Origin of the sequence: Alkalihalobacillus sp. MEB130, assembly GCF_032335535.1 — a bacterium.
GTDB lineage: Bacteria > Bacillota > Bacilli > Bacillales > Bacillaceae_D > Halalkalibacter.
The window spans coordinates 173,015-230,685 of record NZ_JAOANA010000004.1 but is presented as its reverse complement, the minus strand read 5'-3'; the positions used below and the strand labels follow the sequence as shown (position 1 = coordinate 230,685).

Annotated in this window: 60 protein-coding genes and 1 riboswitch (2 of these 61 running past the window's edge); of the genes, 42 read left to right on the top strand and 18 right to left on the bottom strand. The window is 37.5% G+C overall.

Features of this window, described 5'->3' with window-relative positions:
* The 7 genes from asnB (N0O92_RS06450) to N0O92_RS06420 form a co-directional block, all read left to right on the top strand.
* A protein-coding gene (asnB, locus tag N0O92_RS06450) for an asparagine synthase (glutamine-hydrolyzing) (protein WP_315613834.1) crosses the window boundary here: on the top strand, positions 1–1,506 show its 3' portion. Its footprint begins 342 nt before the window's first position; only the last 1,506 of its 1,848 coding nucleotides appear in the window; the start codon falls outside the window, past its left edge; its stop codon occupies positions 1,504–1,506.
* Between the two features lie 166 nt (positions 1,507–1,672).
* On the top strand, positions 1,673–2,674 hold the full coding sequence (locus tag N0O92_RS06445; RefSeq protein WP_315613833.1) for a DUF3231 family protein: 1,002 nt from the start codon (positions 1,673–1,675) through the stop codon (positions 2,672–2,674).
* Positions 2,675–2,881: 207 nt separating this feature from the next.
* Positions 2,882–4,495 (top strand): GGDEF domain-containing response regulator, encoded by a 1,614-nt coding sequence (locus tag N0O92_RS06440; protein WP_315613832.1) that lies wholly within the window; start codon positions 2,882–2,884, stop codon positions 4,493–4,495.
* 11 nt (positions 4,496–4,506) lie between these two features.
* The gene (locus N0O92_RS06435) at positions 4,507–5,544 is read left to right on the top strand and encodes a HEAT repeat domain-containing protein (RefSeq protein WP_315613831.1); all 1,038 of its coding nucleotides are present in this window, start codon (positions 4,507–4,509) and stop codon (positions 5,542–5,544) included.
* Entirely contained in the window at positions 5,541–6,941 is a 1,401-nt protein-coding gene (locus tag N0O92_RS06430; protein ID WP_315613830.1) for a glycosyltransferase family 2 protein, read from the top strand. The genes N0O92_RS06435 and N0O92_RS06430 overlap by 4 nt, the downstream gene beginning before the upstream one ends.
* A 15-nt stretch (positions 6,942–6,956) precedes the next feature.
* A complete protein-coding gene (locus tag N0O92_RS06425; RefSeq protein ID WP_315613829.1) occupies positions 6,957–7,328 on the top strand; it encodes a response regulator transcription factor in 372 nt (123 codons plus the stop codon).
* Between the two features lie 246 nt (positions 7,329–7,574).
* Positions 7,575–8,315, top strand: coding sequence for a glucose 1-dehydrogenase (locus N0O92_RS06420; protein WP_315613828.1), 741 nt, complete (start codon positions 7,575–7,577; stop codon positions 8,313–8,315).
* A 36-nt stretch (positions 8,316–8,351) separates the two neighbouring features.
* Here the strand turns inward: N0O92_RS06420 and N0O92_RS06415 are convergent, their stop codons facing one another.
* The 4 genes from N0O92_RS06415 to N0O92_RS06400 form a co-directional block, all read right to left on the bottom strand.
* Positions 8,352–9,872 carry a SulP family inorganic anion transporter gene (locus N0O92_RS06415; protein WP_315613827.1) on the bottom strand — a complete coding sequence of 507 codons (1,521 nt, stop codon included), beginning with the start codon at positions 9,870–9,872 and terminating at the stop codon, positions 8,352–8,354.
* Between the two features lie 13 nt (positions 9,873–9,885).
* Entirely contained in the window at positions 9,886–10,482 is a 597-nt protein-coding gene (locus N0O92_RS06410; protein WP_315613826.1) for a xanthine phosphoribosyltransferase, read from the bottom strand.
* Between the two features lie 100 nt (positions 10,483–10,582).
* A riboswitch (purine riboswitch) is annotated at positions 10,583–10,684 on the bottom strand.
* A gap of 376 nt (positions 10,685–11,060) precedes the next feature.
* Positions 11,061–11,210 carry a sporulation histidine kinase inhibitor Sda gene (gene sda, locus N0O92_RS06405; RefSeq protein WP_315613825.1) on the bottom strand — a complete coding sequence of 50 codons (150 nt, stop codon included), beginning with the start codon at positions 11,208–11,210 and terminating at the stop codon, positions 11,061–11,063.
* Between the two features lie 231 nt (positions 11,211–11,441).
* Positions 11,442–11,537 (bottom strand): YjcZ family sporulation protein, encoded by a 96-nt coding sequence (locus N0O92_RS06400; protein ID WP_315613824.1) that lies wholly within the window; start codon positions 11,535–11,537, stop codon positions 11,442–11,444.
* Positions 11,538–11,853: 316 nt separating this feature from the next.
* On the opposite strand from N0O92_RS06400, the gene N0O92_RS06395 reads away from it, so the two are divergent.
* From N0O92_RS06395 to N0O92_RS06375, 5 genes are all read left to right on the top strand, one after another.
* On the top strand, positions 11,854–12,366 hold the full coding sequence (locus tag N0O92_RS06395) for a PTS sugar transporter subunit IIA (RefSeq protein ID WP_315613823.1): 513 nt from the start codon (positions 11,854–11,856) through the stop codon (positions 12,364–12,366).
* 22 nt (positions 12,367–12,388) lie between these two features.
* The gene (locus N0O92_RS06390) at positions 12,389–13,237 is read left to right on the top strand and encodes a PRD domain-containing protein (RefSeq protein ID WP_315613822.1); all 849 of its coding nucleotides are present in this window, start codon (positions 12,389–12,391) and stop codon (positions 13,235–13,237) included.
* The gene (locus tag N0O92_RS06385; RefSeq protein WP_315613821.1) at positions 13,237–14,190 is read left to right on the top strand and encodes an aminoimidazole riboside kinase; all 954 of its coding nucleotides are present in this window, start codon (positions 13,237–13,239) and stop codon (positions 14,188–14,190) included. The genes N0O92_RS06390 and N0O92_RS06385 overlap by 1 nt, the downstream gene beginning before the upstream one ends.
* 286 nt (positions 14,191–14,476) lie before the next feature.
* Positions 14,477–15,007, top strand: coding sequence for a DUF8052 family protein (locus N0O92_RS06380; protein ID WP_315613820.1), 531 nt, complete (start codon positions 14,477–14,479; stop codon positions 15,005–15,007).
* Entirely contained in the window at positions 15,004–16,620 is a 1,617-nt protein-coding gene (locus N0O92_RS06375; RefSeq protein WP_315613819.1) for a carbon starvation CstA family protein, read from the top strand. Before N0O92_RS06380 ends, N0O92_RS06375 begins: the two co-directional genes overlap by 4 nt.
* A gap of 63 nt (positions 16,621–16,683) precedes the next feature.
* On the opposite strand, the gene N0O92_RS06370 is transcribed toward N0O92_RS06375, so the two are convergent.
* Positions 16,684–17,640 carry a TIGR03943 family putative permease subunit gene (locus tag N0O92_RS06370; RefSeq protein ID WP_315613818.1) on the bottom strand — a complete coding sequence of 319 codons (957 nt, stop codon included), beginning with the start codon at positions 17,638–17,640 and terminating at the stop codon, positions 16,684–16,686.
* Between the two features lie 17 nt (positions 17,641–17,657).
* Positions 17,658–18,698 (bottom strand): permease, encoded by a 1,041-nt coding sequence (locus N0O92_RS06365; RefSeq protein WP_315613817.1) that lies wholly within the window; start codon positions 18,696–18,698, stop codon positions 17,658–17,660.
* A gap of 201 nt (positions 18,699–18,899) precedes the next feature.
* Here N0O92_RS06365 and N0O92_RS06360 point away from each other — a divergent pair, with 201 nt between their 5' ends.
* The 4 genes from N0O92_RS06360 (at position 18,900) to N0O92_RS06345 (ending at position 22,502) form a co-directional block, all read left to right on the top strand.
* The gene (locus N0O92_RS06360; RefSeq protein WP_315613816.1) at positions 18,900–19,466 is read left to right on the top strand and encodes a DUF2179 domain-containing protein; all 567 of its coding nucleotides are present in this window, start codon (positions 18,900–18,902) and stop codon (positions 19,464–19,466) included.
* 152 nt (positions 19,467–19,618) lie between these two features.
* A complete protein-coding gene (locus tag N0O92_RS06355; RefSeq protein WP_315613815.1) occupies positions 19,619–20,584 on the top strand; it encodes a CobW family GTP-binding protein in 966 nt (321 codons plus the stop codon).
* A 56-nt stretch (positions 20,585–20,640) separates the two neighbouring features.
* Entirely contained in the window at positions 20,641–21,279 is a 639-nt protein-coding gene (locus N0O92_RS06350; RefSeq protein WP_315613814.1) for an SDR family oxidoreductase, read from the top strand.
* 287 nt (positions 21,280–21,566) lie between these two features.
* The gene (locus N0O92_RS06345; RefSeq protein ID WP_315613813.1) at positions 21,567–22,502 is read left to right on the top strand and encodes an AEC family transporter; all 936 of its coding nucleotides are present in this window, start codon (positions 21,567–21,569) and stop codon (positions 22,500–22,502) included.
* Between the two features lie 26 nt (positions 22,503–22,528).
* Here N0O92_RS06345 and uppP read toward each other — a convergent pair whose 3' ends face one another.
* Positions 22,529–23,362 (bottom strand): undecaprenyl-diphosphatase UppP, encoded by an 834-nt coding sequence (gene uppP / locus N0O92_RS06340; protein ID WP_315613812.1) that lies wholly within the window; start codon positions 23,360–23,362, stop codon positions 22,529–22,531.
* 203 nt (positions 23,363–23,565) lie between these two features.
* Between uppP and N0O92_RS06335 the strand changes: the two genes are divergently transcribed.
* Both N0O92_RS06335 and N0O92_RS06330 read left to right on the top strand, forming a co-directional pair.
* Positions 23,566–24,081, top strand: coding sequence for a TlpA disulfide reductase family protein (locus tag N0O92_RS06335; RefSeq protein ID WP_315613811.1), 516 nt, complete (start codon positions 23,566–23,568; stop codon positions 24,079–24,081).
* A gap of 101 nt (positions 24,082–24,182) precedes the next feature.
* A complete protein-coding gene (locus tag N0O92_RS06330; protein ID WP_315613810.1) occupies positions 24,183–25,265 on the top strand; it encodes a DUF3866 family protein in 1,083 nt (360 codons plus the stop codon).
* On the opposite strand, the gene mciZ is transcribed toward N0O92_RS06330, so the two are convergent.
* Entirely contained in the window at positions 25,175–25,384 is a 210-nt protein-coding gene (mciZ, locus tag N0O92_RS06325; RefSeq protein ID WP_315613809.1) for a Z-ring formation inhibitor MciZ, read from the bottom strand. The two genes, N0O92_RS06330 and mciZ, sit on opposite strands and share 91 nt — an antisense overlap.
* A 122-nt stretch (positions 25,385–25,506) precedes the next feature.
* Between mciZ and N0O92_RS06320 the strand changes: the two genes are divergently transcribed.
* The 9 genes from N0O92_RS06320 (at position 25,507) to N0O92_RS06280 (ending at position 33,558) form a co-directional block, all read left to right on the top strand.
* Positions 25,507–26,052, top strand: coding sequence for an NUDIX hydrolase (locus N0O92_RS06320; RefSeq protein WP_315613808.1), 546 nt, complete (start codon positions 25,507–25,509; stop codon positions 26,050–26,052).
* On the top strand, positions 26,049–27,227 hold the full coding sequence (locus N0O92_RS06315) for an endonuclease Q family protein (RefSeq protein ID WP_315613807.1): 1,179 nt from the start codon (positions 26,049–26,051) through the stop codon (positions 27,225–27,227). The genes N0O92_RS06320 and N0O92_RS06315 overlap by 4 nt, the downstream gene beginning before the upstream one ends.
* Positions 27,228–27,427: 200 nt before the next feature.
* A complete protein-coding gene (gene spoIIM, locus N0O92_RS06310; RefSeq protein ID WP_396334472.1) occupies positions 27,428–28,069 on the top strand; it encodes a stage II sporulation protein M in 642 nt (213 codons plus the stop codon).
* 123 nt (positions 28,070–28,192) lie between these two features.
* Entirely contained in the window at positions 28,193–28,648 is a 456-nt protein-coding gene (gene fur, locus N0O92_RS06305; RefSeq protein WP_315613806.1) for a ferric iron uptake transcriptional regulator, read from the top strand.
* A gap of 179 nt (positions 28,649–28,827) precedes the next feature.
* Positions 28,828–29,061 carry a YqzK family protein gene (locus tag N0O92_RS06300; RefSeq protein WP_315613805.1) on the top strand — a complete coding sequence of 78 codons (234 nt, stop codon included), beginning with the start codon at positions 28,828–28,830 and terminating at the stop codon, positions 29,059–29,061.
* Between the two features lie 26 nt (positions 29,062–29,087).
* Entirely contained in the window at positions 29,088–29,978 is an 891-nt protein-coding gene (xerD, locus tag N0O92_RS06295) for a site-specific tyrosine recombinase XerD (protein ID WP_315613804.1), read from the top strand.
* A 74-nt stretch (positions 29,979–30,052) separates the two neighbouring features.
* A complete protein-coding gene (deoB, locus tag N0O92_RS06290) occupies positions 30,053–31,258 on the top strand; it encodes a phosphopentomutase (RefSeq protein ID WP_315613803.1) in 1,206 nt (401 codons plus the stop codon).
* A gap of 18 nt (positions 31,259–31,276) precedes the next feature.
* On the top strand, positions 31,277–32,092 hold the full coding sequence (locus N0O92_RS06285) for a purine-nucleoside phosphorylase (RefSeq protein WP_315613861.1): 816 nt from the start codon (positions 31,277–31,279) through the stop codon (positions 32,090–32,092).
* A 164-nt stretch (positions 32,093–32,256) separates the two neighbouring features.
* Complete coding sequence (locus N0O92_RS06280; protein WP_315613802.1) at positions 32,257–33,558, top strand: pyrimidine-nucleoside phosphorylase; 1,302 nt, start codon at positions 32,257–32,259, stop codon at positions 33,556–33,558.
* Between the two features lie 46 nt (positions 33,559–33,604).
* Here the strand turns inward: N0O92_RS06280 and deoD are convergent, their stop codons facing one another.
* From deoD to N0O92_RS06260, 4 genes are all read right to left on the bottom strand, one after another.
* On the bottom strand, positions 33,605–34,309 hold the full coding sequence (deoD, locus tag N0O92_RS06275) for a purine-nucleoside phosphorylase (protein ID WP_315613801.1): 705 nt from the start codon (positions 34,307–34,309) through the stop codon (positions 33,605–33,607).
* Between the two features lie 130 nt (positions 34,310–34,439).
* Positions 34,440–34,970 carry a carbonic anhydrase gene (locus N0O92_RS06270; protein WP_315613800.1) on the bottom strand — a complete coding sequence of 177 codons (531 nt, stop codon included), beginning with the start codon at positions 34,968–34,970 and terminating at the stop codon, positions 34,440–34,442.
* A gap of 12 nt (positions 34,971–34,982) precedes the next feature.
* Entirely contained in the window at positions 34,983–35,999 is a 1,017-nt protein-coding gene (locus tag N0O92_RS06265; RefSeq protein ID WP_315613799.1) for a sodium-dependent bicarbonate transport family permease, read from the bottom strand.
* A 151-nt stretch (positions 36,000–36,150) separates the two neighbouring features.
* Positions 36,151–36,516 (bottom strand): Na-translocating system protein MpsC family protein, encoded by a 366-nt coding sequence (locus N0O92_RS06260; protein ID WP_315613798.1) that lies wholly within the window; start codon positions 36,514–36,516, stop codon positions 36,151–36,153.
* Positions 36,517–36,925: 409 nt separating this feature from the next.
* Between N0O92_RS06260 and N0O92_RS06255 the strand changes: the two genes are divergently transcribed.
* From N0O92_RS06255 to N0O92_RS06230, 6 genes are all read left to right on the top strand, one after another.
* The gene (locus N0O92_RS06255; RefSeq protein ID WP_315613797.1) at positions 36,926–38,005 is read left to right on the top strand and encodes an iron-containing alcohol dehydrogenase family protein; all 1,080 of its coding nucleotides are present in this window, start codon (positions 36,926–36,928) and stop codon (positions 38,003–38,005) included.
* Positions 38,006–38,034: 29 nt separating this feature from the next.
* Positions 38,035–38,850 carry a MetQ/NlpA family ABC transporter substrate-binding protein gene (locus N0O92_RS06250; protein WP_315613796.1) on the top strand — a complete coding sequence of 272 codons (816 nt, stop codon included), beginning with the start codon at positions 38,035–38,037 and terminating at the stop codon, positions 38,848–38,850.
* Between the two features lie 63 nt (positions 38,851–38,913).
* The gene (locus tag N0O92_RS06245; protein ID WP_315613795.1) at positions 38,914–39,927 is read left to right on the top strand and encodes a methionine ABC transporter ATP-binding protein; all 1,014 of its coding nucleotides are present in this window, start codon (positions 38,914–38,916) and stop codon (positions 39,925–39,927) included.
* Position 39,928: 1 nt separating this feature from the next.
* Positions 39,929–40,600, top strand: coding sequence for a methionine ABC transporter permease (locus tag N0O92_RS06240; RefSeq protein WP_315613794.1), 672 nt, complete (start codon positions 39,929–39,931; stop codon positions 40,598–40,600).
* A gap of 14 nt (positions 40,601–40,614) precedes the next feature.
* Positions 40,615–41,718 (top strand): alpha-hydroxy-acid oxidizing protein, encoded by a 1,104-nt coding sequence (locus N0O92_RS06235; RefSeq protein ID WP_315613793.1) that lies wholly within the window; start codon positions 40,615–40,617, stop codon positions 41,716–41,718.
* A gap of 223 nt (positions 41,719–41,941) precedes the next feature.
* Positions 41,942–44,812, top strand: a complete 2,871-nt coding sequence (locus tag N0O92_RS06230) for an ATP-binding protein (protein ID WP_315613792.1) — start codon at positions 41,942–41,944, stop codon at positions 44,810–44,812.
* A gap of 94 nt (positions 44,813–44,906) precedes the next feature.
* Here the strand turns inward: N0O92_RS06230 and N0O92_RS06225 are convergent, their stop codons facing one another.
* Positions 44,907–46,058: an acyl-CoA dehydrogenase family protein gene (locus N0O92_RS06225; protein WP_315613791.1), complete on the bottom strand. Its 1,152-nt coding sequence runs from the start codon at positions 46,056–46,058 to the stop codon at positions 44,907–44,909.
* A 145-nt stretch (positions 46,059–46,203) separates the two neighbouring features.
* Positions 46,204–46,698: a L,D-transpeptidase family protein gene (locus N0O92_RS06220; protein ID WP_315613790.1), complete on the bottom strand. Its 495-nt coding sequence runs from the start codon at positions 46,696–46,698 to the stop codon at positions 46,204–46,206.
* A gap of 193 nt (positions 46,699–46,891) precedes the next feature.
* Between N0O92_RS06220 and N0O92_RS06215 the strand changes: the two genes are divergently transcribed.
* Positions 46,892–47,038 (top strand): YycC family protein, encoded by a 147-nt coding sequence (locus tag N0O92_RS06215; protein ID WP_315613789.1) that lies wholly within the window; start codon positions 46,892–46,894, stop codon positions 47,036–47,038.
* A 103-nt stretch (positions 47,039–47,141) separates the two neighbouring features.
* Here N0O92_RS06215 and N0O92_RS06210 read toward each other — a convergent pair whose 3' ends face one another.
* Together N0O92_RS06210 and N0O92_RS06205 are read right to left on the bottom strand one after the other, a co-directional pair.
* Positions 47,142–48,104 (bottom strand): D-2-hydroxyacid dehydrogenase, encoded by a 963-nt coding sequence (locus tag N0O92_RS06210; RefSeq protein ID WP_315613788.1) that lies wholly within the window; start codon positions 48,102–48,104, stop codon positions 47,142–47,144.
* A gap of 285 nt (positions 48,105–48,389) precedes the next feature.
* On the bottom strand, positions 48,390–49,250 hold the full coding sequence (locus N0O92_RS06205; protein ID WP_315613787.1) for an MBL fold metallo-hydrolase: 861 nt from the start codon (positions 49,248–49,250) through the stop codon (positions 48,390–48,392).
* A gap of 129 nt (positions 49,251–49,379) precedes the next feature.
* Here N0O92_RS06205 and gloA2 point away from each other — a divergent pair, with 129 nt between their 5' ends.
* Both gloA2 and N0O92_RS06195 read left to right on the top strand, forming a co-directional pair.
* The gene (gene gloA2, locus N0O92_RS06200; protein ID WP_315613786.1) at positions 49,380–49,763 is read left to right on the top strand and encodes an SMU1112c/YaeR family gloxylase I-like metalloprotein; all 384 of its coding nucleotides are present in this window, start codon (positions 49,380–49,382) and stop codon (positions 49,761–49,763) included.
* Positions 49,764–49,859: 96 nt separating this feature from the next.
* On the top strand, positions 49,860–50,063 hold the full coding sequence (locus N0O92_RS06195) for an alpha/beta-type small acid-soluble spore protein (RefSeq protein ID WP_034628840.1): 204 nt from the start codon (positions 49,860–49,862) through the stop codon (positions 50,061–50,063).
* A gap of 79 nt (positions 50,064–50,142) precedes the next feature.
* Here the strand turns inward: N0O92_RS06195 and N0O92_RS06190 are convergent, their stop codons facing one another.
* The gene (locus N0O92_RS06190; RefSeq protein WP_315613785.1) at positions 50,143–50,847 is read right to left on the bottom strand and encodes a hypothetical protein; all 705 of its coding nucleotides are present in this window, start codon (positions 50,845–50,847) and stop codon (positions 50,143–50,145) included.
* A gap of 208 nt (positions 50,848–51,055) precedes the next feature.
* A complete protein-coding gene (locus N0O92_RS06185; RefSeq protein WP_315613784.1) occupies positions 51,056–51,961 on the bottom strand; it encodes a hypothetical protein in 906 nt (301 codons plus the stop codon).
* Positions 51,962–52,176: 215 nt separating this feature from the next.
* On the opposite strand from N0O92_RS06185, the gene N0O92_RS06180 reads away from it, so the two are divergent.
* The 6 genes from N0O92_RS06180 to spoVAC form a co-directional block, all read left to right on the top strand.
* Positions 52,177–53,340, top strand: a complete 1,164-nt coding sequence (locus N0O92_RS06180; RefSeq protein WP_315613783.1) for a D-alanyl-D-alanine carboxypeptidase family protein — start codon at positions 52,177–52,179, stop codon at positions 53,338–53,340.
* Positions 53,341–53,510: 170 nt separating this feature from the next.
* Positions 53,511–53,861, top strand: coding sequence for an anti-sigma F factor antagonist (gene spoIIAA / locus N0O92_RS06175; protein ID WP_315613782.1), 351 nt, complete (start codon positions 53,511–53,513; stop codon positions 53,859–53,861).
* Between the two features lie 3 nt (positions 53,862–53,864).
* Positions 53,865–54,305, top strand: a complete 441-nt coding sequence (spoIIAB, locus tag N0O92_RS06170) for an anti-sigma F factor (RefSeq protein WP_315613781.1) — start codon at positions 53,865–53,867, stop codon at positions 54,303–54,305.
* A gap of 12 nt (positions 54,306–54,317) precedes the next feature.
* Positions 54,318–55,082, top strand: a complete 765-nt coding sequence (gene sigF, locus N0O92_RS06165) for an RNA polymerase sporulation sigma factor SigF (RefSeq protein WP_315613780.1) — start codon at positions 54,318–54,320, stop codon at positions 55,080–55,082.
* Positions 55,083–55,288: 206 nt separating this feature from the next.
* Positions 55,289–57,190: an asparagine synthase (glutamine-hydrolyzing) gene (gene asnB / locus N0O92_RS06160; protein ID WP_315613779.1), complete on the top strand. Its 1,902-nt coding sequence runs from the start codon at positions 55,289–55,291 to the stop codon at positions 57,188–57,190.
* Positions 57,191–57,476: 286 nt separating this feature from the next.
* Positions 57,477–57,671: the beginning of a stage V sporulation protein AC gene (gene spoVAC / locus N0O92_RS06155; RefSeq protein ID WP_315613778.1), read on the top strand. The gene runs 270 nt beyond the window's last position; only the first 195 of its 465 coding nucleotides appear in the window; the start codon lies at positions 57,477–57,479; its stop codon lies beyond the right edge, outside the window.

Here is a 57,671-nt window from a genome sequence, read left to right as displayed (position 1 = left end):
CATCAATGCTTAGAGAAGTTTAATGGGATCTTTGCTTTTGCGATTTGGAATGACAAGGACGAGAGTTTATTCATGGCGCGTGATCGACTAGGGGTGAAGCCATTATTTTACACGGTCCGTAATGGCTGCTTGCTGTTTGGTTCAGAATTAAAAGCGTTACTAGCTCATCGCGATATTCAACCGATTGTAAAAACGGAAGGATTAGCTGAAATTATGGGATTAGCTCCTTCTAGAACACCAGGTCATGGTGTATATGATGATATTAATGAACTTCGTCCGGGCCACATGCTCATTTATGATCGTAACGGGGCAAAAATTAGTCGCTACTGGACGTTAAAAAGCAAGAAGCATGAACATAATGTAGAAGAAACAGCTGAGCATGTACGTTATTTATTAGAGGATACAGTTGAACGTCAACTCTTTGCTGATGTCCCTGTTGGAATGTTTCTATCGGGAGGAATTGATTCAAGTGCGTTAACAGCTCTAGCAGCGAAAGTATACGAAAAGCAAGGAAAAGGTTCAATCAAAAGTTATTCGATCGATTATGATGAGAATGATAAATATTTTAAGGCGAACGATTTTCAACCTAATTCAGACGCACCTTGGGTCAAAGTGGTGTCTGATGCACTAGGAACGGAACATCATAATAAAATCATTTCAATAGATGAATTAGCCAATCGGTTGAAAGAAGCAGTCGACGTTCGTGACTTACCAGGTATGGCAGATATTGATTCCTCCCTTATCTGGTTCTGTCATGAAATAAAGAGTGACGTGACGGTAGGGCTTTCTGGCGAATGTGCGGATGAAATTTTTGGTGGATATCCTTGGTTTCATAAGCCGGAAGTAATGTATATTGATGGTTTCCCATGGATGCGTTCCATTGATGAGCGAGAAAATTTATTAAATGATAAATGGAAAAAGAAGCTAGATTTAAAGCAATATGTCTATGATCGGTATAAGGAGACGATTCAAGAAACTCCTCGTTTTGATGGAGATTCTCCTGAAGAAGCTAGACGCCGAGAGATCTCTTATTTAAACATTATTTGGTTTATGACCAATCTCCTTGATCGAAAGGACCGGATGAGCATGGGGGCAAGTTTAGAGGTGCGTGTACCATTTTCCGATCACCGCCTCGTTGAATATGTTTGGAATATCCCTTGGGAAATGAAACAACTAGATGGGCGTGAAAAAGGCATACTCAGAAAGGCACTCGAAGGCTTATTGCCACATGATGTTCTTTATCGTAAAAAGAGTCCGTACCCGAAGACGCATCATCCAAACTATACAGCCGCCGTGCAAAAAGGAATGGAGGATGTATTAGCTCAAAAGGATGCACCTATCTTTGAATTCATTAACAAGAATGCTCTTAAAGAAATTGCGGAGTCCGGAGGATTTCCAACAGGTCAACCGTACTTTGGTCAACTGATGGCGGGACCACAACTTCTAGCTCATTTTATTCAGATGGATTATTGGCTAAATAAATATAATGTGAAAATTAAAGAATAACTTATTCGGTCTTGGACTTTTCAATCCAAGACCGATTTCTTTCTAAAAAAGGAAATTTCACGCCTTTCGATATATACATACAAGTATTTACTTAGTGACCAAAAAGAATGAAGCGAGAAGTTTAGGGGAAAATAAGTCAGAAAAAAACATGTGTGGAGGGGAACCGATGTCTAAGGAGCCAGAATTAACTTCATCTGAGATTGGGACGCTTTGGATGACTTTTCAGCAAAAGACAATGGTAAAAACGATGTTAAAGTATTTTATTGAAAAGGCTGAAGATCCTAATGCTAAAAAAATAATGGTTAGTCTTTCAAATGAAATTGATTTATATATTAATCAATTAACAAAACTGTTTGAATCAGAAGGGGCAGTTGTTCCTGAAGGGTATAAAGATAACGATGTTCATCCAGATGCCCCAAAATTATTTGATCATGACTTTGATATCTATTTTACTCGTATTATGAAAGCAATTAGTATGGGAATGCATACACTGCATCTCGGGATGGTATATAGAAAAGATTTATTAACACTGTTCCAAAGTTTAACAAAAACGACGCAAGACTATTTTAGCCAAAGCACAGAATACTTATTAAACAAGGGTGTACTTGTTAGACCCCCTCATGTGACAATGCCAAAAGAAATTGAATTTGCAACGAAACAAGATTACTTAAAGGGAATTAAGTTTGGTCATAAGCGATCTTTAACAACGATTGAAGTAGCGCATTTGTATCATGCAATTGAAAACAATATTGTTGGAGCAAATTTAATGATGGGCTTTGCTCAATGTGCTCAGAATGAAGATATTATAAAGTACTTTACTAGAGGAAAAGACCTTTCAAAGAAATTAGTGAAAGACTTTGGTAAGATTCTTATGAAATCAGATGTTCAAATTCCTTCTTTAGAAGGTGGAACGGTTACAACCTCTAAAACTCCACCATTCTCAGATAAAATGATGATGTATTGTACAAGCTTGTTATGTAGTTTTTCATTAGGAAGCAATGCATTTGGAACATCATTTAGTTTGAGAAATGATATTCCACCTGTTGTTTTAATAGGAGCAAAAGACATTTTTGAATTTGCGTCAGATGGAGCGAAGTTAATGGTCAAGCACGGATGGATGGAAGAAGCGCCACAAATGGAGGATCGAAAACAGCTAATGGATAAATAGTAAAAGAACCTCGATACACTATGTTTCTTTTGTATCGGGGTCTATTTTTTATGATTAGTCAAAGGTTATAGGGTTTTACTTCTACAGGTTAATATTGTCAATGATTTTAAAAGTCTTTATTTTTGAATTTATAGTCGAATTTTGTAAAGTGTTCTATAATAATCTTACATATTATATCTTGTACGTGGTAAAACAAGGGGGTTAGTCATGGAACGGTACCAATCCAAATTTCTTGAAAGAATGAAAGAGACAGCTTCGAAATGGAAAGAAGATGGAGTGATATCACATACAGCGGTGATTCGATTCTTTCATTCGGTCGTTGGGACAGGGGCAACAATTGGACTACATGAGCATGCAGAGGCAGCTAAAAAACATCTTGAATATGTAAAAAAGGTAGAAAAAGAGAATTGGACGTACGACGAATTAGAACCGTTACTCGTTCAGTTTCGTCAAGATACTAGTAAAGAAGAAGAACAAGAAAAACAACGGACTCACCAGCCCAAACCAGTTAAAGTCGATGATACGACACCATTAATTCTTTTAATTGATGATGATCATGACTTTGTTGATTATATGAAAAGAATGCTTGAAAAAGAAGGTTATGTAGTCTTGGCGGCGTTAACAGCAGAAAAAGGACTACAATTATATATTAATCAACGACCAGATTGTGTATTACTTGATTACAGTATTCCAGGAGTGGATTCGTTCCGGTTGTTAGGTCAATTGTTGTCACGGGCTAGAAATGAATTTATTCCGATTATGATGATAACGGCTGAAATGGATAAGGCAATCGAGCAAGAAGCTTATCGAAATGGTGTAATGGATTATTTTACAAAACCTATACAAAGAGAAGACCTACTCATTCGATTAAAAAATCGATTAGATTTTAGAAGAGTCGTGCAAAAGTCAGTCATGATCGACGAATTAACCGGAGCTTTTTCTAGAAAATTTTTAGATATTGAAGCGAAGCGATTAATAGAAACGTACAACCGTTATCAAGAAACCTTCTCGGTAGCAATGCTTGATTTAGATCACTTTAAACAGGTGAATGATCGTTATGGTCATCTTGTTGGAGATAAAGTTCTGCAGGAATTTGTTGAATTTCTAAATCGTTCAAAACGAAAATTGGATATGGTATTTCGCTTAGGGGGAGAAGAATTTCTCATTCTCTTTCCACATACGTCAAAGGCTCAAGCGAAAAGCACGTTACATCGCTTTTTAACCGATTTTCATGAGATGCTGTTCCATGAAGGGGAATCTACTTTTCAAATGTCTTTTTCAGCGGGATTAACCGAAATGAAAGAGAAAGTGGACTCTATACAGGTGCTTATGGAAGAAGCGGATCAAGCTCTTTACGAAGCAAAAGGAAATGGTCGCAATCAAGTTGCTATTTATAATGAACTTTCTGTAAAGAAAATGGTGAGCCAAGTACACATTTATGTAGTAGATGATGACCCGATTATCCGACAGGTATTAACAGATAACATTCAAACGATTCAAGTCGAGGGAGTAGAAATTAAGACAACAAGTTACCGAGAGGGAGAATCTTTTCTCCAATCTAATTGGTACAAACCAAGGGAAAGACATCTTATTATCCTTGACAGAATTATGCCTAGAATCGATGGGCTCGAGCTTGTCGCCAAAATCCGCGAAGCATATCCTGAAGGGAAAGTTGTTATTTTAATGTTGACAGGACGAAACAATGAGAAAGAAATTATTCGAGCTCTTGATATGGGAGCAGATGACTATGTAACAAAACCATTTAAATTAGATGAACTGCTTGCTAGGATTAAGAGATTAATTCATCGGACATTTATGTAGAGGGGTATAAAATGGTATATGTTATATGGTTAATCATTAGTTTACTGCTTTTAAATACCGTACTTCTTCTTTATTTATTAGTACGTAAACAACTACAACAACATAGAGATGAAGAAAAAGAACAGATTGTTAAAGAGTTATCCCCTGTTATTGAGAATGTTTCACGAGAAAGAATAGAAGGAATTCCTTCTACTTTTAAACGAACGTCATTATTTTTTGAAGTCCTTGAAGAAACAGTAGGGATGTATTTACAATTATTTGGCGATGAAAAAATGAAAGCAATCTTAAATAATGTAACACAGGTTGAATTAACCGATGTTTATAAAAAGCGGTTAAAAAGTAATTCTTGGAGTGAAAGGATGAATGTTCTTTACTGTGTTGAGGATTTTGAGATGACCTCTTTACAGGATGATGTTTGGAGTTATTATCACTCAGGTCGCTCGTCGATAGAAGAAAAACATCAGATGATTCGAGTACTATCAAAGCTAAATGATCAACGGTTACTTGAACAAATAAAACATGAATCTGACTGGCCTTATTTTCTTTTAAAGGAGTGTTTTCGACGTTTCGACTTTTCAACAGTGGAGACCATTATTCGCAATGAGTTAGACAGCCTTTCTGAAGAAGTACAGGTAGCCATTTTAGATGTTGCCATTGAACGGAAGGATCCATCTTTAACCTTTTTCTTTGATCAACTTCTTTTTTCAGAGTCGAGAGAGATTCGAATTAGAGCATTAAAAGCCATTTATGAGTATGAACAAACGACAAAAGAAGAAGAGTTAGTGACATTTCATCAATCTAATTTTTGGGTTGAACGAATGTTGTTTGCAAGAGTAGCCGGACAATTGAAACGGAAACGTTATAGCACCCCGTTAGTAACGTTGCTGTCTGATGAGAGTTGGTGGGTTCGTCAGTCGGCTGCTGAGGCACTTATGAATTTTGAAGATGGGCTTTTTATTTTAGAACATGTCTATGAGACCAATGAAGATCCATTTGCTAGAGATACTGCTAATCAATGGTTAGGAGAGGCGGTAAGATTAACAAAATGAATGTTTTTGAAATTTTCGGTTGGGGCATTTTTATTTATATGGTTGGCGCATCTATCTTTTATCTTATTTTATTTGGATTATCCGCGGTTGTCTTATGGAGAGAGCGAGGGTTAAACAAAAAAGGTGCGTATGAAGACTTATTAGCAAGCAAAGATACGAAACCTATTTCTATTCTCGTACCAGCCTATAATGAAGAAGCTGGTGTTGTAAGTAGTGTCCGATCGCTGCTTAGCATGAATTATCCTGAATATGAGATTATTGTTATTAACGATGGTTCGACAGATCAGACCCTTACTAAGATGATTTCGGCTTATAAAATGAAGCCAGTTTCGTTAACTGTGCGCAAACAAGTTCCGTCGAATGAGATAAGGGCGGTTTATCGCTCCACGATCTTTGATCATTTACTTGTTGTAGATAAGGTTAATGGTGGGAAAGCAGATGCGTTAAACGCAGGAATCAACACATCAAAATTTCCATATGTTTGCTCTCTTGATGGAGACTCGTTATTAGAACAAGATGCTTTAATAAAAGTAATGAAACCAATTATCGATTCCAATGAACAAGTCATTGCTACAGGAGGCAGTATTCGAATAGCAAATGGGTGTCAAATCGAAAGAGGAGAAGTTGTGAAAGTCGGTTTACCGTCCAACCCAATTGTAATCATGCAAATCATTGAATACTTGCGCGCCTTTTTAATTGGAAGAATTGGCTTAAGTAGACATAACTTATTATTAATTATTTCTGGAGCTTTTGGGGTGTTTAATAAAGCATGGGTGATTAAAGCTGGAGGGTATGAACGAGATACAGTTGGAGAAGATATGGAGCTAGTTGTTAGACTTCATAAAGTATTAGCAGAAGAAAAGTCTAACAAGCAAATTCGTTATATCCCTGACCCCGTTTGTTGGACGGAAGCACCAGATTCGTTATCAATTTTACGAAGACAACGTACTCGTTGGCAACGAGGGTTATTTGAGACGTTACGAACACACAGGAAGATGTTGTTGAACTCACGGTACAAAAAAATCGGGTTTATCTCAATGCCGTATTTCGTCATTATTGAATTGTTAGGTGCAATTATTGAGGGGTTAGCCTACGTATATATTATTTCAGGGTTATTATTTTCTTTTATCCCTCTAGAGCTTAGTCTCATGTTGTTGTTAATTACGTGGTTTTATGGTAGTTATATTTCCATGTGTGGGGTTCTTCTTGAAGAATGGAGTTTGAAACGGTATCCTAAAAAAAGACATTTGCTCACCCTTTTCTTTTATGCAAGTACGGAGATGTTCTGGTATCGTCCGCTAAATGTTTGGTGGAGAATTCAGGGAATCTGGCAGGCGTTCAGGAAACGTTCAGATTGGGGTGTTATGACTCGAAAAGGAATTTCGAAGGATGATTAATTGGAGGAATGGTTTTTGAAACGATTATTAGTGACGGATGATGAGGATGTTCTACGTATGTTAATTGTTGATACTCTTGAAGATGAAGGGTATGAAATTGATGAGGCGACTGATGGCGAAGAAGCTTTGAATATGTATGAAGAACAACACTATGATTTACTTATTCTTGATTATATGATGCCAAGAATGACAGGGTTAGAAGTATTAAAAAAGGTGCGGGAGAAGCCTTCTAATCATACTCATCAAAAGATATTAATGTTAACCGCAAAAGGACAAGCAACAGACAAACAAGAAATGTTTGAAAATGGGGCTGACTCTATATTAATTAAACCATTCAGTCCGTTAGAGTTGATAGATACGGTTAAGAATCTCATTAAAGTGGATTAATAAGACACTGAACAAATTGCTTTAGTTTGCATAGTGTGTAAGAGGAAGTAAGGTGTGGCCGAACCTTCTTTCTAACCCTAGGGAGAGAAAGCGACTCAAAAGAAGATTTTGAGTCGCTTTTTTGATGAATGGAAGACATAACCGTTAGAAAAGATAAGCTTAAAGATTTAAGAACATAGGTCTGTAATGCTAATATAAATGATAGTCTAATGCGCGTTACATAATTGAAAGAGAGGGATAAAAGTTTTGGATAAACGTATTGTAATTGTATCAGGAGCTGGTCAAGGGATAGGAGCAGCCATTGCAAAAGAATTTGGCAGAAACGGTGATCTTGTGATCGTAACAGATATAGATAAAGAGAAGGCAAATGAAACAGCTTCTTGGATCTCTGAAAAAGGTGGAGATGCACAATCATTTATATGCGATGTAAGGAAAGAAGATCATATTAAGGAGGTTGTGTTTCAAACAGAGCGTCAATTCGGAAAAATTGATATTCTAATAAATAACGCTGGTTTATCCAAGTTCACATCACCTTATGATTTAACTATTGAGGAATGGGATGATATCCAACAAACGAACGTAAGAAGTGTGTTTCTGTTTTCGCGGGAAGCAGCAAAAGTGATGCGAAAACAGAAACAAGGTTCAATTGTAAACATTGCGTCAACTCGAGCGACGATGTCAGAGCCTCACTCGGAGGCATATGCAGCATCAAAAGGTGGCATTTTGGCTTTAACTCATTCGTTGGCAGCTTCTTTTCAAGAGGACGGGATTCAGGTTAATGCTATTAGTCCTGGATGGATCCATACAGGAGACAGATCAGAATTGCGAGCTATTGATCATAAACAACATTTTTCAAAAAGAGTCGGTGAACCAGGCGATATTGCACGAGCTTGTCTTTTCTTAACAAATGAATGCAATCACTTTATTAATGGAGAGAATGTAACCATTGATGGAGGAATGACCAAAAAAATGATCTATGAGCATTAGAAAAGAGGCCTTTTAATGAAGGCCTCTTTTCACGTATTAAGCAATCTTTTTATCAATTGTATTTACTGGCGTTGTTTGACTATCTGAACGTTGTTTAAAAGCAGCATAGCCAAAGAAAACGGCAACTAATACATAACCAATAGAAAAATCCGGAGCTGCATTAAACGCTAATGCAGGAGCATGCATGAAACCAACAAATGATAGGAAAGCAGCAATAAGCGAGAAGACTATGGCTTGTTTGAAGTTCTTATCTATGATAGCAACTGTCATGGCACCTAGTAAAATGGCAGTGAACATAGCACCTTGTCCAAGTGGAACAATTCCAGTTGAAATCCCTGATACGACTTCACCTGCTGCATTGTTAAATCGAGTCATCACATAGTTTGCAAGATATGGCAACATTGCGATTGCGACAGCAGGATAATATTTCTTATCATTTGAAAGAAACGCGGTTCCAACCATAGACATTCCAACAAAAACTAAGATTGGTGCAACGGCAGCAAGTGGAATAATCGTTGAAAATGCAGCAATCACTCCAGTTATAGCCGCTAGTCCAAATACGATTGCATTTAAAATACTGTATCCTCGACCTGCACCCATTTGTTTTGACCCGACTGTAGCAATATAAACCGTTGTAGGAAACAATCCGCCGAAAAATGCCCCAATCATTGTACCTACACCGTCAACTGCTTGGCATTTACGTACATCATATGAATCTCCTGCTGCGGCCATCGCATCGACATTATTCATCGTTTCAATTGCGTTGTATAAAGTAATAGGAATAAGAACAGCTAAAATACCAATTAATGCACCGAATAAATAGGTCATACCTTCTAACGGAGCTAACGTAGGAAATATTGGATAAAATCCAATATTAGCAAGTCCTTCTGAAACTTGACTAGGTGATTGGTAACCAAGAGCAAATGCTAAAATAGTACCAGCTACGACTGCGAATAAGGATGCTGGAATATTAAAAGGCATGGCAATTTTTGCAACAATTCCAACTAAGATGATAGCTAACGATACAAGCCCTACAACAGGAATAGAAAAAGTATTGAACAACATTTCACCTGCAACAAATGTTAAGGCAACCCCTGCAATAGCGCCAAGCATCGCTGCACGTGGCAAACGATCACGAACCCAGTTTCCGCTAAAACTCACGAGTACTTCAACAAGTCCACTAAGTAAAGCGGCTGCCACTCCAATTTTCCAAGCGAGCTCTGGGTCGCCTGTTAAGGCATTAGCTGGTGCGAGAACTCCAAATAAAAACACGAACATTACCGGTGTGCTAATTCCATAAGAAAGTGCTGTTACATCAGTACGTCCTTCTTTTTGAGCTAATTGCTTTGCCATATAGGCATAATACAAATTCCCAACCATTACAGCAACTGCTGCGCCAGGGATTACTTTTCCAAAAACGATGCTAGCAGGAAAACCCATTCCTAACATGGTTACCGCAATAACAACAAAGTTAGCTAAGTTGTTTTGAAATAAGGCAAAAAATGCATCTGTATCTTCTTTTTTATATAATGGATAATGAATGGTTTTTGTACTCATGTTTGTTCTCTCCTTAGTTGTTGTGGGTCGTTACAAGTTCGTCAACAAACGTTACCTTTCCATTTTCTAATGAATGAATTCTAGCTAGTGAATCTACACGATACCCTTCCTTTTCTAAGAGAGCACGTCCATCTTGAAACGATTTTTCAATTACAATCCCAAGTCCAGCCACTTTTGCGCCAGCTTGTTTCACAATATCAATGAGTCCTAGAGCAGCTTGTCCATTTGCCAAGAAATCATCAATAATTAAGACAGTATCATTGGATGATAAAAAGTTTTTTGAAACGGTAATGTCGTTCGTTTCTCGTTTTGTGAAGGAATAAACTTTAGAAACATATACATTCTCATCCATAGTTAATGATTTCTTTTTACGAGCGAAAATTAGAGGGCTGTGTAAACTTGTTGCAGCCATAAAGCTTGGTGCGATCCCTGAAGATTCAAGTGTCAGGACTTTTGTAACTTTCTCCTCTTTATATAAACGAGCGAATTCCTCACCAACGGCACTCATTAACTCGACATCTACTTGATGATTTAAAAATGTGTCGACTTTCAATACTTCATTTGAAAGTACATTTCCTCTTTCACGAATCGCTTGTTTTAACTGTTCCATGTATGTCAACTCCCTAAAATTCAAACAAAAAACCGAATACCAAGGCACCATGAGTGAACGAGTACCTTGATATCCGGTTTTGTACAGGAATGAACCTGAAAACGAATATCATTGCACTCGTAGTCAAGCTATTTACGGTAGCCTGGTAGAGACTTTTGGGCCATATTCCCAATTTTATACGAGTTTTTCATTTGATTGTTTGTGTACACGGGTAAGTATAGAGGAAATTAATGAATATTGAAAGACTTTTTTTAAAAAAACACGAATTTAAAATTAGAAATTGGGAAAATTCGTTCGTCTCTATCTAATTGTTAGAGGGAAAGTTGGTGAATTATTACGTTTATAGCAAGGAAACACAAAATGGGGATAAAATGGAAGGTGTTAGGAGAGTCTCTTAAAAGCTCGACGTTCGGCATATTCCAGACACTTCTCACAAACAGAAATCTTTTCATTCTTATCATTTACATACTTTCGCATATATGGGGTTGTAGATGTACAGAAGCCGCATTTTTTCTTTTGAAAGAAACGAATAAATCTGGTAAGCAAAATAAATCACTCCAAGAGGAATAAGAATAACATTATAAGGCAAGATCAGTTTGAAATTCGTCTAATAGACCTCTCCTTACTAATTCCTCCTTCAATAAAGAAATAAACTCTAGATCTAAGTTTAATTCTACTGATTGTTCATATGCCTCAAGTATAAAGTGATCATCTAATCGACTAAGCATTTCGATCTTCCTTTCTTCCTTGTTATAAATGGCCTATATTAAGCAATAATATCTTACTTTTTAATTGTTGACTAGTTATATTGTCTGAAATTTTCACATGCTTATTTATTTTGGACATTATTAGAAAAGGATTTTGTCGATTATAGTAGAACTTTATACTCATTTGCGAAGGTGAGAGGTACTCTCTAGCGCATGTGTTTTTGCAACATGCTAAAAGTACCTCCTTTATTTCTAGCAAACGTAAGCTGAACCAACAATGATTAATAAGATGAATAGAACAACAATTAATGTAAATCCGCCATGATATCCGTAACCCATAGTCGTCATCTCCTTTCCATTCTGTTCATAACATCATATGTTGAGATGAGCTAAGCGTATGGGCATATGTACAGGGAAAACGAATTTTAGTAAAATGATCGGTTTCATTAATAAAAAAGAGGGAACAGTATAGTATACTCCTATAATTTAGCTTTAATTGACAAGCTTAATCTAGTCATAATAAAATAAAGATGATATTTAAATAAGGAAGATTGTTACTGATTTCAATCAGGCAAGACTTAAAAGGTATAGGGGGTTTTTGGCTATCTCTATGTTTTTTAAGTCTTTTTTTGTTTCTTATATTCGAGGGAAAAGGGGAATTATAATGTTTAAAAAGTTATTTGGCATAGGGAAAAAAGAAGATATTCAAGTACAACCTAAAGAAGAAATGGTTGTTGCTCCTATTACGGGGAAATTGGTTGCTATTGAAGATGTCCCAGATCCAATGTTTGCTCAAAAAATGATGGGAGATGGGATAGCAATCGAACCAACTATTGGGCGTGCAGTTGCTCCTGTTTCTGGTGAAATTGTTCAAGTGTTTCCAACGAAACATGCGATAGGGATTAAAACGCTAGGGGGAATTGAAATTCTATTACATATCGGACTTGAAACAGTTAATATGAATGGAGAAGGATTTACAGCGTACGTGAAAGAGGGAGACAAAGTCAAAGTTGGAGAAACACTAGTGGAATTTGATTTAGACCTTATTAAGGATAAGGCTACAAGTACGATCACTCCACTTGTTATCACAAATATGGAAGTTGTTACAAGTATGTCAAAGGACCAGGTGGAAGAGACTGTGGCAGGGGAGACGCCTCTTTTAACGTTAAAACTGTAACGATGTTAGGAGTTCGTGCTAAATGAGGATTAACAGGGTGCTAAATAATAATGTTGTCGTTGTCAAAGAAGGAGAGGAAGAAATCATCGTAATGGGATCAGGTATTGCCTTTGGGAAGGGCAAGAATGATCTCATATCCTCCGATAAGATAGAGAAAGTGTTTGTAATGAAAGATAAGAATGAATACGAAAAATTTACCCAAATTATTGACCAATTACCTGAAGCACATATAGCCATTGCAGAACAAATTATATCTCATGCAGAAAAAGCGTTACAAACGAAACTCAATGAGCATGTTCACATAGCGTTAACCGATCATGTATCTTTTGCAATTGAACGAATGAAGCAAGGCTTTCAAATAAAGAACAAATTATTAAATGAAATTCGTGTTCTTTATGCAGCTGAGTATGCAATTGGACTTTGGGCTCTTGATCACATTGAGGAAAATTTATCTATACGTTTACCTGATGATGAGGCTGGTCACATTGCTCTTCACATTCATACAGCAAAAATGAATGGGACGACAATGGTTCAAGCTACAAACACAACTGTATTATTAAATGAATTGATAGAAAAAATTGAGGAGATGCTTCACGTAAAGGTTGAAGAGGAATCCATTTCGTACCAACGCTTAGTTACCCATTTGAATTTTGCGCTTAAAAGAGTAGCAGAAGGACAATCTTTTGATGATCTAGATAAAGACATGCATGATTTAGTCCAAAAGAAACATAAAGTTGCATATGAAACGGCAACAGAGCTTGGGCGATATTTAGCTGAAACTCATTCGTACGTACTACCTCCTTCTGAACTTGTTTACCTGACTTTGCATATACAACGAATTCAACAAAAAAAAGAAGATGAGGTGTCTTGATGAAAGGAATTATTTGTTTAGGTGAAGCGTTAATAGACTTTATCCCACTTGATTCAGATAATATAACGTATCAAAAAAGTCCAGGTGGTGCACCTGCTAATGTTGCTGTAGCGGTAGCAAAACTGGGAGCGAAATCAAGCTTTTTAGGAAAGGTGGGCAATGATGTACTCGGGCATTTTATGCAAGATACGTTAAAACACCACGGAGTAGATACAACACATATGACGTTAACTGATGAAGCTCGTACGGGTGTGGTTTTCGTTACACTAGATAAACAAGGTGAACGAAATTTTAGCTTCTATATTAATCCAAGTGCAGATCGTTTCTTAACAACAGATGAGTTGGACGACTCTTTGTTCACTGACAATCGTGTTTTACATTTTGGTTCAATTTCATTAATTGGTGAACCTAGTAAGACAGCGACAATGAAAGCGGTAAAAAAGGCGAAAGAAAATGGTCTCATTATTTCTTATGATCCTAATTTACGACTTAGTTTATGGCCAACGGTTGATCAAGCAAAAGAAACGATTATATCGATGTTAGGTGAAGCAGATATAGTAAAGATTTCAGAAGAAGAATTAGAATTTTTGACTGGTGAAACCGATCTTGAATTAGGAATTGCTAAATTGGTACCGTTTGAAATTCCTGTATTGCTCGTTACATATGGTTCAAAGGGGAGTTATGTTCATACAAATGGACAAACGATACATGTTCCGGCAATGAAGGTTGATACTGTTGATACGACGGGGGCAGGAGACGCTTTTGTATCAGGAGTTCTCTATCATTTAAATGAAGTTACTTCTTCTATAAGTGAATTATCACTAAAACAATGGAAAGAAATAGTCACGTTTGCTTCTGTGTCTGGGGCTTTAGCTGCTTCTACACGCGGTGCGATGACGGCGTTACCTACAATAGAAGAAGTGAACACTCGTTTAGAACAAGCAAATAAATAGGAACTAAGGTCTGCATCTAAACGCATGTTATATGTGTTGGTGCAGACCTATTTTTTAATCAAGTTTTCTATATAAATAGTAAATAGTTGTAACTTTCATTGTTTTCTGTATAATAATAGTAGTTTAAAGAATTATGTGAATATTTCTACTAAAGAACTTGACATTTGAATACTCTAAGATAGGAAGGAGGACTATAGGAGTAATTATATAAAAAGGTAAGATTAGTAATGTTACGGTTTGTGAAATCAGAATTTTCAAACATGTAAAGGGAGCTAGGTGGAGAGTTATGACTGAAGCAATAGTAAAGAAATTCATTAATGAAATGGCAAATCTTTATACCGTTCAGTTTAATGTGTATCGAGATGAGGTCATTGGTGAATTACCTTTGGATTTCTATGCTGAGTTTCAGAGGCGAGATGAAAAGTATTTAATGTCTAAGTCCGTAAAAGTATGGAGTGTTGAAACTCAACAATATGCATTTGTAAGACACGAGGAAAATCTCTCAAAAGAGAAGCTACAAAAATTTGCTAACGTTTTGGATAAATCCATTCCAAGTTTTGTGCCTGGAAAACAAGAGCATATGTCAACGTACTTTTTGGGGATTGTGATTACGAATGAGTCGATTAGTCATGATCTCCAAAAAGAGATTCAGAGGATGAGAAAAATTCAGTTTCTTAAGTATGGATGGCATGGTTGGGCCGATCGCTACATGGCTGTTGTTAGTTTAAAAGATAAACGTGTGTATATTAATAAAAAAGGGAAAGAGTTTGTTACAACATTTCAAGATGCCTTAGTAAAGGGGGAAGTAAATTCATGAACTTTTTAACTTTGATGATGATTTGTGGTGTTATCCTATTACTTGCTTATCGTATTTATGGACGCTTTTTAGAAAAGGAATTAAAGGTAGATCCTAGTAGGACCACCCCAGCAGTAGAAGTCAATGACGGGGTTGAATACGTTCCTGCAAGAAAGCCGGTACTGTTAGGCCATCATTTTGCTACAATCGCTGGGGGCGGCCCAATAACTGGTCCGATCGCTGCCGTTGTATTTGGGTGGTTACCTGCAGTTATCTGGATTATTGTTGGAAGTATTTTTGTCGGTGGAGTACATGATTATACATCTTTACAAGCTTCGATTCGTCATAAAGCACAATCAATTGGAACCGTTATCAAAGAATATATGGGGGGCAGAGGACAGATCTTATTTTTGAGTTTTTCTATCGCTACTCTGATCCTCATTGTTGGTGTATTTATGATTTTGGTAGCGAATACATTTGTATCCGTGCCTGAAGCTGCGACAGCATCCATTTTATTTTTAGGTGTAGCCATTATATTTGGATTTTTAGTGAATCAGTTACGAATCAATCTAGTTTTTGCTAGTATACTAGGTGTTGCTGCGATGCTTGTTTCAATTTGGGTTGGGATACAATATCCTATCCATTTAAGCGCACCAACATGGTCGTTAATTCTTTTAGGGTACGCTTACATTGCATCTGTAATGCCAGTATGGCTATTGCTTCAACCACGAGATTATTTAAACGCATTTTTGTTATATGGTCTTATTATTGGTGCAGTAGTAGGGATATTGATTGCATCTCCAACTATGCAATTGCCAGCTTACACCGGGTTTCGCCATGAAACGATGGGCTTTTTATTTCCAATCTTATTCATAACAATAGCTTGTGGAGCAATATCAGGATTTCACTCACTTGTTTCTTCTGGTACGACAGCTAAGCAGTTAGACAATGAGAAAAATGGCAAATTTATCGCTTATGGCGCGATGTTATTAGAAGCTTTTATGGCAATCATTACAATTGGATCGGTCGCCTATTTAACTCAAGCAGATTTTGCTGCTAGGTTAGATGCTCTTGGTGGACCTATTGGAACATTTGCGGCAGGAATTGGCTATTTCATGTCATTTTGGGGAATTCCTGAAGCAACAGCTGTTACATTTGCTGCTTTAACCGCTTCTGCATTTTTATTAACAACACTTGATTCAGCTACACGTTTGATGCGTTATGCGGTGCAAGAAATCACGGAAAACCGTGCTCCTAAAATGTTTCAAAATTCTCATGTGGCAACCACGACTGGGTTAATAGGTGCAGCAGCACTAGCGTTAACAGGTACATGGGAACAAATTTGGCCGTTATTTGGCTCCGCGAACCAAATGCTAGGTGCTCTTGCCTTGCTAGCTGTTGTCGTCTGGTTGAAAAAAACAGGAGCAAGAACATTCTATGTAGTCATTCCAATGGTCTTTATGTTTGTTGTTACAGTTTCAGCTCTTGGAGTTTTAATGTACAACAATTTTATAGCATCGAATTATTTCTTGTTCTTCTCAGCTTTCGTTCTTTTTGTTCTTTGCGTTTTCCTTGCTATTGAAGGATGGAGAGCAATGGTTGAAGATAAATCGGATCGGACCGTGAAAATGTAGTATGGAAAAAAGGGGTGTCCCAAATGGTCAGTACGACAATTTGGGACACCCCCTGTTGTTCATTTAGAAACTAAAACGTGGAAACACATAGGGGCTTTCTGGTTGTTCTACGATTTCAATTTCACGTAACTGGATAAGAGGAATTCTAAACTCATTGTAATCTGTCTGATCTAGAATTCCTGTTACACGAACCCATGTGTCATTTTCGAATTGATGGGCATCATTCGCCTCAATCATCGTGCCGTATACAGAAGCATCAGCTACACAGCACGTCATGCCGAAACGAGCAACGACTAGCTGGTTGTCCTCAAATTCAGGTTCGCGGTAAACAAATCCTACTATCTCAATAGGCTTACCAATAAACCGTTCTAGTTGAAGATCTAGCATGGTCATCATATCTAGATAATTCTCTTCTGTCACAACAATATGACCTTGCTCAAGTACTTCTTCAGCTAATTCCTCATAATACTGGTTAAAACCTTCCATGGTGTAGTATTCATCAGCTGTAATGTGTTCTTCTGGATCAGTTGTCCCGGCTTCCAATTGGTCAAAATAGGCATCAGGATCATCTAAATATGCTTCAGCTCGAGAAGGGGACTCTGCTTTTTCTTGTTCGGCTTTCGCTTGGTCGTTTAAAACCCCCGACCCAAATTGAATGCCACGGTTCGCAGCAACAGAACTATCGAGCAACTTATCTGGAAGGACAAATCCTAAAATGATCGGTGCAACAAAGATGGAATAGATAAGAAGCTTTGTTACAGGAGAACCTGTAATATTATGATCGGTTCCGCAATCACACAACTGTTCCTCCTCTTGTCCCTTATTGGTACTTCGAATAATTTGAATCACACCTAGTAATAAAAATACAGCTGTAGCAAAGTAAATAAATGGCATCATCGTTGGAGCAATATAGTAAATGATATTCCCCGTAATAATAAAGGCAAGCATAAGCAAAGCAAAGCCAATTAGAATAATGCCACGAATGTAAGCGTGAAAGCCTAAGTCAGATTTTTTTTCCATAACAGGACTCCTCTCCATTAAATGATAGCAAGAAGCTGTAGAGCAACAACTGAAATAAAGACGACTGCTGTAACAACTCCAATAAAGATTAGAACAAATTTCGCTTTAAAGAAGGCAAATAACATAATTGTATTTTTCAAGTCAATCATTGGACCATAAACTAAGAAAGCGATGAGTGACCCTGTTGTAAATGTATTTCCAAATGATGCTGCAACAAACGCATCCGCTTCCGAACATAAGGATAATAAGAAAGCAAAAGCCATCATAACAGCAGTTGAACTGAACTCGTTGCTACCAATTGCTTGAAGAATACTTCGATCAAGAAATGTTTGAAAAAGAGCAGCGATAAATGCACCTAGAATTAAAAATTTCCCCATTAGGAAAAATTCATCTGCAGCATGATATAGGGTTTGCTTAAGACGGTTCATTTTTCTTGGTGAAGTGGCACCTGTTTCTAAAACAACTTGACGTCCGACAAGCTCTTCTTTTGTCCATTTTAACTGATCACGATTTTTGAAGACAATGTATAGGACTCCTCCAATAATAATAGAAAGAACAAACGCTAGTCCCATTCGTGCATACAAGACTGTTAAATCCGTACGAAACGCAAAGAAGGTAGATGCGGCCACAACCGGATTTAAAATAGGAGCTGCAACTAAGAAAACAACCCCAACATGTAACGGCATCCCCTTTTTAATTAAACGGCGAACAATGGGAACGATCGCACATTCGCATATTGGGAAAATGGCACCAAGTACAGCCGCGGGTAAAAGCGCTGCATACGCATTTTTAGGTAAATAACGATGAATTAAATCTTCTTTTACATAAATTTGAATGAGGGCTGATACAAATACACCAAGTAAAATAAAAGGAACGGCTTCTATTACAATTCCTAGAAAAATCGTGTTTACATTTAGCCACGAATCGGGAACAGTAAGTCCAGCACGTTCATTTTTAAAAGATTCAATATTAAAAAACAGGACTAAAAATAACAAAAGTAAAACAAAGCCTAAAAAGTCCTTTCCAAACGAAAGGGATATCTGTTTAAATTTGTTCATTTACCTACTCCTTATTATACTCTATGAAAGTTCTTTCGCTATTTTAACATAGATTGAGTGAATGAAGTGTGAATAATTGATATGTAAAAGATAAGAAATCTTTGGTAGAATTTCAAAAAATCCTTATGAAAATAGGCTAGATTCTACAATTGTTTCCTGTTACACTACGATAGTTATATAAGAATGAAAGTAGGTGTAAATATGGTTCAAGCTTTAATTATTTTTATCGCACAATTAATTTATGTACCGGTCTTGACACTTCGTACGATTACGATGGTTAAAGGCATGAAAGGGAAGGCGTCAGCATTAGGAACGCTTGAAGGTGTTATTTATGTTGTTGCGATTGCCATTGTTTTTAGTGACTTATCTAACTATTTAAATATGGCAGCTTATGCTATTGGGTTTGGTGTCGGTTTATATATAGGACAAATTATTGAACAAAAATTAGCAATTGGCTATGTGTCAATTGAGGTAAATTTAATGAACAAAAATGAAAAATTAACCGATCGACTTCGCGAAGTTGGTTTTAGTGTTTCAACAGCCGAAGTGGAAGGGATGAATGAAGCTAGACGTTATCGTTTAGACTGTACAGCCAGAAGAGATCGTGAACAGGAGTTTATTACAATCGTAAGTGATTATGAGCCTAGTGCATTTATTGTTTCGTATGAACCACGTAACTTTAAAGGTGGATACATTACAAAGGCAATGAAAAAAAGGAAAGAGAAATTTTCGAAAAAAAATAAAGAAAAAGAAAATGCCACAATGTAATGGCTATACAAAAAACTGGAGACAAATCATGTCTCCAGTTTTTTTGTATTAAAGAGGGATTTGAGCCCCTTTTTTGACGGTTACAAATAGGAATGACTCCTATTTGTAACACTCCTAAATTTATGATATTTTAGAGGGAAAGGAGTGACAAGATGAACCGAATTCCTGTATATCTATTAACTGGTTTCTTGGGAAGTGGAAAAACGACGGTATTAAAAAGAATGTTGCAGGCCTTGAAGAAGCAAGGGAAACAACCCGCATTAATTATGAATGAGCTCGGTTCAGAAAATGTGGAGAAGGAACAGTTTGAGGATGAATCAATGATTGAACTCCTTAACGGTTGTATTTGTTGTACTATACAAGATGATATGAGAAACGAACTTTCTAAATTTCTTGAATTAAACAATCGGGTAGATGTCTTATTAATTGAAGGTACAGGGATTGCGAATCCGGCCGAGATTGTTGAAGTACTAACACATCCTGACATTATTGATCAAGTTACGATCGAATCTATTATTGGGATGATAGATGCAAGTAGGTATCTTGAATATCAAAGCTTGTTCCAAAGTTCTAAGGAGATTCGAACAATGTTAAAACAGCAGGTTACTTCAAGTACTCTCCTTGTAGTAAACAAAACGGATGCAATTGATCAAAAAAAATTAAAGAAAGTAACAACAAAAATAGAAGAAATCAAGATGAAAAATACACCAATTGTATTTGCAGAGTATGGAGATGTTCCACTTGATATGCTATTTGAAAAACGATTTAAAACAGATACCATTCACGTTCAACCTGGGAAACAAACGGAACATCACCATCACCATCATCATTACGATCATCATTCATTTCAAGCTATTAAACTTGAAGGGATAGAGGCGCTTGATCAAGATAGTTTTAAAAAATGGTTAAAATCTCAAGGACCTGAATTACTAAGAGCAAAAGGCTATATTGTCTTCCAAGAAGATAGCCAAGTGTTCTCATTTCAATATGCTAGTAACCAACTTGAACTTCAACCAATTGAAACGAACAAGGGCACTTGTATTATTTTGATCGGGACAAGGTTAAATCAAGATCAAATTGAACAAACTTTTCAAGAGTTTGTAAGGCAGATTGTTTGATTCTATATGGCGTTTGCTACAAACTTGTAGTATAGACTGCAAAGGAGTGATTCGTAATGAAAGTATTAGTAATTGGTGCAAACGGTCAAGTAGCACGTCATGCTATAACAAAACTAAAAGAGGCAGGTCACTCTCCAATTGCCATGATTCGTAATTCTGAACAAACAGAAGATCTAAAAGAATTAGGAACGACAGATACAGTAATTGCTGATTTAGAATCGAATTTTGATCATGCTTATCACAGAGTTGATGCGGTTATTTTTGCAGCTGGTTCCGGAGGGCATACGGGCGCAGATAAAACGATTTTAGTTGACCTTTGGGGGGCCATTAAAGCAATCGATACAGCTGAACGAATGGGAGTCAAACGGTTTGTTATGCTTAGTTCGATGGGAACGGTTGATCCTGATAAGAGTGATAGAATTCGCCATTATCTCGTAGCAAAGAAATTAGCAGATGACCATTTGAAACGATCAACCCTACAGTACACAATTGTTCGTCCAGGGAGCTTAACGAATGATCCAGCTCTAAAAATGGTGAAGGTGGAAGAAGAAATACAAGTGCGGGATAATACGATAACAAGAGAAGATGTTGCGATTGTTCTAGCGGATATTGTTGACCGTTCCTCAACCATTGGCAAAACGTTTGAAGTTCTTAATGGTGAAACTCCGATAGGCGAAGCATTGGCAACTCTTTAAGCACGGTGCTGGCAAAATGGTAAAGGAGTTTTACATGATGCAAGCCTTCTATGAGATGTACTCGTAGAAGGCTTTTTTACATGGTCGTTCACCAATAGTAACTAGAGGTAATACAATGGTATACAGCCTTTTTTCCAGATTAATGAAAAGATGATATAATTCAACGTATCCATAAATTGTTAACAGAAAGGTTGTTCTAAAATGAAGAAAAACTTAATTCATACTTTCTCTTTAAATTCACTAAAAAGAACTAAGACTAATCCTTATTTTACATTAGGGGGAATCAGATGAGTGCTGTGTTTGGCTTAGCGCAAGAAATGACCGTATTACTAGTAATAGGGTTCATAGGGTTAATCATGAGAAAAGTAAACATTCTCCCCAAAGAATCAAATTATGTCCTTACTCAAGTGGTACTTTATATTACTCTACCTTGTCTTATTATTTATTCTATGGATATACAAGTGTCAAGAGAGTTAATCGTTGATATCTCTTGGTTGGTTGGATTATCTATATTTGCCTTGTTATGCACTACTGCCGTAGGATATGGTTTTCGAAAAAGAGCGAAGATGTCTGATAGTAGAAAAGGAGTTTATGAGGCGGCAATCCTTTTTGGTAATCAAGGTTTTATAGGCTATGCAATTGCCTTTTTGTTATTTGGTGAAATTGGAGTTCTTTATACAGCTTTTTTTATGATATTTTTCCTGTTTTATGTATGGACGTATGTTGTGTATGTAGTGGCGCGGGCCGGTCAAACTATTTCTTGGCGACAAATTTTTCTTAATCCTGGAGTGATTGCGACATCGATCGGCTTTTTCATAATGGTTCTGCCATTTCGATTGCCTGATTTACTTGGAGGGGTGTTGGCTGATATTGGAGCAATGACATTGCCTTTATCTATGATTCTAATAGGGAGTTTACTAGCAGGGATAAACAGTAAACAGTTTAAAGAATTAATCAGAAATCGGTATATTTGGTATGCAACTGGTGCAAAGCTGCTCTTGCTTCCTGTTTTTTTATTCCCCTTTCTATGGATGCCGGTTTCAACAACTGTACTAGGAGTGGCCATCCTTGTTACGGCTACCCCAACAGCTCCAACTGTTCCAATGTTTGCCCAAAAGTATAAAGGAGATGTTCCTTTTGGTACGTTCATGGTGGCGACAACAACCATTCTTTGTGTCATTACGATACCGATGTTATATGCTCTCATTTTGCTTATAAGATAAAAAACAGCCCCGAGGGACTGTTTTTTTTATAAATCGATAATCATACTATTATCTAAGAAGAAATAAACAAAAATGGCTGCTGCAAAACAATAAACAGCGAAATAAACAAGTTTGCTCTTCTTCAAGAATTCAATTAACCAAACAATTCCCAGCCAAGAAAAAATAAATGTAGCAATAAAAGAAACGACTAATGCTGGAATTCCTACTTGTGTAACAAGAGCACCATCAGTAAAGTCCCCAATTGCTAATACACTCGATCCTAAGATAACCGGAATGGATAATAAAAAGGAATAGCGCACAGCGGTATCGCGACTTAATCCAGCAAAAAGGGCTGTAACAAGTGTCGCACCTGAACGAGAAATACCAGGGAAAACAGCTAACGTCTGGCCAAGACCAACTATGATAGAGTCTTTGAATGTCATCTCTTTTTCTGTTCGATCTCCGTATTGAACAAAACGTTCAATAATAATAAGGAAGAGTCCGGTAACTGCTAAGGCAATCGCAATAAAAGGTGGAGTTTTCATGGATGCTCCGATAAAATCCTCAAGTAAAATTCCAAGTACACCCGTAATAAGTGTAGCAACGATGATATAAATACCAAAGAAGAACTGTGCCCGATTGTCTTCTGAGCGGTTCATCAGGTAGCCGATAAAACCAAACATAACAACCAATAAGTCTTTTCTGAAGTAAATAACAACAGCAAGGATAGAGGCAAGATGTAAGTAAATTTCAAAACCGAATCCAGGGAATTCATATCCTAATAAAATCTGAGTAATGACGATATGTGCTGTACTAGAGATCGGTAAAAATTCAGTAATTCCTTGCACGATTCCAAAAATTAAAGCTTCAATTATTGACATGTACCATACCCGTCCTTTCAAAGTAAGGTTAGGCCTCAAGAAAATGAAACACTAACTTTTTTATTCTATCAAAATTAGTTCTTCTAGGAAAGAATCAATTTGCCCTTTTCATAGATTGATTCTCTTCTATTACTTGCGTTACCTAGATTCTCCTCACTATAATATAGAATAAAGAACACTGACACGATGGGGGAGACGCATAAATGAAAAGAGGAACAACGATATTGGTATTGGGTGTTGTAGGTATCCTTTTAATCGGAATCATTTTCTTCCAAGATCGAAAAGAGATTGGAAATGAGCCTGGCATGATTGCTGAGAATTTTGCATTGCCGATGTACACCGACGACATGGGAGAGCTTTGGGATTATCGAGGTGATGTGATCATTTTAAATATGTGGGCTTCTTGGTGCGAACCATGTCGTGATGAGATGCCAGATCTAATGGATCTACAAGCTGATTATCACGATCAAGGGTTAAACATCTTAACGGTTAACATGCAAAAATCTGAACGAACGTTACAAGATGCTCCTAATTTTATAGAAGAAATTGGAATTACCTTACCTGTTTTCTTTGACGTTGATGGCGATGTGGCCGACCGCTATAAAATTTTTGGGATGCCGATGACCTATATCATTAATAGAGAAGGTGTAATTGAGCACGTCATTCGCGGTGAAGTCGATTATGCAGGTTTAGAGTCACTGATGAAACCATTATTATAAAATGGATGTTATTTGTAACTCTGCCTATAAGTATCTGAAATTTGGTAACACTAGTACTATAATGTTTTTTACTATCAAAGCCCCGAGTAAGGCGTGAGAATATGTATAAAGAAATAAAATCCAAAGTTCTTTCTATCAGCTATGAAGATGCTTCCATTCAAAAACTACATACTGATAATGGAAGCAAAAAAGCAATCTTGTATAAAAGATTCACTCCACGAGCTGAGATTGGGGACGTTATTCTCATTAATACAACAGCTACTGAATTGCATTTGGGTACAGGTGGCTGGGATATTGTACGGTCGCTTTTTCATCATACAGAGTGGGAATCAGACGAATCACAAGGACATATAATGAAAGCTCGATACACCCCAATCCAGCACAGTGTTTTAGCTGTTGAAGCACAGGAAAGTACGTATCATTCTTATTTTAAAAAATCCTTTTCCTTGGATGGAAGTTTGGTGTGGTTAGCTGAATTACATAGCATGGTACCCTTATTTTATTATGTTTCACAAGTATTGCAGCCTGGCAGTTCTTGCTGCGTTATTTTTGATGATCAAGCATCTCTGCCATTAATGATGAGTGATCAACTTAGACGTTTAGAGAAAGAAGATACTTTTCACTCCATTAGTGTTGGTCAAGCATTTGGTGCTCAGTATGAGGCTATAACGATTGCATCCGCTTTGCAATTTGCGAAAGAAATACTAAAGGCCGATCGAATTTTAATCTCAGTGGGACCTGGAGTAATTGGTACTGGAACGAAGTATGGCTTTGCTGGTATGGCCTTATCCCATTGGTCACACACGGTAAGTGCGTTAGGAGGGAAACCTATTTGGATTCCTCGAATGTCTTTTGCTGAACAAAGGACACGTCATAAAGGAATTAGTCATCACATCCTAACCCCATTATGTGAGTTTACATTTAAGCCAGCTATATTGCCACTTCCGTACATGAATGATCAAGAGTATCAAATCGTGTTAGACCAACTGAACTCATATCAACCATATCAAGCAAATCACAATGTTATCTTTTCAAAAGAAGATTACGTTTCTACAGTTGTCAAAACAGCACTCGATCAATCTCCTCTACCTATTCAAACAATGGGACGGACATTTGAAGATGACCCGATTTTTTTCTCAGCTGTTGCCGAGGCAGTTAGGGTAGGGTGGGAAGTACAAGGATGAACAGCTTGAACCCACTGTTCCAACGTATCGAAAGAGTGTTGCATTTGTTTTAATTTCGCTCGAATTTCCCAGGCTTTTCCAGTTAAAATAATGCCCTGATTATGAACATAAACTTTCATCTTAGCTCGTCCTTTCAAACAAGTGTATGCTACACTTTTATGAGAACTAGCTGACGAAAAGAACAAAAATTTATTGGAACATACAGTCAGACTTAAAAAAGGATAAATTGTTGGAGGGGAATATGGATCACTTATATGAGAAAACGATTAAAACAACGGAAGTTTACAAGGGGAAAATCATTAATTTAGAAATTCAAGAAGTAGAACTTCCAAACGGCAAAACAGGCTCACGTGAAATTGTCAAGCATCCAGGTGCCGTTGCTGTCGTCCCGGTAACAAAAGAAGGAAACATCGTTCTTGTCAAGCAATTTCGAAAAGCACTTAATAAAACGATAGTTGAAATTCCTGCGGGTAAACTTGAAATAGGAGAAGATCCCCTGCAATCAGCTATGAGAGAACTAGAAGAAGAAACAGGATACAAAACAGAAAATCTAGAATTTCTTCTTTCCTTTTATACATCACCTGGCTTTGCTGATGAACTAATTTACCTTTACTTCACAGATGATTTACAGGCAGGTATGACAAATATGGACGATGATGAATTTTTAGATGTTCTAGAAGTAAGTCTTGAAGAGGCAGAACGGATGATAAAGGATCAAACGATTCATGATGCAAAGACTGCTTATGCCATTAATTATTTACGAATGAAGGAGAGCCTACAATCGTGATAGATTTACAACAATTTGTGGTTGATTTACATATTCATATTGGAAGAACTCGTTTGGGGGCAGCTGTTAAAATAACCGCTGCTCCTTCTTTGACCTTACAATCTATTATTCATTACGCAGTGAACATAAAAGGAATTGATTTAATTGGCGTAATTGATTGTCATGTGAAAGAAGTTCTGAATGAGTTAGAAGAAAAAATAGAAACTGGAGAGGCCTTTCCTTTGAAAGATGGGGGCGTGCAATTTCCAGGAGTGACTTTGCTATTAGGAACTGAAATTGAATTGCTTGATGATCAATGTAAAGGGCCGATTCATGTGCTAGTCTTTATGCCGACAATTGAAACAATGAAAGAGTTTAGTGAATGGCTAGCAACCCGGATGACGAACCCGAACCTTAGCTCGCAAAGGATATATGAAAAAGCGCATACCGTACAATTAAAGGTTCGAGAGTTAGACGGATTATTTATTCCCGCGCATATTTTTACTCCGTTCAAAAGTCTTTATGGAAAAGGAGTGGTATCTAGTTTAAAAGAGGTATTTGATCCAAACATGATAGACGCAGTTGAACTTGGATTAAGTAGTGATACATCGATGGCCGATCAGGTACACGAACTACACGCATACCCTTTTTTAACCAATTCAGATGCTCATTCGTTAGAAAAAATGGCAAGAGAGTATCAAATCATGAAGATGAAACATCCTTCGTTTCAGGAATTAAAACGTGCCTTACAGAGAAGTGATGGGAGAGAAATTTCCAGCAATTATGGCTTGAATCCACTTTTAGGCAAGTATTACCGAACGATCTGTGCAGTTTGTTCAAAGCAGTTAGACCAACACCGATGTACAGCTTGCCAATCTGAAAAAGTAGTAAAAGGGGTGTTTGAACGATTACAAGAGTTAGCTAGTAACCAAGAAAGGAAGAATGAACGTCCACCTTACGTTCATCAAGTTCCCTTAGAATTTATACCGAAATTAGGGAAGCAGACTTTAAAGAAACTAAGAAATCAATTTGGAACGGATATGAACATTATTCATTCTGTTTCAAGGGAGGAACTTAGGAATGTTGTTTCCAGTTCGATTGTTGAGGCGATCATGGCAGCAAGAAATGGTACTCTCTCTATTAAAGCAGGCGGTGGAGGAGTCTATGGAAAAATAAGTACAGAAGTAAAAGAATAGAAAATCGTAAAAGCTTTAAGAGAAGGGTCTTGTCTTAAGGCTTTTACTAGTAAAGAAAAGTTTGTTTCTTCATTATATACATGACGAATCGACGTCCCTCTCTCAAAATGGATTTTTCTACGAACCTATTGATACTATCTTGTCATAGATTTGAATCTTGTCTCATAGAGTAAAGTAAGAGCAAATGAGGAGGTCTTGGCATGATGAAGTACGGTTTACGAGAAATGATTGCAGCCCATTTAGAAGAGAACCGAACAATCTATGTTTTTACAACCGTTCTGTTTCTAATTGGTATTGTCTTTGGAGCGATTGTTGTAAATAGCTTGAGCTTAACGCAAAAGCATGATTTATATACGTATTTGAATCAATTTTTTGGACATGTTCAGCAAGGAGAGTTAGCACAGTCTTCTGCTTTATTTAGTCAAAGTTTTGCTCATTATGCAAAGTATTTTGGGCTAATGTGGATTTTAGGTCTATCCATTATCGGCTTACCTGTTATTCTTATTCTGCTCTTTTTAAAAGGAGTCGTTGTTGGCTTTACGGTTGGCTTTCTCGTCAATCAAATGGGGATGTCCGGGTTCTTTTTAGCATTTGTTTCTATCATGCCACAAAATTTCATTCTCGTGCCTGCGTTCATCATAGTGGGGACTGCTAGTATTTCATTTTGTTTGAAAATGGTTCGGCAACAATTCATGAAAAGGTCGAACATGCCTATTTTTCCTCAGTTTTTAAAGTACTCTCTTCTAATTTTATGTGTCGGTTCAGCCCTTGCATTTGCTTCTGCGTTTGAGGCATATGTTTCTCCTGTACTGATGAAATGGGTTATTGAAACGATGGCATAGATAATAATCATTATCTCTTTATAATTATTACACCTAATTAAATAATAATCATTATCGATTGACACTGTTTTTTTGAATGATTATAATAAAAGGAGGGAAAAAGCTTGAGGGGAGGCGTAACGAATGGAAAAAAGGCTTGAACGTATTAAAAAACATCTGCACTCGCAAAGTTACAAGCTCACTCCACAACGAGAAGCAACGGTTCGTGTGTTGCTCGAACATGAAGAGGATCATTTAAGTGCAGAAGACGTTTACCTCCTCGTTAAAGAAAAATCACCAGAGATCGGACTAGCTACAGTCTATCGGACGTTAGAGCTACTGGCTGAATTAAAAATAGTCGATAAAATAAATTTTGGAGATGGTGTATCGCGTTTTGACCTGCGACAAGAAGGAGCAGCTCATTTTCACCACCATCTAGTTTGTATTGAATGTGGAGCAGTGGATGAAATACAAGAAGATTTATTAGGTGATGTCGAAGAGGTCGTTGAGCGAGATTGGAATTTTAAAATTAAAGACCATCGCTTAACGTTTCATGGAATTTGTCATCGTTGTCATGAAAATGAAAACACAGAAGATTAGAGATGTTGTGGAGCCTATCAAAATTGGATAGGTTCTTTTTCTTTTCTTTTTCATTCAGTTTAGAGAAATGGGCAAACTTTTAAGAAGGGACATGTTTTTTTAGGTATATTCCGTATGGTTTTTGGCATAGCTTGTAAAAAGAGGAATGGTACAAGAAGTCATAAGCGGAGGTATGTCCCATGAAATCTTGGTTTGGTTTAGTTGTACAAACAGTTAAAGTGTTTCTCTTATTTATGGGATGCACACTTCTATTTTATTATGGTATTCTATGGGTAAGTCAAGAATATGAGAGCTATCATCGCTATGATGAACCACAAGGAAAGGCTGTCAAAGTTTTTCATATGGAACAAGAAACAGGAAATTCCGTCTCTTGGTTAGAACGACTTATGCTGTTCTATCGTGAAGGGGAGTAAAATGAAGCTTTGACAAGGTGATATAAGTGGAGCGTGAAAGAAACGAATTTCTAGATTACATAAATGCTGAACGAGGACTTGCTCACAATACTGTTCAATCGTATGAACGAGACTTAAAACAGTACGAACATTTTGTTAAACGTCTCGGGACCGTTACTAGCATTGATGACATTGAAAAACAAACCATTGAAGACTTTATGTATTTTCTAAAGGAGCAAGGTCGTGCAGAAACAACCATTGCAAGAACCGTTGCTTCCATAAGGTCATTTCACCAATTTTTACTTCGTGAAAACTATACAAAAAAAGACCCTTCAATCCATCTTGAGATTCCAAAACGAGAGAAACGTTTGCCAAGTATCTTAACGTTGAAAGAAGTAGAAGCGTTGCTTGAAGCTCCTTCTGGGAAGGATGAGATATCGATTCGAAATCGGGCAATGCTAGAAACCTTGTATGCTACAGGAATGCGAGTTTCTGAGCTAATCAATCTAACCGTTGCAAACACACATGTATCCATGGGGTTTGTTAGATGTATTGGAAAAGGAAAGAAGGAACGTATTATTCCTCTTGGCAAAGAAGCTGCAAAAGCTTTACAATGTTATCTTGAACACGGTCGAAGGGCTCTTATAAAAACAAACCATCATGAATTCTTATTTGTTAACCACCGTGGAAATCCTCTTACTAGACAAGGATTTTGGAAGATTCTTAAACAGCTTGCTAGTAAGGCTTCTATTGAAAAGTCATTGACACCTCATACGTTGAGGCATTCTTTTGCAACCCACTTGATTGAGAATGGTGCAGATCTTAGAGCGGTTCAAGAAATGTTAGGACATGAGGATATATCGACTACTCAGGTGTATACCCAAGTTACTAAAGCAAGAATGAAAGATGTCTATGCTCAGTATCATCCTAGAGCATAGAGTTTTTATGTTTTTAGAGGTCAGACTTCTGACAACTATGTCTCGTTCAAGTTGAATCAATAATGGGGCATAGTATGAATGAAAAGGAGGGATTTGTAGTGAGTACAAATCGTTATAAACGAGTATTTCTTATTGTAATGGATTCAGTTGGAATAGGAGAAGCACCGGATGCGGCTGATTTTGGTGATGAAGGATCTAATACACTTGGACATATTGCAGAAAAGATGAATGGGTTAACAATGCCGAACATGGAAGCCCTTGGGTTAAGTCATATTCGTGAAATTAAAGGAATAAAAAAAGTAGAAAACCCTCTTGGACACTACGGAATCATGCAGGAATCCTCAAGTGGAAAAGATACAATGACCGGTCACTGGGAGCTAATGGGCTTACATATCCAAGAACCTTTTCGTGTTTTTCCAAACGGATTTCCGAATGAATTAGTTCAAGAATTGGAAAGACAATGGGGACGCAAAATGATTGGGAACAAAGTGGCTTCTGGTACGGAGATATTAGATGAACTGGGAGCAGAGCATGTTCAAACTGGTGATTTGATTGTTTATACTTCTGCGGACTCCGTTTTACAAATTGCTGCACATGAAGAGATTGTGCCGATTGAAGAGTTATACGACATTTGTGAGAAAGCACGCAAAATCACACTAGATCCGAAATATATGATTGGCCGAGTCATTGCAAGACCGTTTGTAGGAAAAGAAGGAGAGTGGAAGCGGACCTCTAATCGCCATGATTATGCCCTTAAACCATTTGGACGAACGGTTATGAATGAGCTTGCTGATAATGGCATAGATTCTATTGCTCTTGGTAAGATCTCCGATATATATGATGGGGAAGGTGTAACAGAAGCGATTCGTACAGTCTCCAATGATGATGGCATGGAGAAGTTGCTAGAGACGATTCGAAAACCATTTAACGGTTTATGTTTTTTGAATTTAGTTGATTTTGACGCGGTCTATGGACATAGGCGGGATCCAATTGGTTATGGAAAAGCATTAGAGCAATTTGACCGTCAGCTTAAGCAGGTAATTGAAGAACTAGGAGAGAATGATTTATTAATGATCACAGCGGACCATGGGAATGACCCAACGCATAAAGGCACTGATCATACGAGAGAATACGTGCCTCTTATTGTTTACAATAAGAATCAAAGGGAAGCAAAAGATTTAGGAGTTCGTTCCACTTTTGCAGATGTCGGAGCTACGATTGCTGATAACTTTGGCGTATCTCTTCCAAAACATGGAACGAGCTTTTTACAAGAACTTTAACTTTTTATTTAGGAGGAAATTACTGTGACTACAATTGAACAAACAACTTCTTTTTTACGTGAAAAAGTGAAAGAAACACCGGTTATCGGTTTAATATTAGGTTCAGGACTTGGGGTTTTGGCGGATGAAATTGAACAGCCAGTGAAAGTGCCTTACAGCGAAATTCCTAATTTTCCTGTCTCCACAGTTGCTGGGCATGCAGGACAATTAGTGTTTGGTACATTAGAGGGAAAAAAAGTTGTTGCTATGCAAGGTCGTTTTCATTTTTACGAAGGATATAGTATGGATGTTGTTACTTTTCCAGTTCGCGTTATGAAAGCATTAGGGGTGGAACAAATTATTGTAACTAATGCGGCTGGAGGTGTGAATGAGTCGTATGAGCCAGGTAATCTCATGATTATTAAAGATCAAATTAATAACATGGGCCAAAATCCGTTAATTGGGCCGAATGATGAAGCCTTTGGTGTCCGTTTCCCAGATATGTCAAATGCTTATTCAGAGCGCCTCCGTCAACTAGCAAGAGCACAAGCGGAAAAGTTGAATTTGTCTATTCAAGAAGGAGTATATGTAGGAAACACTGGACCTGCATATGAAACACCAGCAGAAATTCGTATGCTACGTACATTAGGTGCCGATGCAGTAGGGATGTCGACGGTTCCTGAAGTCATTATCGCACGACATGCTGGATTAGAAGTGCTTGGCATTTCTTGCATCTCAAATATGGCAGCAGGAATTTTGCCACAACCATTAACGCATGATGAAGTAATTGAAACAACAGAACGCGTAAAAGCAGACTTTCTATCTCTAGTCAAAGCAATTGTAAAAGAAATGTAAGAAGAAATGGTCGATTTGGAACAGTTGGTAGCGAAAATGAACGAGTCTGCTACATACGGTAAGGAAAAAGTGGGGGAAAAATACTAAGATCTCGATTAGTAGATTTAGTAGAAGCCATCGAACGGTAAATGCTATTAGCCGAAGCGAAAAGGATGTGAAGTACGATGCGTATGGTTGACCTTATTGAAAAAAAGAGAGATGGTCATGAACTAACAAAAGAGGAGATTCGCTTTGCTATTGAAGGTTACACAAAAGGAACTATTCCAGATTACCAAATGTCTGCGTTAGCTATGGCTATTTTCTTTCAAGATATGACTACAGTTGAACGAGCGGAATTAACGACGGCTATGGTAGAGTCTGGAGATCAAATCGATTTATCAGCAATTGAGGGGATTAAAGTAGATAAACACTCAACGGGTGGCGTAGGAGATAAAACAACAATCGCTTTAGCCCCTCTTGTTGCAGCGGTAGGTGTCCCTGTAGCAAAGATGTCTGGTAGAGGCTTAGGACATACAGGAGGTACCATCGATAAGCTAGAAGCGATACCAGGCTTTAGTGTAGAAATTGACACCGAACAATTTGTTAATTTAGTGAATAAAAATAAGCTTGCTGTTGTAGGTCAAACTGGCAATTTAACACCTGCCGATAAAAAGCTGTATTCCCTTAGAGATGTAACGGCAACGGTTAATTCCATTCCCCTTATTGCAAGCTCCATTATGAGTAAAAAACTAGCTTCTGGTGCTGATGCCATTGTTCTTGATGTAAAAACGGGTAGAGGAGCATTTATGAAGGAGTTAGAGCAGTCGAAAGAGTTAGCTGAATCAATGGTTGCCATTGGAAAAAGTCTTGGTCGCGATACAATGGCGATTATTTCGGATATGAATCAGCCGCTTGGATTTACAGTTGGGAACGCGCTTGAAGTCAAAGAGGCAATAGAGATGCTTCGAGGAGAAGGTCCTGATGATTTACGTGAGTTATGTTTAACTCTCGGAAGCCAAATGGTCTATTTGGCCAAACAAGCGAATTCGATTGAAGAAGCACGCCGAAAGCTGGAAGAAGTTATTTCAAATGGGAAAGCGCTTGAAGTATTAAAAGTATTTATAGCCTCTCAGAACGGAGATCCTTCCGTTGTTGATCATCCTGAGAATCTACCAAAAGCAAAATATGAGTTAGAAGTGAAGGCAGAACAAACTGGAGTAGTCTCTGCAATCATTGCCGATAAAATTGGTACAGCTGCAATGGTACTGGGAGCAGGTCGAGCAACGAAAGATTCTGAAATTGATTTAGCTGTTGGAATTGTGTTAAACAAAAAAATAGGTGATTCTGTTCAGGTAGGGGACTCCATAGCAACGCTACATGCAAATGACGAACATGTAGAGCATGTTAGTAAAATGGTGAAGGACGCTTATTCATTCACGGATCAACATGTGGCAAAACCAACCCTTATTTATGATGTCATTCATTGAGAAAGAACAAAAGCAGGGAAGAGTTACTCTCCCCTGCTTTTTCGTGTTATTTTTTCGTAACCGCCTCTAGAGCGACTTCCATCATTTCGCTAAAAGTTGTTTGGCGTTCTTCGGAAGTTGTTTCCTCACCTGTTAAGATATGATCACTTACTGTAAGGACAGAAAGGGCCTTTCTGTCAAATTTAGCTGCAATGGTATATAATGCAGCTGTTTCCATTTCAACAGCCAAGATGCCGTATTTTGCCCATTTTTCTAGCTCGGCATTGTCATTGTAGAACATATCAGCAGTAAAGACATTTCCTACTTTAAGGTTTAATCCTTTTTCAATACCAACGTCATACGCTTGTTTCAGTAATTCAAAGTTAGCTGTCGGAGCAAAATCAACTCCACCAAACGTTAAACGATTCATTTGGGAATCAGTGGACGCACTCATAGCTAAGATCACATCACGCACTTTTACATCTTTCTGAATGGCACCACATGTTCCAACACGAACAAGATTCTGAACGTTATATTCCTGCATTAATTCATTAATATAAATGGAAATAGAAGGAACGCCCATTCCTGTTCCTTGGACGGAAATTCTCTCTCCTTTATATGTGCCGGTAAAACCTAGCATGCCGCGGACTTCATTATAACAAACTGCATCTTCTAAGAATGTTTCTGCGATGTATTTTGCGCGTAATGGGTCTCCTGGTAAAAGGATTGTTTCAGCAATTTCACCTTGTTTGGCTCCAATATGTACACTCATTTTGTACCCTCCTATACACCTATAAGGTAGGCTTTTCATTCTTCATTACTATAACATAAACGAAGTGGAACACAAATTTTAATGGATATAAAAAACCTGCAGGAGACATGCTCATGCAGGTAAGTTTACATTAACCAATCTCTTCTTCTTGGTTATGTTGAGAGATACAATTGAAATGTCCAGTTTCTATATTCATCGTATAAGCTTCGATAACAATCCGGTTTGGAATGAGTGGGTGATTTTGTAACAAATGCAGACTTGATCGTAATGTTTCTTCCACTTCTCCATCTATGCCTTTTAACCATGAAAGAACGTCTTTATTTACGATTCGACTATAGTCAAGCGTATTTAATAGTTGTTGACTAATTCCATCTTCTTCAAGTTCTCGCATCATAATTGATTGATTAAATTTAACACGATTATGGTTCTTTGGGGCAATTAAACAAATATGCTCTACATTATGTTGATAGATAGCTAAGATGATATTTCGAACCAAACAACCATACGGCTGAGTAATAGCCGCACTTTCGCTTGTCAAAACTAGCAAATTTGACTCATCAACTTGTAAGAATGTTGAGAGTAATTGTTGGAATTCATGGTTAATATCCGTAATAATGAGGGTGTTTCTTTTCGAAGTCGTTTCATTGATTCCTTTTAGCATCATCATTCCTCCTTAGAAAAGTACTAACCATTGAGCGAATTGATAATATAACGGTATGCCAATAATTAAATTAAATGGGAACGTAACGCCAAGAGCAAGCCCTAGATAAATTGATGGATTGGCATCAGGTATAGAAGTACGAAGGGCAGCTGGTGCAGCGATATACGAAGCACTACCTGCAAGAACTCCCATCAATGTTGTTCCTCCAAGGGATAGCCCAATCGCCGCACCTACTGCAACACCTAAAATACCTCCAATGATAGGCATGATGATTCCAAAAAGGAATAGTTGTATCCCATGCTTTCGAATTTCAGGTAATCGTTCACCGGCTGTTAGTCCCATACTTAGAAGAAATAAGATTAAAACGCTGCTATACAAATCTATAAATAATGGTTGAACGGCTGGCAAAGCATGTTCTCCTGCAATAAGACCAATTGTTAACGACCCGAGTAAAAGCAAGATACTTTTACCAAAAAGGGCTTCTTTCAACACGTCTTTATCAATCCAGGATGTTGCGGGTGAAGCAAAAGCGATTGTTTTTGTAGAATATGGAACTGAGCCCGACTTTTTCTGTTCCATTACCTTTAAGAGGATTAAAGAAATGATGATCGCTGGACTTTCCATTAACACCACCATGGCATTCATAAATCCCTCATAAGAAGTTCCAATTTGATCAAGAAAAGAAATAGCAGCTCCGTAAGTTACGATACTCACAGAACCATAGGTTGCAGCTAATGCAATGGCATTTTTCTTATCCAGCTTAATAACCTTTAAAAGGAGCAGAGTCACAATAGGTAATATAGACCCTAAAAATAACGTACCTAAAACGGGACTAATAACTTCTCCAAATGAATATTTAGAAAGCTCAATTCCTCCTTTTAACCCAATAGCTACGAGCAAGAAAATGCTTAGTGTTTCACTTAAGGCACTAGGAAACTTTAAATCTGATTTCAACATCGCTGCGAGTAACCCAAGGACAAAAAAAAGGACTACCGGAGATAATAAGTTTTGAATCATAATATCATACATTTTTCATTCTCCTTTATGAACTGTCATGTAAATAGAAAAAAGCCGTCTATTAGAAGACCAGTATCATCTCAAACGGAGATGTGCTGCTTCTTTAAATAGACGGCTTATCTTTAACTAGCAAAGTAGCTTTTTAAAGATCTTCCATATTTCATTAGGTCAGTGTCTTCTCAAGATCACTTGCTAATCGAAAAACCATAATTCGTTCACCCGTTTTTGTACTGATGTCGGTGTGGAGTGTGACGACTTCAATTCCGACAATTTCTTGGATGAGTTCACCTAACGTATCGCGACCTGATTCTACAAGTTCACAACGAATCTTTTTAATGGATAATCGCCCTTCATCCTTTTGACAGAGAGCATATTCAGCTGGTGTTAAAACACCTTTAAGTGTGACAATAATCATGTCACGAAGGATGTCAGTTTTGACAGAAACGGATCCTCGTCCTAAGAAGTCTTTCTCCCATTGGGTTAATGACTTTGAGATTTCCGCTTCTAATGATCCTTTTGTACGTATCATTAAAAGATACCTCCTAGGAAATGTGTAGAGGAACATATGATAAAAAAAGGCGCATTTCTCCGAAGATAAATAAGGAAGAAATACGCCGATTTACCATGATGAATAAAACAGGAAGTAATTTGTTCTTTTTCATCATACAGATTCATCATCGATATAATGCTAAAGAACAAATGCTTCAGGCTTTTTTCATTTGATCTCTCGGAAAATTAAGTTAAATTAATCATAGCTTGATATTTTCTTCCTGTCAATCCCAATTAAATAGGAAAACGAACACAAATTAATCCGAAAGTTTTTTCAAAAAAACAATTGTCTAAATTGTATTTATTCTTTATAATGATGAACAATGAGTTAAAACCAACTTGTCTTCTTGGTTTTTTCTGCTAAAGAAAGAAAGGAGGAAGAGATAGCAATGAAGGAAATAAGAGTACAAGCGTCTCCTAGTTACTATGCTTGTGAATTAGGAGTATACGATCGGCTTGAGTCATTACTAAGTGAGGGAAGGGTAGCGAGAGCACTGTTCATTCACGGAAAGAAATCATTAAAGGCCGCGTCGAACATTCTACCTACTTTTGATCAGCTGACTGTTCATTTTGAACCATACGGTGGCGAATGTTCATTGAATGAGATTGAACGTTTGCAACATCTTGGACAAGAAAAAAATTGTGATGTTATTATTGGCCTTGGTGGCGGAAAAGTGATGGATGTAGCAAAGTCAGTAGCGAATGAAATGAATGTGCCAGTTGTTCTATTGCCGACACTTGCCTCTCAATGTGCAGCATGGACACCACTTAGTGTCATTTATACTGATTCAGGTGACTATGTGAAATACACTCCTTTTTTGAAAAACCCATGGATAGTGTTAGTGGATCCAAGGATCATTGCAGCTTCACCTGCGGCATTTTTACGAGCTGGAATTGGGGATACTTTAGCAAAATGGTATGAAGCGCGGGCATTAACGAAAACGTTAGATCATTTACGCGTACCCGTGAGGTTATCGCTTCAGGCAGCAGCTTTATGTCAGGAGCTTATCCTTGAAGAAAGCGAACAAGCAATGCAAGCATTAGGTGAAAAAGCAGTAACACAGTCTCTGATAACGATTATTGAAACGAACATAATGGCAGGTGGATTGGTGGGAGGCCTTGGAGATCACTTTGGCCGAATTGCAGCAGCTCATTCGATTCATAACGCACTAACCCAATTTGAGGAAACTCATCACTTTCTTCATGGTGAGAAAGTTGCCTATGGGGTTCTTGTTCAATTAGCACTGGAAGAAGAAGTAGAAGAATTGGAGAGATTACTTCCGTTTTTCAAAAGAATTGGACTGCCTATTTCACTTACAGATCTAGGTCTCGAAGCAACTACGGATGTTTTCGAAGCTATCGCTCAAAAAACGTTACACCCAAGTGAATCGATTCACTTTATGAGTCAATCATTCACAGTAAATGAGGTTGTTCACGGAATTCAAACCGTTGAAACATATAAAAAATAGATAGATAAAAAAGAGTAGGAGAGAAGAAAATGAAAAAAGTATTAATTTCTGCATTAACAGCTTTATCTATGATTGGTCTTGCAGCTTGTGGCGGCGGTGGAGACGCTGGTACTGGTGAGCTTGCTGAAGATCAATTAAAAGTAGGGGTAACAGCAGGTCCACATGAACAAATCATGGAAAAAGTAATTGAATTAGCTGCTGAAGAAGGTCTTGAAATTGATATGACGGTTTTTACTGAGTATGTTATGCCAAATGTGGCACTTGACGAAGGTGAATTAGATCTTAATAGTTTCCAACATAAGCCTTACTTAGATAATTTTAAAGAAGAACGTAATCTTGACTTAGTTGATGTTGCTACAACAGTAAACTTCCCAATGGGTATTTATTCTACTGAACTTGCAGATGTAGCAGAGTTACAAGAAGGCGATAAAGTTGGTTTACCAAACGATCCAACAAACGGAGCACGTGCATTAATCTTGTTTGAGATCGCTGGTTTAATTACACTTGATCCAGATGCTGGCGTAACAGCGACTGTAAATGATATTACAGATAACCCACATAACTTAGATTTTATTGAACTAGAAGCATCACAAATTCCAAGACAATTGGATGAGTTAGCAGCAGCAGCCATTAATACGAACTTTGCGATTGAGCATGGATTTGTGCCTACAGAAGATTCAATTTACATTGAGCCAAGTGATTCTCCTTGGGTGAACGTACTTGCCGTTCGTACTGAAAATGAAAATGATGCTGTAATTCAGAAGTTTATTGAAATTTATCAATCTGAAGAAGTAAAACAATTTATCGAAGAAGAATTTGCTGGTTCTGTAGTAGCTTCATGGTAAGATAACATAATGAGAGTAGGGTGACTATGGTCACCCTCTTTTTCTATTAAGGAGTTGAAGAAGATGATCGAATTAAAGCATGTATCCAAAACGTTTGCGACTAAAAAATCAACGGTAAGTGCACTAGATGATGTTTCTATCCATGTAAAAAAAGGCGAAATATATGGAGTTATTGGATATAGTGGTGCAGGAAAAAGTACACTGATTCGTTGTGTAAACATGCTTGAAAAGCCAAGTGCAGGAGAAATTATTGTTAACGGTGTAGAGATGACGGGCTTATCTGCAAATAAGCTTCGTGAAGCGCGTCAAAATATAGGGATGATTTTTCAAGGGTTTAATTTATTAAAAACAGCAACAGTTTATGATAATATTGCCATTCCTTTGAAATTAACAGGCATACCGAAAAGTGAAATTGATGAAAGAGTAAAGAAATACTTAGCTGTAGTAGGATTAGAGGAAAAAGCGGATTCCTACCCTGGCCAGCTGTCTGGTGGTCAAAAGCAGCGAGTGGCGATTGCCCGTGCCTTGTCTCATGAACCAGATGTGTTATTAAGTGATGAAGCAACAAGCGCCTTAGACCCAGAAACAACAGAGTCTATCTTAGCGCTATTATTGAAAATTAATAAAGAATTTGGGATTACGATTTTGCTAATTACTCATGAAATGCATGTCGTTCAAAAGATATGTGACCGCGTAGCAGTAATGGAGAATGGAAAAGTAATCGAAGAAGGAAAAGTAATTGATATTTTCTCCAAAGCCACTACGAATACAACAAAGAAATTTATTAATAGTTTGTTTCCTGAAGATATTCCTGTGGAAGTAATAAATTCTTTTAGTGAACAAGGTCCTGTTATTCGTTTATCTTTTGTTGGTCAATCAACAGGAAAACCTGCGCTTGCAGAAGTAGCAAAGAAATTTAACGTTTATACGAATATCTTATCTGGGAATATTGTTCAATTAAAGAACGAGCCTTATGGCCGAATGGTGATTCATTTACAAGGGGATCAAGAGCAAACGGAAGCATCTATTGACTATTTAGAGGCTGAAGGTGTCCATGTAGAAAGGGTGAATTTGTAACATGTTTCAATTAACAGAATTTTTTGATCGTTGGGGCGACCCTATTTGGAAAGCAACCATTGAAACGTTTCAAATGGTTTCTATTTCTCTAGTTATTTCGATTATTATTGCTTTACCGTTAGGAACTCTTTTAGTTTTAACAAGACCTAATAAAAGTTTAGAAAATAAATATGTCTACCAAGCGTTAAATATTGTAATTAATATCACACGTTCGATTCCATTTATTATATTGCTATTCTTTATTTTACCTTTTACAAAGTTTATCGTTGGAACATCCATGGGAGTAAAAGGCGTAATTGTCCCGCTAGTTGTGTATACCGCTCCCTATATTGCCAGATTGATGGAATCTGCTTTGCTAGAGGTGGACAAGGGTGTACTAGAAGCATATGAAGCAATGGGGATAAAAACGCACCATATTATTTGGCACGTAATGGTACGCGAAGCTCGTCCTTCTTTGATATTAGGTTTAACGATTGCAACGATTGGATTAATTGGTGCAACAGCAATGGCTGGTCTAGTTGGTGCAGGTGGTTTAGGAGATTTAGCATACCGTTTCGGTCACTTACGTTACGAACCTGAAGTTATGTATGCTACAGTCATTATCCTCATTATTCTTGTTCAAGGAATTCAATCAATTGGAAACCGTGTTGCATCTAGATTGAAGAAAGATTAGAAGGAGGAATCGAAATGACACAGGTTGGTTTTCGATCTCCTGAACAATGGGAGCAAATGGCGAAAGAGCAGTTAGATAAAGGAGCTTTTGAGTATATTCAAAGTGGTGCTGGAGTAGAAGATACCTTACAAGCCAATATAAACGGGTTTAAAAAATGGCACATTGTTCCTAGGGTGCTTAGAAATGTGGCGAATGTTGATAGTAGTTCAACAATACTTGGTTTGAAAACGAGCGCTCCGTTTGCACTTGCACCGGTAGGGTTTCAAACGATCATTCATCCTGAGGGAGAGTTAGCTGTTGCAAAAGCAGCAGCTGCCGAGAACGTCCCTTACACAGTTAGTACTGTTTCTACTTATTCGATGGAAGAAATTGCAGAAGTGATGGGTGATGCACCGCGATTCTTTCAGCTTTACTGGCCAAATGATGAGGATATTGCATTAAGCTTTGTAAGACGAGCTGAACAAAGTGGTTATTCGGCTATTTTTATTACAGTTGATACACCAATGCTCGGCTGGAGAGAGCAGGACAAATCTAACAAATATTTTCCTTTGAGAAAAGCTCAAGGGTTAGGGAACTATTTGGTAGACCCTGTGTTCCAAGAAAAAGCAAGAATTACACCTGATTCAGATTTAGAAGTGGTAATAAAGGAAGTAGCGTCGCGTCTTTTCAATCCATCTTTAACATGGGAAAACATAAAATGGTTGCGGACAAAAACAGACCTCCCTCTTGTGATTAAAGGAATTGTTCACCCAGATGATGCCAAACTCGCGGTTGAATATGGAATGGACGGAATTGTTGTTTCTAATCATGGCGGTAGACAATTAGATGGATCTATTAGCAGTATTGATGCACTACCAGCAATAGTAGAAACGGTTCAAGGGCGCATTGAAATTGTATTTGATGGCGGGGTTCGCCGTGGAGTAGATGTAATTAAGGCACTTGCATTAGGAGCTAATAGCGTTTTGATTGGTAGATTGTATGCTTATGGATTAACAGACGGCCAAGACGGTGTCGAATCGGTTATCGCTCAATTAAAAGAGGAAGTCCAGACCGTACTAGCATTGACAGGTGAGACAAACGTTAAGTCTCTACAACAAGTAACTTTAAAGTCTATGTAATAATAGTGATGATAAAAATGTCTTTTCATTTTCACGTGTAGCAACTACATGATGAACAAGAAAAGACATTTTTTTTGGTAAAGATAGATACTTTCCTATGGAGATAGTTAGGTTGTATAATGAAATAACTGTCGAAATTTGCGGTGAAGCTTACAAAAGTGGTAGCTAAATTATGAGTCTTCGAATTAAATTGATTGATAAGACGCATTGGGGGAAAGAATGAATGGCTAACTGGAAGACATTCTTTGATCAAAGTATTCGTAGAAAGTACCTAACAGTTATCGGAGTGACACTAGCAACTGTTATAATCATCTCAATTGGTTTCATTTATTATATGCTTACAACACAAAGTCAATTAGATGCAGAACGAGATTATTTGCAAGAGAGAGTAGAAGTAATTGATAAACTGAACAATACTTTAAATCATCTCATCTTAAATGCTCGAGCGTATTATTTAATACATGAAGAGGCTAACAAAGTGAAGGTGGATATACATTTAGATGAATTAAAATCCATTATTGATTACTATAAAGAGTACCCTATTCATTCAGAGGAATATCGATTCGGAGTAGATCTTAATCGTTTTTATATGGGGTATAAGTACTATACATTTGACCGGGTCTCAAAAATGGCCTTGGAATCAAGATACGATGATATAAGAGTGTTTAATCGGCAGAACCAATCCTCAGATGATATTCGTGAATTTCTAGAGGCAATGGAAATCCTTAAAAATGAAACAACTGAGGAATTAGATCATGTGATTAATAAATCCATTTCACAATTAAAGTTCTTTACCATTGGACAAGTTATTTTTAGTTCATTGGTACTTATCTTATTCATTTTTTTAATTGGGAGAATTTTACGAGATGTTATACGTCCTATTGAAGAACTTGAGGAAGCAACGGACGCTGTCGCAAAAGGTGAGTCATTTAAATTAACAAAAATTAATCGCAATGATGAGATTGGTTCTTTATCTAATGCTTTTATTAAAATGGCAAGGACGATTCAAGAGAAAGAGGAAGAATTAACCGCACAAAATGAAGAGTTAATGGCACAACAAGATGAATTGCATTACCAACAAGATCAACTGGAAACGACTTTATCTGCTTCAAAGCAAACAAAAGAAAAGTTGGAGCGATACTATAAGTTAAGTCAAGCATTGACGTTTACTCTTGACAAGCAAGAATTGGTGAATGAATTGCTTTATAATTTAAATGAGCTTTACTCGTTTGATGCTAGCATTATTGCTCTTACAGCAGAGGACGTTTACACATCGAAGGGGTTACCGAAAGAAACCGTTGAACGTTTTAGAAGAAATGTGATCGAACAGCAGTATGCTAGATTACAAGATGAAGAATATTATGTTATTAAAAGACTAGCTGATTCATCAGAACGTGGGATTTCAACAAATGAATTATATTGCTATGATTTTTATACAGCTTTTCTAGACGGAAATCATCAAGAAGTAGGTGTCTTTGCAGCAACTAGAGTGGGGAGACCTTTTTCCGAAGAGGAAATGAATGAGATACACGGTCTCATGAATCAAGTTTCATTATCGTTTGAGCGAATTAAGATGTATGAAGCAGTTGAATATTCTCGAAAAATAAACCAGGATATTATAGATAATGTAAATGAAGGCATTCTATTTGTGTCAGCTACGGGTGATATGATTCATCATAATGACACACTATGTAAGTTAGGAACTTGCAGCGAATGGGAGTTAGGAAACATTCAAACGAAAGATGAGTGGATAAATGATTTTGTCGCTAGAGTGAATGAACCTGCTGAATTATCAGCGTTCTTTAACGAATCCCTTGAACATTGTTTTGACGAGACGAAGAGCATGACTTATTCAATTGAAGGGGATATGGTACGTTACATTGATGTTTATGCCACTTCAGTATTCCAAAAAGGAGAAAAAGTAGGAACGGTCTTTGTTCATCGTGATATAACAAAAGAGCATGAAGTAGATCAAATGAAGTCCGAGCTCGTAAGTACAGTTAGTCATGAATTGCGAACACCGCTTTCAAGCGTTCTTGGCTTTACGGAACTTTTGATAACGAAAGACCTAAAAAAAGAACGTCAAAAAAAGTATTTAACAACGATTCATAAAGAAGCAAAACGGTTAACAAACTTAATTAATGATTTTCTTGATTTACAGAGAATGGAAGCAGGACAGCAAAGCTACGAGATGGAGCCATGTAAAGTCGATGAAGTAGCGATGGAAGTCGTTCGTCAATTTAAGCATGAAAAAAACCATGATGTCTTTTTTATAGATGAAGCTCAAAATGTAGTTGTACATGGGGACAGAGAACGATTAATTCAAGTGTTTACGAATTTAATGAGCAATGCTATAAAATTCTCGCCTGACGGTGGAGATGTAAAGATTCATTTAAGAAATGAACAACACTTATTACACATTACTATCCAAGATCAAGGCTTAGGTATTCCTGAAGATGAAGTGAAACTGTTATTTAAGAAATTTCATCGAATTGACAATAGTGAGAGACGGAAAATTGGAGGAACGGGTCTAGGATTAGCAATTTGTAAAGAGATAATAGAAAAGCATCAAGGTACGATTTGGATTGAGTCAACAGAAGGAAAAGGAACGACGATTCATATCAAGATGCCACTTTTAGAAACTAGACAGGAAGAACTTGTGAGTGATGAGGTGTTGCAAGGTCAAGACAGTGTTAATGTCATGATTGTTGAAGATGATACAAGTTTAGCACTGCTTCTGTCGGAAGAATTAAAAGGAAAAGGATTTAAGGTTATTCATCATAGTGAACCTTCTCGCGCATTAAAAGATGCGATGAAGATTCCACTTGTGGGAATAGTAGTAGACTTAATGCTAGGGGAGGAAATGAGTGGTTGGGATTTAATTCAATGCTTAAAAGAAGAAGAGAAGACAAAGCATATTCCCATTGTCATTTCATCTGCATTAGATAAGCCTGAAGAGAAAGTAGAAAAGTATCAAATTGACAAGTATTTAACAAAACCTTTTCCACCACATGAATTATCAACAACAATTGCAGAATTCCTCCTTCATTCAGAAACGGGAGATGTTCTATTTCCAGATAACAAAAAAGAGTAGAGAGTAGAGAAAGGCCCTTACCATTATGGTGGTAAGGGCCTTTCTTACTTAACTCAAAAAATTGTTGGAATTGTCGTCTCTCTCCTTCAGGTTGTTATTCGGAACTAGTAAAAGCTTGTGAAGCAAGAAGGAGAAGGGTGCGATCATCCATAGGTGGATTATGTAATCCTGCACGAACATCACGATAATACCGTTGAATCGGATTATCCTTGAATAAACTTTGAGCACCTACCACTCTCATTGCTCTATCTACAATCATAACAGCACTATTAACCACATGGTATTTCACAGCGCCAAGTTCACCTTGCATTTGAACTCGCTCTTCAGCAGTAGAAACATCCCATTTTTTTGCAACACTATAAAGGAAGTGACGAGCTTGAATCAAGTCTGCTTCATTTTCTCCAATTTTCACTTGTACGTTTGGTAGTTCTTTGATGGAGGTTGATAAGCTGTTAGGAGAATACGTATTAGCAAAGTCAATAGCAAAATTTTGAGCTGCTTGTGCAATACCTAAATAACAAGCTGGAATATGTAAAAGCCAGCCGGCTGGACTTTTCTTACCAGGATGAATGACTTCAAGGAAATGATCATTTGGGATACGTACATTCTTTAAATATAAATCATGACTTGCCGTTCCTCTCATCGCAATTGAATTCCATGTTTCTTCTATTTTCACTCCAGCTGCGGACTGATTAATTAAAAAATTCCCAACTTGGCCATCCTCCATCGTTGCGGAAACAATAAAATAGTCGAGGGCAGGAGCCATTGATGTAAAGCTTTTTCTACCTGTAATGATCCAGCTATCGTTTTCCTTTTTTGCTACTGTTGTTGGCTTTCCACCACGAGTAGGGCTTCCGGTTTCAGGTTCAGAAGCAGCAGCATTTACTAATTTTCCTTCGTGTAATACTTCATAAAAAAGGCGATCAAGTATGGTTTCAGGCCAGTTTTGACTTTCGGAAATTTGCGTTATGAGACCCATATGCCAACCAATTGATAATGAGGTGGAGCCATCATATGTAGCAATGGTTTCTTGTAATGGAAGCCATTCAGCTAGCGGAAGACCTTGTCCACCATATGATTTTGGTACAGTTAACGTAGTATATCCAATCTTCTTTAAATCTGCTATGTTTTCCATCGGGAATGTGTTCTCTTCATCGTGTTTTTTTGCGCGAGTTGAAAAAGGTTGAGAAGTGAGTTGAACGATTTTTTGTCGCTCCTTCAATGACTGTCCGATTAGTAATTTCATAAACTTTCCTCCGTTCTTCCTGTTTTCAACAGTTTATCATAAGAAGCGGAAGATGAAGAATGGATTGCTTAGAGCTTATTAAAAGTGAAGGGGATGTCTTTAAAGGATGATAGATGAATGGTTAGAGCCATCCCCTTCCATTGTGTTAGGGTCTTATAAATACAGCGGTACCAATAGGGACCGTCCGAGCTAATTCTTCCACATCCTGATTAAACATTCGAATGCATCCTCGTGAAACATAGTGGCCTATTGACTCAGGATCGTTCGTACCATGAATGCCATAGTGTTTTTTTGATAAACTCATCCACATCGTTCCAAATGGTCCCCCTGGATTAGGAGCTTTATTAATGATAATAAAGTCTCCTACAGGAGTTTCATGAAGAACTCGACCAACCGCAACGGGGTAGACTTTTTGTATTTGATCATGAAGCATTAAAGTAAGGGTCCTATTTGAAAGAGAGACGTTAATGGAATAAGGGATTGTTGCAGGAGAAGGATATCCGGGAATGTTGATTGCTTGCCCTACAACAATTATATCTGGATCGATTTGAGGGTTAGCCGTAATGAGTTGGTTTAAAGAAACACGATAATCTTCAGAAATTGAAAATAGCGTTTCGCCTAATTGAACGAAATGAATCATGTTGCATCCTCCTTTCTACTTTGTATAACGTATGTTTGTGAAAGATGAACAGAACGCTTTTTCTACTGGAATTTACAAGGGAATGAATTAGAGAAGATCGTTCGATTCTTTAATGATAAACAGACATCCATTGTAACGGTTAGTTGGATTATGGTTAAATAGAAGAAGATCAATAAGAAAAGGGAGACTTCCTATGAAACCATTACAAATTTCAGCTGAAACAGCACAAAAACTGTCAGAATCCTTAAAAGTACCAATTGAACAAATCATGCATATGCCTCAGCATATTCTGTTAGCGAAGCTGGCTGAATTACAAAATAGTGAGAAGAAAGAAGAGTAGATCTTACATGTTTGTTTATTAGAAATGAGGTAATGCAGAAGAGTAGAAAAACCTTCGCATTACCTTTTTAAAAGGAGAAAGCGGTACGTAATTGAGGATATGCTTAGTAGCCTTTTTGATAATCAACCACGTTTATTGAAAGAGGTTCGTTCATTAAATAGTTTTGGAGATTTGGAAGCAAAACGTCCTCAACGACCCGTTTATCGTAATAAGCGGTCGATCCAGCTGTATGAGGGGTAATAATGACATTATCATGCTCCCAAAGAGCACTTGTTGATGGAAGTGGTTCTTGTTCAAAAACATCTAATCCAGCCCCGGCAATGTCCCCGTTCTCCAAAGCGGTTACTAAATCTTTTTCGACAATGATTGCTCCTCTCCCAATGTTAATTACAAAGGCAGTTGATTTCATTAACTTAAATTGTTCTGCTCCGAATAAAGAAGTTGTATTCTCTGTAAGAGGCAAGGTGATAACAATATAGTCACATCTTGGAAGAATGGAATGTAATTGATCAATTTTATACATTTCATCGACATATGGTTTAGATTCTCCAGAATGGCGAATACCTAGCACCTTCATACCAAAAGCCTTGGCTATTTTGGCTGTTTCCTGTCCGATTGCCCCGACCCCAATAATTCCAATCGTTTTTTCATGTATTTCTAATTTCATATTCTCATGATGCCATTTTTTCGTTTGTTGGTTTCTTACATAGCTATGTATCTTTCTAGTTAATCCTAACATGAGGGCAAAAATCGTTTCAGATATTGGATAGGAGTGAACCCCATTTGCACTTGTCACTTGTATGTTTCTAGATTGCAATTTTTCAAGAGGTAGGTAATTGACTCCAGCGGTACATGTTTGAATCCATTGTACGCTTGAATTCTCTTGAAAAAGAACGTCCTTCATTTCTTTTTTCCAACCGGCAATGATTTCTGCATCATTTAAATGGTTTTCCCATATTGAACGATCTCTTCCGATAATGAGCTCCCAATCTGGCAGAATTGCTTTAATTTGTTTTGTGTACACGTCGTCGAGATTTTGTGTAACAATTAGCTTTCTTTTTGTCATTTTCGTGCCTCCTCTAACATGTTTCTTTTATTTTAACAAAGAATTGGTAAAAAAAGTGAAGAACTCCTTTTGAAGACGAAGAAGATCCTACATCTTGAAGGTGAGCATCTTGACAATTTTTTAGTCTAGTGAAGGTTAGTTGGAGTAAATTTGCCAACACGATTAGGCAAGAACGTCTTTTGTCGTTCCTGTTGAAGAAGGAGTTAGGCATGAATTTTTTCTAAATGTTGAAATATATAAAATGGGTACCTAAGGTCAATAAAAGCCTTTTAGGTACCCTTATTTTTAGTGAACGGTTGGGTCTACATAACGACCGTAATCAGGAATAGCAATTTTATCAAAGTCTGCAGCCAATTTATCAAGACTTTTCGTTAATTCCTCTCCATACATAGGAAGTCCATGACCAGTTATTGCCACCGTTGGTTCTAAGTGCTTTAAAATCCCGACCGATTCCCATGCAGCTTCCCAGTCAGTTGTTAAGTATCTTGGAGGACCATTGATTTCTTTTTGTTGAGTTAAAACTTTGTAAAGGGAGTCTTGTTTCACTGTGACAAAGGCATCTCCAGCAATTAATGCATTGTCTTCAATCCGAATGAATGAACAATGCCCTGGAGTATGCCCAGGGGTATGAATCCAACGCCAACCAGGCATTTCTGGAATGCGGTGATCTTTAGGTAGTTCTTTTAACCGACTTCCAAGTTGTGTTGGACCATTAGGGAACATACCGGACATTTTAGCAATAAGGCCACCTTCAACACTCGTATCTGGTTCTGGATAGCTCTTTTCTCCTGTTAAATATGGAAATTCAGCTGAATGTGCATAAATAGGCACGTCCCATTTCTCTGCTAAATCAACTATCGCTCCTACATGATCAAAATGTCCGTGGGTTAATACAATCGCACGTGGCGGGTGAACAGATCCGAACTTGTCTCTTAAGGCATCCAAAATATCATCAGCAGATTTTGGCATTCCGGCATCAATTAATACCCAGCCTTTTGCTTTAGAAGGATTTCCAACAAAGCATACATTGACGACTTGAACGGGTAAGCAATAAATTTCGGGAGCAACCTCTTGAATCACCCCATTTGAAATTGAGGTGATTGGGATAAACTTATTATCTTCACTATAATGCATTTCTTGGTCCACGTAATTCCCTCCTAATGTCGATATGAACAAGCTTAGTTTTTGACCTATTCAATGTTTTATGTAAGAAGCATAAAAAAAGCAGTTGGAGTGTTATAATGGAACAAATTATCTGTAGGAGGATGTAATTTCATGTTGAAGCGAATTCATCACACGGCCATAATATGCTCGGATTATTCGATATCAAAGAATTTTTATGTGAATGTTTTAGGGTTGAAAATAATAAATGAAACACATCGTATTGAACGTAATTCTTATAAATTAGATCTTGAGATTGGGGATAGTCAAATTGAACTTTTTTCTTTCGAGAACTCACCAGAAAGAGCGAGCTACCCTGAAGCAAGAGGGCTCAGGCATCTTGCATTCGAAGTGGAGAATGTTGAAGAAAGTAAAAGTTGGTTGGAGAGAAAGGGAGTAGAGGTAGAGCCTGTTCGAATTGACGAAACAACAGGAAAGAAATTCACTTTTTTTTCAGACCCTGATGGTCTCCCACTTGAGCTCTATGAAGCTAAATAAATACGTCATGAAAACTTTTCCAACAAAAAAGTTGAATAAGTTTCTTCGATCTTCACACAATAGTTACTGAATACGAACAAAGCGAGGTGAACAGAAATGGCAAGCAACAACAGTAGTAACCAACTATTAGTTCCAGGAGTAGAACAAGCTCTTGACCAAATGAAGTACGAAATTGCTTCTGAATTTGGTGTTCAACTTGGCGCGGATGCAACTGCACGTGCTAACGGTTCTGTTGGTGGCGAGATCACCAAGCGTCTAGTTCAACAAGCTGAGCAACAACTTGGCGGTTCTCAGTTCTAATTAAAAATCCCTGGCCCACAAATGTTTAATCATTTGGACCCCGTCACTATGACGGGGTCTTTTACACTTTGGGAATCCTTTACTTATCATTAGAACGAATATCTCCGTGAATGTCGTACGTAATATCCTGAAAAGTGGCAGTTAAGTTTGTATCTGTGTAGTTCATTTCCGTTTGTGGTAAATAGTAAGTAACTTCTTCACCGATTAATAAGAAATAATCTTTAAAAATATAGCGTGAAGAAATACGCTCAGGGGCTGCGTACGTATCGTTTTGCAAAGTAATTTGATAGTGATTCTTATCTTTGCAAACAATGAGATGAGAATGATCGCTACACTCTTTATCCTGTAATGAGTGGAATTCAGCTAGCAGTGGTTTGGCCGAATAGGTTGCTTGTAATGCCTTTTCTACATTTTGAGGATGTTCCTTCCTAAACTGTTGTTTGAGCAAGGCAAAGTTCTCTAATTCTTCATTGCTCGGAAGATAATCTGAGCGGAATATTCGATCAAAATAACTTTGCTCTGTATAAAAAAGCATGATATCTGTCTCCAAACTAGAGTAAGCTCGGTCAAGATTTACAAGCCAGGAATAGTCATGTTCCTCATTAGTGGGTATGGCATCGACTGCCTCGACATAGATATCATAAGAATTATTTACATCGCTATAGGAACGAACAATCGGGTCCGGAAGCATAGAGACATAGATATAAATAAAAGCAATTCCAATAAGAAGTCCGCTAATATACTTCCCTCTGCTTGTTTTAGGAATAATGAAAAATAACCCCAAATACGCAATCGTACATAATAGTAGGCTTATGATAAAGAAAGGGAAGGTCAAGTATGACTCAAAAAACAGACCGAGCCCCCTAGTGTAATCATTCCTAAAAAAACAGAGAACCTTACGTTTTTTTGTTTGAAAGCGATAAACCAAGCAAAGGATAAGGCAAGAATAATAAATGCAAGTTGTAGATAATGTAAAATAACGAATCATTCCTTTAATGTATTGTCGAGCTTCTAATAGAATAGCCACCATTGATGCGATAAGAATAGCCTTCATATGCCCATTTTAGAGAGTCGGAACTGTATTGTAAAGAAGAGTAAGGGACGTAATAAGTAGTTTCGCCACCTGTGATTAAGAAATAACTTGATAGTAAATGAGGTCCGCTTACTTGGTGATGGTTTGCTCTCACTCCTTTTTGTAAGTCGATGACAAAGAGATCTTCTTTAAGACAAACCGACATCGTTTCATCTTTGTGGCATTGGCCGTCTTCCATTGCTAAGACAAGAGGGAGAAGGGATGTTGCTTGGTGAAAATTGCGAAAGATGTTATCAACAGTTTGTTCATGTTGTAACTCCATGTTCTTTTCTAGTTTCTTAACATACTTCATCTCCTCAGAAGAGGCAATGAAATCGTAACCGATCAAACGATTTGTATGGGTTTGATAACGATAGAAGTCATCAAAGGTTATGTACAGTTCGTAATGGACTTGGCTCCACTCATCTAACCAGTTTCTGTCTTCTTCTTCCGGGACATCGGTTGCTAGCTTTAGATAGTTAGTATAAGAATCTTCTACATCTGAAACAGTTAACCCATAAGGTTCAAACATGGAAGTATGAACAAAGTAAATGGTAAGAAGAGAGGCGAGTGTAATTCCTACATACCGTAATCTTTGTTTTCGTGAATCGTGCGTGTAATAATAAGCAACTATTCCTGTAAAAAGGCACAAAATACCGAATAAATAAACGGTATAGGAGATAAAGGGTTGAATGAAAAAAGTAAGAAAACCAACTTGGATTAATAACGTGATAAAAAATGTTTTTCTGTTTTCTTTTCGCCACACGGTAACAAGGCCAATGATAAAGATGACGATTGGAATGAATACTTCAGGCAGTTTTTCCAACTCATTTCCTGATTTTAATGACTTTCTCCTATCCTACCATATGAAAAGAAAGGGATCTAGATTAAGAAATTTCGTTTATTTTGTAGAAATCTATGTATAAATACAGTCTCGTTGGGAAAAATGGGGGGTAGCCAACTTGGGTGAAGTTTCCTTTTTAGGAAATAGTAAGTCATGCCTAAGGACGACTATGAATATGAGATGGAGGTCGGATGGAGATGAGGAAAGTTCTATCCAGTATTTTAAGCGTATGCCTAGTGTTAGGTTTACTAGCACCAATGGCAAGCGCTGAGGAACAACAAGCAAAATTAGCGGAGAAAGCCTCTTCAGCAATTGTCATTGAACGTGATACGGGCGAAGTAATTTTTGACAAGAACAGTCATGAGAAACTTCCACCCGCAAGTATGACCAAGATTATGACAATGTTGCTTATTATGGAAGCAATTGATAAAGAATCTCTTGCTTATGATGATATGGTTCGTACGAGTGAGTATGCTGCTTCAATGGGTGGTTCACAAATTTTTCTAGAGCCAGGTGAAGAAATGAGTGTGGAAGATATGCTTAAGGCAATCGCCGTAGCCTCAGCAAATGATGCATCGGTTGCTATGGCAGAGCATATCGCTGGAACAGAAGAAGAATTTGTTGTGATGATGAATGAGAAAGCAAAAGAATTAGGACTTGAAAATACAAATTTCATTAATACGAATGGGTTGCCGGCTGACAATCATTATACGACGGCCTACGATCTCGCGATGATTTCAAAAGAACTCCTTAAGTATGATGATATTACAAAGTTCACAGGGATTTATGAAGATTATTTGCGAGCTGATTCGGAAGAAGATAAATTTTGGCTTGTTAATACGAATAAATTAGTTAAGTTTTATCCTGGTGTGGATGGGTTGAAAACGGGGTACACGCGTGAAGCGATGTATTGTTTAACAGCTACTGCTGAGAAAAACGATATGCGTGTTATCACGGTGATTATGGGAGCTCCTTCACCGAAAGAAAGAAATGCTCAAATCACATCGATGCTTGATTATGCATTTAGCCAATATCAAGCACACAAATTATATGATAGAGATTTTGTGTTAGCAGATGTGGATGTGAGTAAAGGCGACAAAGATCACATTCCAGTTGTTACATCAGAATCAGTATCTATTCTTACGAAAAAAGGAGTAAAGATTGACGATGTGACAGAACGTCTTGAAATTGATGCTAACTTACGTGCTCCGGTCAAAAAAGGTGACGTCATAGGAACTCTTTTTATTGAGAAAGAAGGAGAGATTTTGAGTGAGACCCCTTTAGTAGCTGGAGATGATGTGTTAGAAGCATCATGGTGGAAGTTGTTTAAGCGTACGTTAGCGAAATTTGGAGCTGCATAACTCCTTTTGACAACTTTTTGCGAATGAGGACTAGTTTTGTCACCTTGCAGGAAGCCAAGAGGAAAAAGGCGAAATTCTCTCTAGCAAAGATGTGTAGTGTACCTTTTAAAAAAAGAGGTTCCACTATACGTAACTCATGATTATTGAGCGAACTAGAGGGAGTGATGGAAATGAGTTTACAAATTAATTTAGAGCAAAAAGGAAGTGTACTTCTCGTTAGGTTAGAGGGGGAGCTTGACCACCATACAGCTGAGGAGCTACGTGGTCAGGTTGAATCCGTGCTAGCGGATGGCCAAGTAAAGCACATTGTCTTAAACTTAGAGCTACTATCTTTTATGGATAGCTCTGGATTAGGTGTCATTTTAGGCAGATATAAACAAGTCAAAGCAAATGGAGGAGAAATGGTGGTATGTGCTATTTCACCATCTGTAAAACGTTTGTTTGAGATGTCAGGACTGTTTAAAATTATCCGTTTAGAAGACAGTGAACAATTTGCTTTACAAACTTTGGGGGTGGCTTAAGCGATGCAAAATGTAATGGATTTGAAGTTCTCAGCTCAGAGCCAAAACGAGTCTTTTGCTCGTGTAACAGTTGGAGCCTTTATTGCTCAACTAGATCCAACTATGGACGAAATGACGGAAATTAAAACAGTCGTTTCTGAAGCAGTGACAAATGCTATAATTCACGGTTATCATAATCAGCCTGATGGGATGGTTTATATTCATTGTACGCTTGAGAATGGTACGATAGAACTTACAATTCGTGATGAAGGAATGGGCATTCAAGATATAGAAGAAGCACGTCAGCCACTTTTTACGACTAAGCCAGAGCTTGAACGTTCCGGAATGGGTTTTACGATTATGGAGAACTTTATGGATGAGCTGAAAGTCGTATCGGAACCGATGATCGGTACAACTGTCTTTGTAAAAAAAACACTTACAAATAGCAAAGCTATGTGTAATTAAGGAGTTTTGCCTATGGATGTCGAGGTAAAACAACAAAAGAAGAAGCAGGCACATTTTTCTGATTCTGAAGTGAAGGCATTAATTGCCAGGAGTCAGGAAGGAGACCAAGAAGCCAGAGATTTAATAGTTAATCGGAACACAAGACTCGTATGGTCTGTTGTCCAACGCTTTATGAATCGAGGCTATGAAGCGGATGATTTGTTTCAGATTGGTTGTATTGGCTTGATTAAGTCAGTCGACAAGTTTGATTTGTCATATGATGTCAAGTTTTCAACATATGCTGTACCGATGATCATTGGTGAGATTCAACGGTTTTTGAGAGATGATGGAACGGTGAAGGTTAGCCGGTCTATTAAAGAACTTGGCAATAAGATTCGTAAAATGAAAGATGAAATGACAAAATCATTAGGGCGGACGCCAACGGTGAATGAGATTGCTGAAGCACTAGAGATTACTCCAGAGGAAGTTGTTTTTGCAGGTGAGGCAAGTAGGTCGCTCTCTTCTATTCATGAAACGGTCTATGAAAATGATGGAGATCCGATCACGTTGTTAGACCAAATTGCAGATCAAACGGAAACCAAATGGTTTGATAAGATAGCGCTAAAAGAGGCAATCCGCGATCTAGATGAGCGAGAACGTCTTATTGTATACTTAAGGTATTATAAAGACCAAACACAATCAGAAGTTGCCTCAAGGCTTGGTATATCTCAAGTTCAAGTATCACGACTTGAAAAGAAGATTCTTGAACAGATGAAGCTTGAGATGGGGGATGTGTAGGGATTGAAAAGAGGTTGACCCTTCTAAAACGGGAATTATTTCCGTGGAAGAAGAGTTAACCTCTTTTTTTGGGTTGAAATTTCGAGAAAATAATTGTTTTAGTCTGAATCGTTTCTATTAAATGATGCGTCTAACTTATGAATATTCGTAGTGAGATACAACCACACTACGAGTGACATTACTAGTAGAAAAGTGGGTGCCAATTTATGTGTGGGTTTGTAGCGTGCATTTTTGATGAACCTCAAAAAAATGACGATAAAATAAAAGAAATGAATCGATTAATCCCGCATCGGGGTCCCGATCAGGAAGGGTATATGAGTGGAGAACATGTTCAACTTGCGTTCAGTCGGTTAAGCATTATTGATTTAGAAGGTGGGTATCAGCCTCTTTCATATATGAATGGACGTTATTGGATTGTGTTTAACGGTGAAATTTATAACTATGTTGAATTAAAGCAAGATCTCCAAGCTAAAGGCAAACTCTTCAAGACAGATTCTGATACTGAAGTCATTCTTGCTCTTTACAGTGAAGTGGGGGCTAGAGTCGTTGATTATTTACGTGGAATGTTCGCTTTTGTCATTTGGGACAATCATGAGAAGGAGGCGTTTGCTGCAAGAGATCATTTTGGGATCAAGCCGTTATTTTATAAAGAAGAAAATAATAAAATAGTATTTGCATCAGAAAAGAAAAGTTTGCAAGTAGATGAAGAGATGAATGAGATAAATGAACAGGGATTGCAGCACTATTTGTCTTTTCAGTATGTACCCGAACCATTTTCGATGACAAGCGGTATTTATAAATTAGAACCTGGTTATTCCCTTCGAAAGGAAATTGGTAAAAAGAGTAAAATGACACCGTATTTCAAACCAAGTTTTCATCCGATTAACCAAAGTGAAGAAGAGTGGATCAAACAAATCAGAGAAACGTTGTATGATTCTGTTGCAAAGCACTTGCGAAGTGACGTACCTGTTGGAGCATTCTTATCTGGGGGAATTGACTCAACCATTATTGCTTCCATTGCAAAAGAAATGAAACCAGATTTAGAAACGTTTTCGGTTGGTTTTGAACAAGAAGGTTATAGTGAACTAGATGTAGCGAAAGAAAGTGCAGACAAGCTCAATATAAAAAATAGCGCGAAGATAATCTCAGCTGATGAGTATTGGGGAGAGCTTCCAAAAATTATGTGGCATATGGATGATCCATTAGCTGATCCAGCTTGTGTTCCTCTCTATTTTGTGGCACAAGAAGCGAGTAAAAGGGTAAAAGTCGTTCTCTCTGGAGAAGGGGCAGATGAGTTATTCGGTGGGTACAACATTTATCGTGAACCACAAAGCTTAGCTTGTTTTGACTATGTTCCATCTGTTTTTAAACAACATTTACGGAAATTAGCCATGATTCTACCAGAGGGTGTGAAAGGAAAGAGTTTTCTTGAACGCGGAACGACGCCCCTGGAGGAACGATATATTGGGAACGCTAAGATGTTTTCTGAATTTGAAAAGAAACAAATCCTCACTACATACAATGAGGAATATACGAATGAACTAATTACGAAAAACATCTATGAACGTTCGAATGAGCAACATGCGGTTAATCGAATGCAACATTTAGATATGTGTACGTGGCTCCGAGGAGATATTTTAGTAAAGGCGGACAAAATGACGATGGCACATTCGCTAGAGTTGCGTGTACCCTTTTTAGATAAAGAGGTGTTCGAACTGGCCTCTCATATTCCTCCTGAATGGAAAACAACAAATGGAACAACGAAGTTTATCCTTCGCAAAGCTTTTGAAGGTATTGTACCAGATCACGTTTTCATGCGGAGAAAGCTAGGGTTTCCTGTTCCTTTACGTCATTGGCTTAAAAACGAATGGTATGATTTGGTGAAACAAGTTATCGAAGACAGTGAAACCGAAGCTTTTATTGATAAAGGGTACGTTACTAAACTTCTTGAAGAGCATTGCTTAAATAAAGCAGATCGGAGCAGAAAGATCTGGACTGTTTTAGCCTTTATGATATGGCATCAAGTATATATTGAAAAAAAATATGGTGTTAAAGATTGGCTAAAAGAACGAAGAGTAGAAGAAGAGCAATGGAGAGTTATTATTTAGTAAAGGGCTGTTTTCAATGCGTGTTCTCTTCATGTTCGTTCCATTGCGCTATAAGGAAAAGCTATTTCATAGCAACAATCTTTACAAAAACAGCGAAATAAAAAAGGACCGTATAAGGGGCGAATTCTTCCTTATCCGGTTCTTTTTGTGTTTTCTTATTAAAATTCTCCCGCGATTAGAATGATAAGTCAAAGGTTCAGTCATACTAACTTTACAGTGCAATGATTCTGTTCTTTTACATTTATCGTGTAACAAGGTCGTAGGTTTTATGATTGGGGGGCTATAAATGGGAGTCGATGAGAAGCAAAAAAAATTGTACCAAAAAAATATTAAGCTATATCAGCCGAAAAGCCATATTTTTAAAAATGGGTTGAAAGCTTTTTTAGTAGGTGGAGTCATCTGTGCTTTGGGGCAAGCGATAAGCCGGATTTATATGACATATTTACCGATTACTCAGGAAGAAGCAATGAGTCCTACTTTA

Excerpts from the sequence above, each read along its gene's own strand:
- N0O92_RS06390 (WP_315613822.1), top strand. The coding sequence starts at position 12,389 with ATGAGGATTAACAGGGTGCTAAATAATAATGTTGTCGTTGTCAAAGAA.
- N0O92_RS06395 (WP_315613823.1), top strand. The coding sequence starts at position 11,854 with ATGTTTAAAAAGTTATTTGGCATAGGGAAAAAAGAAGATATTCAAGTA.
- N0O92_RS06345 (WP_315613813.1), top strand. The coding sequence starts at position 21,567 with ATGAGTGCTGTGTTTGGCTTAGCGCAAGAAATGACCGTATTACTAGTA.
- N0O92_RS06215 (WP_315613789.1), top strand. The coding sequence starts at position 46,892 with ATGAAACCATTACAAATTTCAGCTGAAACAGCACAAAAACTGTCAGAA.
- spoIIAA (WP_315613782.1), top strand. The coding sequence starts at position 53,511 with ATGAGTTTACAAATTAATTTAGAGCAAAAAGGAAGTGTACTTCTCGTT.
- N0O92_RS06240 (WP_315613794.1), top strand. The coding sequence starts at position 39,929 with ATGTTTCAATTAACAGAATTTTTTGATCGTTGGGGCGACCCTATTTGG.
- N0O92_RS06195 (WP_034628840.1), top strand. The coding sequence starts at position 49,860 with ATGGCAAGCAACAACAGTAGTAACCAACTATTAGTTCCAGGAGTAGAA.
- deoB (WP_315613803.1), top strand. The coding sequence starts at position 30,053 with ATGAATGAAAAGGAGGGATTTGTAGTGAGTACAAATCGTTATAAACGA.
- N0O92_RS06400 (WP_315613824.1), bottom strand. The coding sequence starts at position 11,537 with ATGACGACTATGGGTTACGGATATCATGGCGGATTTACATTAATTGTT.
- N0O92_RS06375 (WP_315613819.1), top strand. The coding sequence starts at position 15,004 with ATGAACTTTTTAACTTTGATGATGATTTGTGGTGTTATCCTATTACTT.
- spoIIM (WP_396334472.1), top strand. The coding sequence starts at position 27,428 with ATGATGAAGTACGGTTTACGAGAAATGATTGCAGCCCATTTAGAAGAG.
- N0O92_RS06430 (WP_315613830.1), top strand. The coding sequence starts at position 5,541 with ATGAATGTTTTTGAAATTTTCGGTTGGGGCATTTTTATTTATATGGTT.
- sda (WP_315613825.1), bottom strand. The coding sequence starts at position 11,210 with ATGCTTAGTCGATTAGATGATCACTTTATACTTGAGGCATATGAACAA.
- deoD (WP_315613801.1), bottom strand. The coding sequence starts at position 34,309 with ATGAGTGTACATATTGGAGCCAAACAAGGTGAAATTGCTGAAACAATC.
- spoIIAB (WP_315613781.1), top strand. The coding sequence starts at position 53,865 with ATGCAAAATGTAATGGATTTGAAGTTCTCAGCTCAGAGCCAAAACGAG.
- fur (WP_315613806.1), top strand. The coding sequence starts at position 28,193 with ATGGAAAAAAGGCTTGAACGTATTAAAAAACATCTGCACTCGCAAAGT.
- N0O92_RS06280 (WP_315613802.1), top strand. The coding sequence starts at position 32,257 with ATGCGTATGGTTGACCTTATTGAAAAAAAGAGAGATGGTCATGAACTA.
- N0O92_RS06370 (WP_315613818.1), bottom strand. The coding sequence starts at position 17,640 with ATGGAAAAAAAATCTGACTTAGGCTTTCACGCTTACATTCGTGGCATT.
- N0O92_RS06260 (WP_315613798.1), bottom strand. The coding sequence starts at position 36,516 with ATGATACGTACAAAAGGATCATTAGAAGCGGAAATCTCAAAGTCATTA.
- N0O92_RS06320 (WP_315613808.1), top strand. The coding sequence starts at position 25,507 with ATGGATCACTTATATGAGAAAACGATTAAAACAACGGAAGTTTACAAG.
- N0O92_RS06440 (WP_315613832.1), top strand. The coding sequence starts at position 2,882 with ATGGAACGGTACCAATCCAAATTTCTTGAAAGAATGAAAGAGACAGCT.
- N0O92_RS06365 (WP_315613817.1), bottom strand. The coding sequence starts at position 18,698 with ATGAACAAATTTAAACAGATATCCCTTTCGTTTGGAAAGGACTTTTTA.
- N0O92_RS06385 (WP_315613821.1), top strand. The coding sequence starts at position 13,237 with ATGAAAGGAATTATTTGTTTAGGTGAAGCGTTAATAGACTTTATCCCA.
- N0O92_RS06225 (WP_315613791.1), bottom strand. The coding sequence starts at position 46,058 with ATGAAATTACTAATCGGACAGTCATTGAAGGAGCGACAAAAAATCGTT.
- mciZ (WP_315613809.1), bottom strand. The coding sequence starts at position 25,384 with ATGAAAGTTTATGTTCATAATCAGGGCATTATTTTAACTGGAAAAGCC.
- N0O92_RS06355 (WP_315613815.1), top strand. The coding sequence starts at position 19,619 with ATGAACCGAATTCCTGTATATCTATTAACTGGTTTCTTGGGAAGTGGA.
- N0O92_RS06445 (WP_315613833.1), top strand. The coding sequence starts at position 1,673 with ATGTCTAAGGAGCCAGAATTAACTTCATCTGAGATTGGGACGCTTTGG.
- N0O92_RS06435 (WP_315613831.1), top strand. The coding sequence starts at position 4,507 with ATGGTATATGTTATATGGTTAATCATTAGTTTACTGCTTTTAAATACC.
- N0O92_RS06380 (WP_315613820.1), top strand. The coding sequence starts at position 14,477 with ATGACTGAAGCAATAGTAAAGAAATTCATTAATGAAATGGCAAATCTT.
- gloA2 (WP_315613786.1), top strand. The coding sequence starts at position 49,380 with ATGTTGAAGCGAATTCATCACACGGCCATAATATGCTCGGATTATTCG.
- N0O92_RS06180 (WP_315613783.1), top strand. The coding sequence starts at position 52,177 with ATGAGGAAAGTTCTATCCAGTATTTTAAGCGTATGCCTAGTGTTAGGT.
- N0O92_RS06265 (WP_315613799.1), bottom strand. The coding sequence starts at position 35,999 with ATGTATGATATTATGATTCAAAACTTATTATCTCCGGTAGTCCTTTTT.
- N0O92_RS06250 (WP_315613796.1), top strand. The coding sequence starts at position 38,035 with ATGAAAAAAGTATTAATTTCTGCATTAACAGCTTTATCTATGATTGGT.
- asnB (WP_315613779.1), top strand. The coding sequence starts at position 55,289 with ATGTGTGGGTTTGTAGCGTGCATTTTTGATGAACCTCAAAAAAATGAC.
- N0O92_RS06230 (WP_315613792.1), top strand. The coding sequence starts at position 41,942 with ATGGCTAACTGGAAGACATTCTTTGATCAAAGTATTCGTAGAAAGTAC.
- sigF (WP_315613780.1), top strand. The coding sequence starts at position 54,318 with ATGGATGTCGAGGTAAAACAACAAAAGAAGAAGCAGGCACATTTTTCT.
- uppP (WP_315613812.1), bottom strand. The coding sequence starts at position 23,362 with ATGTCAATAATTGAAGCTTTAATTTTTGGAATCGTGCAAGGAATTACT.
- N0O92_RS06410 (WP_315613826.1), bottom strand. The coding sequence starts at position 10,482 with ATGGAACAGTTAAAACAAGCGATTCGTGAAAGAGGAAATGTACTTTCA.
- N0O92_RS06415 (WP_315613827.1), bottom strand. The coding sequence starts at position 9,872 with ATGAGTACAAAAACCATTCATTATCCATTATATAAAAAAGAAGATACA.
- N0O92_RS06220 (WP_315613790.1), bottom strand. The coding sequence starts at position 46,698 with ATGATTCATTTCGTTCAATTAGGCGAAACGCTATTTTCAATTTCTGAA.
- N0O92_RS06350 (WP_315613814.1), top strand. The coding sequence starts at position 20,641 with ATGAAAGTATTAGTAATTGGTGCAAACGGTCAAGTAGCACGTCATGCT.
- N0O92_RS06330 (WP_315613810.1), top strand. The coding sequence starts at position 24,183 with ATGTATAAAGAAATAAAATCCAAAGTTCTTTCTATCAGCTATGAAGAT.
- N0O92_RS06270 (WP_315613800.1), bottom strand. The coding sequence starts at position 34,970 with ATGCTAAAAGGAATCAATGAAACGACTTCGAAAAGAAACACCCTCATT.
- N0O92_RS06360 (WP_315613816.1), top strand. The coding sequence starts at position 18,900 with ATGGTTCAAGCTTTAATTATTTTTATCGCACAATTAATTTATGTACCG.
- N0O92_RS06255 (WP_315613797.1), top strand. The coding sequence starts at position 36,926 with ATGAAGGAAATAAGAGTACAAGCGTCTCCTAGTTACTATGCTTGTGAA.
- N0O92_RS06235 (WP_315613793.1), top strand. The coding sequence starts at position 40,615 with ATGACACAGGTTGGTTTTCGATCTCCTGAACAATGGGAGCAAATGGCG.
- N0O92_RS06210 (WP_315613788.1), bottom strand. The coding sequence starts at position 48,104 with ATGACAAAAAGAAAGCTAATTGTTACACAAAATCTCGACGACGTGTAC.
- N0O92_RS06300 (WP_315613805.1), top strand. The coding sequence starts at position 28,828 with ATGAAATCTTGGTTTGGTTTAGTTGTACAAACAGTTAAAGTGTTTCTC.
- N0O92_RS06335 (WP_315613811.1), top strand. The coding sequence starts at position 23,566 with ATGAAAAGAGGAACAACGATATTGGTATTGGGTGTTGTAGGTATCCTT.
- N0O92_RS06245 (WP_315613795.1), top strand. The coding sequence starts at position 38,914 with ATGATCGAATTAAAGCATGTATCCAAAACGTTTGCGACTAAAAAATCA.